This window comes from Levilactobacillus yiduensis, from assembly GCF_024718525.1.
Lineage (GTDB): Bacteria > Bacillota > Bacilli > Lactobacillales > Lactobacillaceae > Levilactobacillus > Levilactobacillus yiduensis.
Genome location: NZ_JAMXAZ010000011.1, coordinates 1 through 57,671, shown reverse-complemented (window position 1 = coordinate 57,671; position 57,671 = coordinate 1). Strand labels below are relative to the sequence as shown.

Here is a 57,671-nt window from a genome sequence, read left to right as displayed (position 1 = left end):
GCCAAATCGTCGACGAATTAGCACAACGGGTACCGGCCGCCGAAATAACGCTGGGGGTACACACCCCGGCTAAGGCGCAGGTGTTTGCCCAGCAGGGAATGACCGTCTTACCGCTGGACTACCGGGATGCCACGAGCATTGTTGCCAGCCTGCAGGATGCGGACGTCGCCATTTATGTGCCCAGCAAGAGTCATGACAGCTTCAGTCGGGTCACGGAATTTGAAAACGTGATTGGGGCCGCCCAACAAGCTAACGTCAAGCACCTGATTGTGATGGGCTTCATCGCCGACCAGGCTGACAATCCGTTTGACCTGTCCGCCTTCTACGGGTATGTGCCCCGGCGGTTAGCGGGGAGTGGACTCTCCTATACGATCTTGCGAAACGCACTGTACGCTGATCCGTTGGTTCCGTACTTGCCGGAGCTAATTGAGCGCCACAATGTGATCTACCCACTGGGCGACGCGTCATTGAGCTTCATCAGTTTGGCCGACAGTGCGGCCGCCTTTGCCCAGATTGCCGTCACGCCGCGGCTGTGGACGCAACCCGTTTACACGCTGACGCAGGAACGTTCTTACACCATGCCGGCGTTGGCCCAGGTACTGAGTCAGGTATCAGGCGAGCAAATTGGCTATGCACCGGTCACCTTGACGCAATTTGCTACGATGTATGACGAAGGCCACGAGGGGCACATGCTAGCGTCGATGTATGCCGGTGGGGCCAAGGGCCTGCTGGCGACGGTCACGGATGATTACCGCAAAATTATGGGACATCCGGCCCAAAGTCTCCCTGACTTCTTGACGGCGGCACTTGCAGACAAAAGTTAAGCGGGTATAATGGTTCGATGAATACTGGTAAAGGGGGCCTGTCCGTGCGCTACTCGCATAAATTAAGTGATGCTGTGCACATCTTAGCGTATATTGATATTTGTCATGACGGTGATTTGTCGAGTACGGCGATTGCGGCCAGTGTTGAGTCGAACCCAGCACTGGTCCGGCGATTGATGGGGGCCCTGCGACGGGGTGGCTTATTGGCGACCCAGCAAGGTTCGGCGACGCCTAAATTGGCCCGGCAACCGGCCGCCATCACCCTCTTTGATATTTACCAAGCGGTCGAAGGCGACGGTAACCTGCTACACGTCGATGACAAAACTAATCCGCACTGTATCGTGGGTGGCAACATTCAAGATACCTTGCGGGTGGCCTACGCGGAGGTCCAATCCGCGGCCGAAACGCAAATGAAAGCCATCACACTCGCCCGGTTAATTGGCGATATCTTGACTCGTGAACGGGCGAAACAAGGGCCGGCTGGCAATTAGGCTGCTTGGCCTGGTGATAATGGTTAAAGCAGCTATTTTTGAGAAATATTTTTACGAACAACCCCCCTGACCGGCGCAATCTACCAGTCAGGGGGGGTGTTCGTCTGCAAATTTGGGAGAGATGAATCAGGTAGCCAGTCACACTGAGGGGAGTGAGATTGGGGAGAGCATTTTTAAGTTTAGGGGATAGTCATGCCGGTCAGTGTTTGGGGGAGGCTGCCCTGTAGCGGACTAAGGGATTGGGCTTACTTGAGTTGACCGTCGTGGTGTTGCTGGTCGAGATTCAGTGCGCTGGCGTCGACCGCTGTTTGGACCTGACTAGAGATCTGGGTGGTCGTGACCCGCTTGTGTAGCTTGATGGTCATTGGCCGAATCTCGGGTTGGGCCTGCTTCTTTAAGGTCACGGTCGTTTGGGCTGCGGCTGGGGCCGGCGTCGTGGTCGTCGTTGCGGCAGAAGCCCCCGCGGACGTAGCCAGTAAGGTCGTCACCGTCATTGCACCCAGCATTACTTTAGTCATCATCGTTTTTAAGTTTGTCATGGTAACCACTCCTCAAGTTGTTTGTCGTTTCGCTTTCGATATATTAGTTATACCACCGGCCGGTACGACAAGCTTGAAGGCAGGTTAAACTTAACCTGTGAATTTCTTAGGTTGGGCTTAGAAAGCGTTGAGAATGCTGAAATGACGGCAATTCCGAGGCAAATATCAGTCGCCTGCGGCTGCCAGGGGTTCCGCCTGCTATGGGGGACGGCTTCAGCCTGAGGAGCGGTCTTCCAGCTCGCTTGGAAGCCTGGCAAAGCCCGCCAGTCTCCCAAGTCGCCCCACGCTGTAGGCTGAGAAAAAAACCTCAGCCAACACCGTCGACACGGCAGGCGATAACCTGCTAGACGTCATCGCGGCTGAGAAGGGTGATGGCTTCGCCGGCCGCTTCACGCCGGTCGATGTTGTCCTCGCCCCAGACACATAGTTCGTGCAAGATACCTGACAGCGACTGGCCGTACTCGGTCAGGGAATACTCGACTTTCGGCGGCACCTGCTTGTACACGTGGCGGGCCACGATGTTTGCGGCCTCCAGTTCACGGAGCTGTTGCGTCAACATTTTTTGTGAAATTTGGGGAATGGCACGGGCCAATTCACCCGTGCGCATGGTGTGGTGGCGTAAGTGGCATAAAATAATGGATTTCCATTTGCCACCAATGATTTCCATCGTGGCTTCGACGCCAATGTGATAAGTTTTAGTGGGCATAAAACGGCCTCCTGTTCAATTATTACCTTTTGGTGGGTAGGGCACTTTAAAGTCGGTTCTTGTACCTGAGTTGCTAACCAGTATAATCATTATTTATCACGTTAGCAAACGAAAAACAGGGAGGTCATTATGACTAAAAAAATTTCACCGGCAATGACGCTACTGGCGTTGGCCATCAGTGCCTTTGCCATCGGCTCTACGGAGTTCATCAGTGTTGGGTTAATGCCATTATTGGTTCAAAGTTTTCACATTAGTTTGGCACAAGCGGGTTTGACGGTGTCGGTCTACGCCATGGGCATCATGGTGGGGGCGCCGTTAATGACGCTACTGACCGGGCAGATCAACCGGCACACCTTGATGGTCATCATTATGTTGCTGTTTATCTCGGGTAATTTGGTCGCCACTTTTGCCCCGGTCTTCAGCGTCTTGTTGGCTGGCCGGGTGATTGCCGCGCTGGCGCATGGTATTTTTATGACAGTGGCTTCCGTCATCGCGGCGGACGTGGTGGCGCCTTCCAAACGGGCGTCGGCCATTGCCGTGATGTTTACCGGCCTGACGGTGGCGACCGTGACCGGGGTACCACTGGGGACTATGATCGGTCAACTGGGCGGCTGGCGTTGGTCGTTTATCTTCATCAGTCTGATCGGGGTGTTGGGCCTGCTGGCGGACTACGTCTTGGTGCCACGCAACCTGCCACTGCCTAGCAAGGCCACGGCGCGCGGCATCTTACGGGTGCTCGGCAATCCCCAGCTTTTGGTGGCGCTACTGGTAACCGCCTTGGGATACGGCGGGACCTTTGTGGCTTACACCTACCTGTCTCCGCTCCTGGAACAAAAGATGGGCTGGTCCGCCAGCGCCGTGGTGGTCATCTTGGCCATTTACGGCTTGATGGTCGCCTTTGGGAACACGATGGGCGGTCGCTGGGCCAACGCCAAGCCGCTGGCCGCGTTGTTAAAAATGTTCACGGGACTCTTTCTCACGCTGGTCGTCTTGACGTTTACCGCCAATAGCCAGTGGTTGGGCCTCCTGACGGTGCTGGTCATGGGCTTCTTCGCCTTCATGAACGTGCCCGGCCTGCAACTGTACATCGTCCAACTCGCTGAAAAATACACGCCGCAAGATATTACCATGGCGTCGGCGCTAAACATTGCGGCCTTCAACGTGGGTATCGCTCTGGGATCTGGTATCGGTGGTCAAGTCACCAGTCAATTTGGTCTGGGCTGGACACCACTGTTCGGTGCCGGCATGGTGGCCTTGAGCATTGGCCTGACCCTCTGGCTGATTCGATTAGCTCGACCCGTCAAACGTTTAATTCACAAATTTAACCAATTCTAAGCGAAATCCTTACCAGTGTCATGACTGGTCAAAAACCACCGGCAATCCTTCGAAAAGTGATTGCCGGTGTTTTTTAATATTAGCCGTATTTTTAGACGAAAAGTGATCGGTGGTTGGCAAAATGTTAAGCGGGGTAATCATACGAAATTGCGGCCTATCACGGTTCAATAATGGTGAAGGACCACAGTAGTTGCTAGGCTATAATTATCCGCAGTATTGTACGCGCGGCGTGATTTATAAACAATATAATATTTAAATAATTATAACGATAAATTTAAATTGTGATGGTTGCTGGGCTTGGGTATACTCCTGCTTATGAAGAAAAAATAAAAATTGGGAGGAACCGCAATGGACAAGAGGTGGTTAATGGGGGTGCTAACCGGCGTAATCCTACTGACCGGCGCCGCGACGGCCCGTGCCGCAACCGACATCACCGGCGATGCCGACCTGCAACACGCTGTGGCGACGGCACCCCAGGGGATTCCCCTCGATAATTTATTTGCAATGAGCGGGTGGGATAACTTTACCAAGCTGATTGATTCGCCCTTGGTCGATAAATCCATCGCCCAGATTACTCGAGATAATCCGACTACCATGGATGTTCAGGCAGGCGCTATCTGGTCCAAAACAGGCTTAACCCGGATGAACAATCAATTTGATATGAGTCAGGATACTGATATTTCGATGTGGTTGTATTTTGGCAATAAAGGGCCCGACGCAGGTTCTGGCATGGCATTTGTCTTGCAAAACTCAGAAGACGGCATTTGGGCGGCGGCCAGTGGTGGCCAGGCCTTAGGTGTTTGGGGGAACGATAAGAACGGATATGGCAAAGAAACCGTGGTTTCGTCTGCAATTCAGAATAGTTGGGCGCTAGAATTTGACACACGAGTGAATAGTGCTGGGGGGTATGGCGCTAGTGATGCGTTTGATAGAGATGCCGTTGTCAGTGCTGGGATGCACATTGCTAGCGGTTATCCCGGGCAGGCAGATTCGTATAATCTCTTGGGGGAGTCAAGAAAGTATTATGCAAGTCTAAACCATATCCAGCCCAAGCGAGTAGCTAACTTTGCGGATGGCCAGTGGCACCACCTATCGCTGTCTTGGAATGCAACCAAACGGCAAATGACCTACCACTATAACGATCGTGACGTGCGAACAGGGGCGTCACGGTCTGGCATGGATGTCGTGCAAGACACCGTCAATATTGACCCAGCAAATTGAATGCTACTAGTGAGAAACCCAACGTCTACTGGGGGATGACGGGGTCAACCAACGCTAAGAACAGTGAAAATGGTCTCGTTCTGATCGACAGTTCCGACACACTGGGACAGGTCAATGCTCACGCAACGCTGGAAAATGCCACCACCCACCGACCCGTTACCGCGGGCAGTCGGGTGGCCGTGGGGGACCAGCTGACTTATCGCTACACGTTTGACTATGATGCGATGACCAGTCATCAAGATATTCAGCCGCTGACCATGAACGTCCCCTTGCCGCAGCCATTGACCTGGACGGCAGGCGGCGTTCGTTACAACGGCGGCGCCATCACGGAACCATTTACGGCGGCAGAGCTGAAAAGTACGATGATTCAGAAGAAGTGGCGCGAAAAGCTGGATGCGAGTCGCCACCAAGTCACGGTACAGGTGACGGGAACGGTACCACCAGTGACGCACACGACCGCGGTGCCCGAGGTCAACGCCAGATTCTTCGGGCCCAACTATCAAACGCAACTGTCGCTGCCAGGCTATCACATTGCCACAGACGTCGCGCTGAAGTTGACCAATTTGGGGGCCGCGACCCAGCAGTTGGGCCACCACGAAACGGCACTGGTCCGCGTGCGGTTGACCAATCAGGACCAACCGTTTGCCCAGGCCGAGCTTGCCAACTATCGGGTGACCGGGCGCCTCAATGGGCAGGAGCTGCCAGCCAATGTGACTTGGATCGACCAACCCGTGGGAACGGCTGAGGTGACGCTACCCGCGGAATACTTGCAGCCGGGTGACAATCACTTGACGCTACAGGCGCAGGATAAGGGTAACGCGACGACCGTGTCTAATTCAGTAGCGGTGACGCTGAATCGTGGGCCTGGCACGTTAGATTTTGCAGAGGTGTCGCCAGCCGCCGACTTTATGCCCACCGCGCTGACAGGCACGGCCCAACGCATTATCCGCCAGCCGGGTTGGCGCTTGAGCGTTTCGGATGAACGGGGTGCCGGGCGTCGCTGGAAGTTGTTGGTCCGCCAAGGCGAGGATTTTCAAACGCAGGCTGGTCACCCTCTAAGTGGCCAGTTGTTATTTTCTTGGGGCGACCAGAGCAAGCCCATCAACGAGATGGACACGTTGATTGCGACACACACCACGGCCAGTGATGCGGACGTGGTCGATGTGAGCGGGCATTGGGAAACGAACGAAGGGCCACTCATGGCCATCAATAGCGACACGTTAGCCGGCCAGTATCGGGGCATATTGGAATGGCGATTACAGGATACACCGGGTTAACCCCCACCTTGACTAGGGCTGTAAAACTTTTTCCAGTTCGGCGACTAAATAACCGGCCTCGACCTCGTCATCCCACTCACGATTTGGGAAGAGCACGTAGCGGTCGAGCACGTAACCCACAACGACGGCGATCATGTACCGAAAGATCTCGTTGAAGGGCCAGTCGATAATGATTTTATTTTTTTGTAACGTGAGAATGGTGTCCTTGAATGCTGCAATCAACTCGTTGCGCGCGGTTTCGATAAATTGCGTCCGCAACGTTTCGTTGTACAAGAGTTCACTGAAGAAGACCTTGATGGCGTCCTGGTTGTTGGCGGCAAAGGCCATCCGGTTACGGACGAAGAAGTCGAGAAAGTCGTGAAGATTGGCGGCGGGGTGGTTGAGCGTTTCGCGTTTGAATTCCGCCTCGACGTCGGGAATGATCTCTTGGATGATCGGCTCCAGGGCGGCCCGTAAGATGTTGGCCTTGGATTTGAAATGCTTGAACATGGTCCCCTCGGACTGATGGGCGGCCGCAGCGATTTGCCGGGTACTGGTGTTGGCATACCCCTGTTCCGCGAACAGCTGAATGCTGGTGATCAGGACATCTTTTTGCTTTTGCGTGAGGTCCGGGTTAGCCTGAACGACCTCGGGAAACTCATCTAAAATTTTTTTATTGGGCATGAAAGTCCCACCTTTCTAGGAATAACGGATTGTGTGCTGGGTGTTGCAAGCTTGAAGTTAGCTATAGTCATTGTGACACTGTGGCTTATGGCGATAAAGGTTGGCCTTTGATACAAGGTGGTCCGTACTGGTGCCTACCGTCCGCCAAATATGGGTCGGAACGCGGTGGGAAGGACCGGTCGAAGCCAAAGGGCGGTCTTCAACCTCGCTTCGAGCCGAAAATCGCGTCTCGAAGACGCCAGTTTCCAAGTAGGTCGCTTGAAAACTCCCACGGCTGAGTCCAAATTTAGCTCACTCACGGCTACGTGGTAGATAACCCACTAAAATTAGTGAAACCATTAGTTCTGCCTGCTAGGGTGAACGCCTCTTGACTGAGAAGGTATCGTTTAGCTTGCTAGTTATGCTAGCAAGTTGGTAATTATCAGTAACTGTGTGTTAATGCCAAGCCGGTGGTAAAAGCGGCTGCACTGAGGTCCAAACCAGTGTCAATTAGCAGTCACCATTGTAGCCGGGAGTCCGCCAAATATGGGTTCAGCCGTGGGAGTTACCTTAGCAGCGCTTTTTGCTGGTTAGGTAACTGGCGTCTTTGAGACGCGAACTTCGGCTCAAAGGCGAGGTGTCGAGACCGCCCCTTGGCTCGACCCGTCCGCCCACAGCGTCCCTACCCATATTTGGCGGACGGTAGACGACCAGCACGGACCACCCTGCGTCCAAGGACTAATTGTCAGCGGTCTCTCAAAAGCGGCCAAGTAGCTGGTTCACACAGTGTCACTGACACCTACTATCTTACCAGTGTGGTGGGGGATTGCTAGGCCAAATACTAGGTCATTCCCCAATCTTATTTACGACCAAAAAGCCGGTCTGTCTGTGTCCAGGACAGTCCGGCTTTTTGAGTGATAGGGGTGAAGCAAACGGTTTAGGCATTGTGGGTAGCCCCGACTTTGCGGTAAGCCAGGTAGAACTGGATAATGGCTAGGACGACATTGACCCAGTTGACTGCGGTGAACCAGCCTGCCAGAACGGCTACGCTAGCAGCGCCGTAGAAGACCCAGAAGCCCAAGATGATTGCAACCACGTTGATCCAACCAAACCATTTCATCAACTCTTGGTTGCCAGTAGCAAAGCAAGTCCAAACCCCGTTGACAACTAACCAAATCGCAAGAATCCAAAAAATAGTGGTAAACATGATTAAAATCCCCTTTCCAAATCTTCGAGCGAGTAATCACTCGCCCTCAAGAACAACTTCAGTTTACCACCAAAATAGAAAAAGGCAACCCCTTTTTTAAAAAAGTTGGGGGAGTGGGTTTGTGGTTTGAGTGCGGTGCAAATTGGCAAGAATACCATAAGCCGACTTAACATGAGGAGACTAGTTGTCGCAGCTACATGGTCCGAGCTGCCGCCTACCGTTCGCCAAATATGGGCCAGAACGCGGTCTCCTCTCCTCGGATGAGCTCATATTTGGTGAACTCTTGGCTACAGGAGATGAAGCCAGCTGTGTCGAACCGGAAGCCCACTTCAAATCTTAGGACTATTGGCTGCTGACTAACACCGACGAACTGGGGGATTTATGATTGCGTATTAACCCCAATTTGACGGTAAAACTGGTTGGTGCTGGGGCTAATCTAGTGATCGATTAGCAGCACCATGTAGCCGGAGTCTGCCCAATATGGGTTCAGCCGTGGGAGTTACCTTGCCAGCGGTCTTAGCTGGTTAGGTAACTGGCGTCTTTGAGACGCGAACTTCGGCTCAAAGGCGAGGCGTCGAGACCGGGCTTTGGCTCGACCCGTCCGCCCACAGCGTTCCGACCCATATTTGGCAGACGGTAGGCGGCCAGTACTTGCTATATAACTGTCGAAAAATTTGAACACGTAAAAACGGCGCAACCAGTTAGGCTGCGCCGTCTTTACGCGTTGAAATTAAGATTTAGAAACTAAGGGGTGCGTTTAAGGCAGGTAGTTGCCGGCAGCGAAGTAAATGTCGTACCACTCCTGCTTCGTCAAGTTCACGTCGGCACCAGCCGCGCTGTCCTTGATGTGTTCAGGGTTCATAGTCCCCAGCAGAACTTGGATATTAGCTGGGTGGCGAAGAATCCAAGCGGTCGCAATCCCGTTCTTGGAGACGCCGTATTTGTCAGCGAGTTCTTGCAGCTTGTCGTTTAACTCAGGGAACTTCGGATCATTGATGAACATCCCCGCGAACAGGCCGTACTGGAATGGTGACCAAGCTTGGATCGTCACGTGCTTGCGGCGAGCAAATTCGAGCATACCCCCGTCAGTGACGGCTGGTGAATCGTCCATGTTGACGCGCAGGCCTTCCGTGATCATTTGGGCGTGGGCCGCACTGAATTGTAATTGGTTGAACATCAGCTTTTGGTCAACGGCTTCTTGGACCATTTCGTATTGTTGCACGTTGAAGTTGGAAACCCCAAAGTGGCGAACCTTACCGGAACGTTGCAGCGTGTTGAATGCGTCAGCAACTTCTTCGGGTTCCATCAGTGGATCTGGCCGGTGTAACAAGAAGGCGTCCAAGTAGTCTAGGCCGGTCCGGCTCAAAATACCATCGACGGCGTCCAGCAAGTGTTGCTTGGAGAAGTCGTAGCGTTTCCCAAAGACCAGGCCATCATGGCTACGGCTTTGGTCCAAGATGATGCCACCCTTGGATTGAATGTAGAAATCGTTACGAGACAACCCGGACTTGGCCAAGGCTTCCTTGAAGACCTTTTCGGATTGGCCATCACCGTAAATATCAGCGGAGTCGATGTAAGTAATCCCGGCTTCGTGAGCGGCTTGTAAGGCTTTAGCAGCGTCGTCAACCGACAACGTGGCCATGCGCATGATACCCAACGCAACGGCAGAGGCTTGCCAGTCGGTGCCACCTAAGTGTAACTGTTTCATCAGAAAATCTCCTTTACATACAAAATGTTAAACGAACTTACGAGTCTAGTGTACACGAAACGCAAGAAAATTTCGCGTCTGGACCTTCGTCATGGTGACGCCATCACCGGGGGGACTTGAGTTGACAATGGCCAATGACGGTAAACGAGGTTCGGCCTAAGAACCAACAACGACGGGCATTCGGGTCGACTGTTTGATGGGCTACTGGCTTAACCAACGACAGCTTATGAAAAAAGTGATTGACAATTTTAGCAGAACCGTTATAGTTAATTACACAAGCAACTAACCAACAGACTAATGAGTGGGGGAATTTTATCATGACAACGAATACGGTGGTCAGCGTCAACGACCTGGAAAAAACGTACGGCAAGCCTAACGAGCGGCAATACACGGCCTTGAAGGGCTTGAACTTTACGGTAGATGCCGGCGAGTTTGTCGGCATCATGGGGGCGTCCGGTTCCGGGAAGACAACGCTGCTGAACATGCTGTCGACGCTGGACACGCCGACGAAGGGCGATGTGGTGGTCAACGGCCATGACGTGACCAAGATGCGGGGTAACCAGTTAGCTGATTTTCGGGCGCAGGAAGTCGGCTTCATTTTCCAAGACTTCAACTTGCTGGAAAGCCTGACCGCTGAAGAAAACATCGGCCTGCCACTGGCCTTGAAGGGGACGCCGGCCAAAGTCATGGACCAAGCGATTCATGAGGTGGCTGACACTCTGTCGATTGCTGACTTGCTGCAGAAATACCCGGCTGAACTGTCCGGGGGGCAAAAGCAACGGGTCGCCGCCGCTCGGGCCATCGTCCACCATCCCGCCATTTTAATGGGGGACGAACCGACGGGGGCGCTGGATTCGACCAGTGCACGTGAATTGCTGGACCTGTTGACGACCATTAATGAGCGCCAACAGATGTCTGTCTTGCTGGTGACCCATGATCCGTTCTCAGCCAGCTTCTGTCAACGGATCCTGTTCATCAAGGACGGTCAGATTGGGTCTGAACTGCGACGCGGCGATCAGGACCGACGGGAATTTTACCAACAAGTGCTGAACGAATTGGGCACGTTTAACGAGTAGGGGGAACGAAAATGTTAGGAAAATTAGCCTTAGCCGGGATCAAGAACCGGCGGCGGGACTACCTGGTCTTGCTGGCAGGTCTGACCATGTCGGCCGCCATCTTCTACATGTTCGCCAACTTGGCGACGAACCGGGCCTTCTTAAATGCCAACGCCGTGGTATCTTCGGCTAGCGTTATCTTTGGCTTTGGGGCGGTCTTGTTGATTCTGATCACAATCGTCTACATTATGTATGCCAACAGCTTCTTGCTCAGCATGCGCCAGCACGATTACGGGCTATTCATGATGCTCGGAGCCACGCGCAAACGGGTCGGTGAGCTGGTATTCTTGGAAACGCTGATTTTGGGAACCGTCGCGACCGCCATTGGGGTGGTACTGGGCCTGTTGATGAGTAAATTTCTCGTCGGCTTACTGCTCAACGCGTTGGGGTTACACCTCAAGCACCTGACGGCTTTCTACCTGCCAGCAATCGTGGCGACGGTGGTGCTGTACGTGGGCCTGTTCATCTTGGCCTCGTTGTTCAACCTGATTCGGCTGACGCGGACCACCGTATTGAAATTACTGCACAGTGACGAACTGGCCAACCAACCCAAGGTCAACCCCATCTGGCAACTGGTCCAAGGTGTCCTCGGCATCGCCTTGTTAGCCCTAGGTTACTGGGCGATGGCGGCGATTAACGACTTAGAAATGGCGGCGATTCCGCTGGCGTTAGTCACGATTACCCTCGGGACGTACTTATTATTCCGGGCGACGATTTTGGCAATCATTCGGGTGTTACGTCAGACCAGTTGGGCCAAAAAACATTTGAATGGCTTCCTGTTGGGCCAATTGAATTTCCGGGTGCACAACTATACGCGCATGTTAACGATCGTGTCGCTGCTCTTTGCCATGGCGTTGGGGGCCATCACGGTCGGCTCCGGTTACCACCGGCAATTGCCCCTCATGGCGCAACGCACCGGGACTTATTCGGTGGCCGTCCATGATGCCAACGCTAAGGAACAACAGCTGCTGGGACAACTCAACAGCGCCTACACGGCGACCTACACGCAAAAGCGTCAAGGCAAAACAGTGTATTACAACGCCGCTGAACTCAAGCGCCAACCAGTCGAGCAGCGGGCCTACACCAAGACGGGGACGGCTAAGAACGTCTCTCGCCAGTCCTTCAAGGAATTTCAAAAATCAGGCATTAAGGACCTGGACTTCCTGAGCCTCGCGCTGACCAAGTCTGGCAGTCCGTACGCGCCGAAGATCTTGTCCGCCGCACAGTTCAAACGCCAAAAGGGTCAAACCATTACGGTCACCACGGTACGGGTCAAGAACCTGGCCGCGGACCTGGGCACGTTGAAACGTCTGAACAAGTTGGAGACGGCCCGTTTCAGTCATCCTGCCGAAATGACGGTCGGTAATTATCAAAGCTACACGTTGATGCTCGGGATGTTCGGTGGCCTGGAGTTCATCGGCTACTTCCTGGGAATCGCCTTTCTGGCCATGCTGGCATCCTGCCTGATGTTTAAGATCTTGTCCGGCGCCCCTGGCGACCAACGACGGTACCGGATGCTGTACAAGGTTGGGGTGCGCAATACTCTGATGCGGCGCGGTATCGCAAAAGAAATCGGGATTTTATTCCTAATTCCTGGTATCATGGGGATAATCGATGTTTTGTTCGGTCTGATGATGTTTAAGCCGTTGATGCCCGCGCCGATGAGTCCTTACCAAGGAATTGGGCTGACCTTCCTCATCTTTGTGGGGTTATACGCCATTTACTATCTCATCACGCTGGGCCTGTACTGGCGAATCGTGTTGCCTAATAAGACCACGGACGCGTAATCGACAAGACAAGTTTACAAAGAATGTGGGAAAAATATGAATTTTAATTTTGATAGTCCGGAACCGATTTACCTGCAGGTGGCCGAGCAAGTGGAAGAAGCCATTTTCACCGGCATTTACCGGGCGGGGGAACAGGTGCCGTCGACGACAGAAATGTCGAAAGAATTTCATATTAACCCAGCCACGGTGCTCAAAGGCATGAACCGGTTAGTCACGGCAGGCATGTTGGAGAAGCGCCGTGGGTTGGGGATGTTCGTCACAGCGGACGCGGAAAAGATGATTCGGGAGAAACGCCGGTCGGAATTTTCGCAGCGCTACGTGGCGGGCTTTACCAGTGAGGCCAAGAAGCTCAATTTGTCGGAGGATGAACTGATTGCCTTGGTCAAACAGAGTTATGAGGCAAAATAGAGCCTGTAAAACGAGAGTGGGACAAAAGGCGGTTAGCTGGCGAGCATTAAGGCTGATAAGCGAATAATCCCGGGTTTGGATTGTTTGCTTATCAGTTTTAAGCGGGACCAGCTGCCTTTTGGCCCAGGTTTCAACACCAGATATTCGGAGACACAAAGGGCCTGGGACTTTCCCAGACCCGTTTTGGGTATCCAGGGCTTTTCTCACGGCCGGCAAGAACCTGGTGAGGGGCACAAGGTTGATTACTTTTGTGAGACGGAAGCCTTATGACACTTCCTTTTTGTAAGCTAATCAGTTTACTTTTCTTCAAAAGTGCGTTATAAATAATTGTGTACAATTGAGTAGCAACAAACGGCGAAGAAAGAGGGACTTGATTATGGAAATCACAATTAAAGATGTAGCGAAGAGCTATTTAGACCAAAACGTCCAAGCGGACACGGTTCTTTTGCTGACGCTGGATGATGGCTCGAATCAGTACTCCACGTTGGGTGGGAGCTGTGCCATCGGCGACAAATTCCAGTTTGTGGCCCTGACGCAACAAGACCCAAAGTACAGCATTCCCGTAGCCAACAATGCGGGGCTGAACCTGTGGACCAACGCGGATACGGAACTGTATTTGAATAACGGCCTGATCTTGGACCGGGTCTTCAACCAGTTATCCTTGCGTGATGACACGGGAATCTTGGACAGCGCGGTCGGCATGATCACGTACACCGCTGAAGAAAAGTCTAAGTTGGATTTGAAGAAAGAAATGCAAACGTTAGGCACACGGATTTGCTAGTGTGCTGAAGAATGAGTGGGGCAACAGGCAGTTAGTTGGCGAGCATTAAGGCTGATAAGTGTCAACTGCCTCGTGACCCAAGTTTCAGCGATATAATTTGAGGGGGTTCAATTCACTGACGAATTGAACCCCTTTTTGGGTCTTAAATGCAAACTGGATACTGTGGTGGCAGGTTGTCCAATTGCGGTAGCCATACGCGGTGCAACGGCAATTGATGGATTGACGTTTAATACTTTAAATACGCATAGTGGCCGCGACACACGCAATATAGCGAATCATCAAGCACATCTATCAAACGGTTCTTTTCATTCATGAGGGGCCTCATCGTTCGGCGCAATCAGTTCGTGGCGACTACGCTTACCCGCTTTGATTTGTTGGATACCTTCTAAAATCCATCTGTAATTTTGAGGATTTTCCGTTAAAAATTGATTCTCCATGAAATTGTTATAAGCCCTTTCTGAAATAACAACTGCGTTCGGTGCATCTTCTCTGGTAATCATCACTGGTTCAAAATCCATCGTGGCTTGATCCAAATAGGCCTTTAGATTTTTACGAAATTCCGAGTATGTCGTGGTTTCCATTGCGCTTGCTTCCTCTCTCTATCGTAAATGTATCGTACGAGTTAACGTAAAATTGTACAACTATTTTGCTTGGATTTAGACAACTCCGTAAAAGATGTTGGAAGTAGAATTAACGCGTTAAGTTCTGGAGCGATGATATTCTGGCCGGCTACCGCGTTTCGCCTAGCCTCCAATCTTTGGGTAAAGAAGTTAACCGACACCGGTTGTCAAGGCGGTGTCCGAACGCGTATACTCAAATTGTATAAATATTTCGGGAGGGGATTTTTTTGAGCAAAAATAGTAAAGTTTGGCGACTACTGATTGGGATGCTTAGTTTAGTGTTTGTTTTGGTTGTTAGCCAGATGGCAACACCAGCTAAAGCGGCTACCAATCACAACGGGGCTGATTTTACCACTTCTGCCAGTGTCACCAACGGGCCGGATTTTAAGCACGTTGACACGATTGATATTCAGTACAATTTGAACTTCGGTAGCACGCCGATTCACGACGGCGACACCATTACGCTAGATTTTCCTGCCAATCTACGAGGAAAAACGCCGGGCGATACCTTTGATGTGACCGACCAAGACGGCACGGTCATTGGCAAGGCGGTCGTTTCCGATACCGGAGTGGTCATCACCATGAATGGTGCATTGGAGAACAAGACCAATGACAAATTAACGTTGAACCTGGCCACGAAGTACCGCGGGGATGACTATGGCGAGCAAGCCGTCGTGTTCCCACTGGAAAATGGTGGCAAGAGTACGTCGACTATCAACTTGGTCAAGGACGAGGCTAATTTATCCAAAAAGGGCGTCATCCAGGACAACGGGACCATCAAATGGACGATTCTGGTCGACCGCCAAGAAGTTGATTTGAAGAATTTGAAAATCAGTGATACCATCGGCGACAATCAAGAGCTGATTGAAGGCCTCACCGTCAGCAATGCGCACTGGACTAGCAAGACGCAGTACCAACGGGAGAAGCCAGCACTGAAAGAAAACACGGATTACAAGGTTACATATAACGGCACGACGGGGTTCGATGTCGCCTTTAACGACACGGTCTCAAACCTGATTGCCATTGATTACTACACCAAGATTACGGACGATACGTTGACCCACTCCGGTTATAAATTTAGAAATAAAGCGGTCATGAGCTGGGGTGGCGGCACCGGTGATGGTCGGTATTCCGAAGAGGCCAACGGAAAGGCATCCTCCTCTACGGGCAATAGTGGTTCCGGGAGCGGCGACGTGAACGAGACCGACGAAGAGGACCCAGACGAAGATACTGGGACCATTGATGTTGATGGCGGTACCGAAACGGACGAGGAAGAAGCTGCCCGTGAAGAGGAAGAAGCCAAGGATGAGGCCGCTAAGGAAGCGGATAAAGAAACGGCTAAGAAGAATGCCGTGAAGAAGGCTGCCGCTAAACAGGCTGCTACGAAGAAAGCCGCTGCGGCAAAGGCTAAGGCCGCAGCTAAGGCGAAGCAGGTGGCACCGGCGACGGCGACCCAAACGGCTGGCACGACAACCACGCGGAACACCAAGTTGCCCCAAACACGCGGGGCTGACGACACGATGGCCAGTCTGATGGGCGTTACGGCGCTCTTGGTGACGCTCGGCGGGGCTTGGATTCGTCAACGGTTTTAAATGAAAATGCGACATTTAGTCAGTGAACTGGGAGTGAATCCTGGTCGCTGGCTTTTTTTGCTGTTATTAGGCGAGTGCGTATGATTAAGCATCAGTAAGCGAATGAAGCTGAATGCTATTGTAGGGACAATTACTTCATTTTTGTGACTAGTGGTGATAAAATAAGCACCATCAGACGCAGAATGGAGATGAAATGTTGTAATGAAAAATCCTGAAAAAACGCGAATTACTATTCGCATGGATCTCAATCGAAAGCAAGAGGCTGAAAAGGTCGCTAATAGTTTAGGAATTGATTTGACCGCTGCTGTGAATTTGTTCATCTCACAAATGATTAAAGAAAATGGCTTGCCATTTAGGCCGACCAATGATCCAGCAAAAAGTGGGCTTCAGCGGGCGTTAGAAGATGTGAAAAATGGTGATACAACTAGGTATACGCTCGATGAGTTTGTCGAACATATTAAAGATTTAGGTGAATAACTTGACGATTAAAAATATTCTGACGACTAGAGAGTTTGACCGTAGTTTAAAGAAGCTCAAGAAAAAGCACTATGATATATCGCGAATCGCTCAAGCGGTTTTTCACATCGCGCACAGAGAGCAAGATGTCTTAATTCGTAAGTACAAGTGGCATCTTCTCAAAGGTGATAAAGCAGGTATTAATGAGATTCACTTAGATAGAGATTGGCTACTGTTGTACGAAATTACTGATAATGAAATTACGATTCTTTTGTTAGATACGGGATCACATGATTCAGTTTTTAAGCATGCATGAGTGAAGATACCGAATTTCAATCGTTGGTGGTCAATAGTTTCGGCTCTTTTTGCATGCCCCACAGTTGCCACTGGTAAATCATCTAATGTGGCAAAAATCACAAGCTCTGCTATACTCGACTTAGAAGAAAAATTCACCGGGGAGGAGATTTTATGCAACAACTGCGCGAGTATAAACGGTTCTGGTTCGTCATCATTTTAGGGGCCATTGCGTTGGTGCTCCAATTTGGCGCGCACCAAGCAGGGATTGCTCAGCTGCTGATTACCGGTCTAGGAATTCTGTTAGCGCTATTGATGTTCATTGATATGGTCAAGACGTTGCGGTCTGGTAAATTTGGGGTTGATTTGTTAGCGATTACCGCGGTGATTGCCACGTTGGCCGTCAGTGAATATTGGGCGGCCTTGATCGTCTTACTCATGCTGACTGGGGGCGATGCGCTGGAAGACTTTGCTGCTCGCCGCGCAAATAGCGAGCTCCAGGAACTGCTTAATAACTCGCCGCAATCTGCCCACAAGGTTGAGGGCGACACGATTACCGACGTGGCCATTCATACGGTTGAAGTGGGCGACCAGCTGCTAGTCAAGCCAGGCGAGGTCATGCCCGTCGACGGAACGCTAGCGACAGGACCAACCACGGTCAATGAATCGTCACTGACCGGTGAAGCGCGGCCCATTGACAAGGAGGCCGGCGACACCGTGATGTCCGGAAGTGTGAACGGTGAGGCGTCCGTTTACCTCAAGGCCGACCAAACGGCCGATAACAGTCAGTACCAAAATATTGTGCGGCTGGTTAAGCAAGCCGAGGACCAGCCAGCTAAATTTGTTCGGATGGCTGACCGCTACGCTGTACCATTTACGCTATTGGCTTACGTGATTGCCGGAATTGCCTGGTACGTGGCGGGGGACCCGGTACGGTTTGCAGAGGTACTCGTGGTCGCCTCGCCGTGTCCCTTGATTTTGGCGGCACCGATTGCGCTGATTTCGGGGATGAGTCGGGCCAGTCGAAATGGCATCATCGTGAAGACGGGGACCACGCTGGAAAAGCTCGCGCAGGTCAAGACGTTTGCCTTTGATAAGACGGGAACCATCACGCAAGGTAAATTGGTGGTCGATCAGGTCGTGCCGATCACGGCCGTCACACCGGAAACGTTGCTGCAGCTGGCGGCCAGCGCGGAACAACACTCGGGCCACGTGTTGGCGCAGTCCTTGGTGGCTGCGACGACGGCACCGTTATTGCCGGCAACGGAGGTAAAGGAAACCACGGCCCAAGGGGTCCAAGCTACCATTAAAGGTCAGGTTATCCGCGCTGGTAAGGCGGAGTTTGTGACCGATCAACCGGTCGAAAAACCTGACCAAACGGCGGTCTACGTTTCCGCGGCGGGCATTTACCAAGGCTACGTCAGCTTTAGTGACCAGGTGCGGCCGGAAGCGGCGGAAACCATGACGAAGCTGCACCAACTAGGTGTTGGTAATTTGTTGATGATTTCCGGTGACCGCCAGCCTATCGCCAAGCAAATTGCTGGTGAAGTCGGAATCGACCAGGTACATGCCGAATGTTTGCCGGCTGACAAGATTCAGGTGTTGGCACAATTGCCGGCAACGCAGCGACCAGTCGCCATGGTCGGCGACGGCATCAACGACGCGCCATCACTGGCTACGGCGGACGTCGGCATTGCCATGGGCGCTCACGGGGCCACGGCAGCCAGTGAGTCGGCGGATGCTGTGGTCTTGAAGGACGACCTGACGCGGGTCAGCGCCGCCAGAAGTATCGCCCACGACACCATGCGCGTCGCTCGCCAAGCTGTGATGATCGGCATTGTCATCTGTACGGTATTGATGCTGATTGCCAGTTTCGGCGTTATTCCAGCCATCATCGGGGCGGTGTTCCAAGAAGTCGTCGACACGGTCACCATCCTCTACGCCCTGCGTGCGCGGACTGACCGGTAGAAAAGAAGGCCTCACTCTTACTAACGAAATTCGCGGGGAATTTGTAACCCCCTAAATGGCGAAATTAGTCTTTGAACGCAAGATAGTCCGTACTGGCCGCCTTACCGTTCGCCAAATTTGGACCGTGACGCTGTGGGAAGGACCGGTCGAAGCCAAAGGGCGGTCTTCAACCTCGCTTCGAGCCGAAAACCGCGTCTCGAAGACGCCCGTTTCCAAGTAGGTCACTTGAAAACGCCCACGGCTGAGTCCAAATTTAGCTCACTCACGGCTACGTGGTAGATTGACCACTAATGTCGATGAACACGGCCATTCCAGCGATGTCCCTGCTAACTTTAGGGTTAATCACAGCCGCAGACGACGGACTGATTTAGTGGGCTTACGCCTTGTCAGCTGAGTCTGGTCATCTTACTTGATAACCTGGCAAGAAATTCTAGGTAATTGGAGCGACACAGCTGGCTGTACGGTGTTATTGAAAAGTCAGGAACCAAACTTTCTAAAAAGAGAAGCCTAATATTCAGCATCAAATAGTCAATAAGCTGGGAACATTTGTCCGCGTTATTGACTATTTTTGCGTCTGAGTGGTGCTTATCAGTGGCTTGGTAGTAGGTCTGATTTGACCGTAGTCCAATTGTTGGCAAGGAAAAATAATTGGAGATTAATCATCTCTGTAGCCGGGAGTCCGTCAAATGTGAGCTCAGCCGTGGGAGTTCCCTTAGCGGCGCGGGTCACGCCGGTTAGGGAACTGGCGACTTTGAGACGCGGTCTTTCGGCTCAAAGCCGAGGAGACGAGACCGCCCTTTGGCTCGTCCCGCCGCCCACCGCGTTCCGGCTCATATTTGGCGGACGGACGGCGGCCAGTCAGGTAAATGTCTGGTAATCAATCCCTTTTTCTCCCCTCGTGAATGCGGTATCATAGAGACGGAGACATTTGCTTTAATCAATCGAAGAGGAGCCTGAAAAATGACAAAATCAATTCACACTGATTATTTCTTTGATGAAGCGGCATATAACACTCACGATGGGGGCTATGTACCACTGGAGGAGCCCAAGACGCCACAACAGCCGTTGCGGATTCCGCCACTGTTGGAGCCGGATAAGGAAACGGCGACGGACACCTACTACACGGTCGAAGCGCAGGCCGGCGAGACCCAATTATTGCCAGGCAAGAAGACCAAGACCTGGGGCTACAACGGCTCACTGTTAGGCCAAACGGTGGTCTTTAAGCGTGGTAAGACCATGCATATTGACCTGAAAAATAGTTTACCTGAACTGACCACGTTCCACTGGCACGGGTTAAACGTTCCCGGCCCTTACACGGACGGCGGTTGTCATGCCCCAGTTTACCCAGGGAAGACGCGCCACATTGATTTCAAGGTCGACCAACCGGCCGCAACGTTGTGGTTACACGCCCATCCGTGTCCATCAACGGCCGAACAAGTTTGGCACGGCCTGGCTGGCTTAGCGCTGGTCACCGATGATGTGGAAGCAAAATTGCCATTCCCACGCAACTACGGGGTCGATGACATTCCGTTGGTCTTGCAAGATCGGCGTTTCCATGAGGATAACCAGTGGGATTACGAAGCCGATTATGATCCGGACGGGGTCCAAGGACCAACGCCAATGATCAACGGGACCATCAATCCTTACTTTGACGTCACTACCCAACGCGTGCGGCTCCGGATTTTGGACGGCGCCAACCGACGTGAATGGCGGCTGCATTTTAGTGACGACCTACCATTTACCCAAGTGGCATCCGATGGCGGTGTGATGCCGGAACCAGTCGAATTCACTCATTTGATGCTGACCTGTGCGGAACGGGCCGAAGTCATCGTAGACTTTGGTAAAGTCACACCTGGGCATACGGTCACGTTGTACAGCGATGATGTGCCGTTGGTTCGTTTCCGGGTTCATGACTTCGTGCCAGACGACGTCACGTTGCCTGACCACTTGGTCGACATCCCGAACCCTGATGTGACACCGAATACACCGGTTCGTAAGGTGGTCATGTCCGGGATGGATGAACAAGTGATGATCGACGGTAAGAAATTTGAAATGCAACGGATCGACGCGCGCCAGAAGGTTGGCAACGTGGAACTCTGGGACATCACCAACACCAACGATATGGACGGCGGCATGGTCCATCCATTCCACATGCACGGGACGCAATTCCTGGTCTTGTCACGTAACGGCCACGAACCGTACGCCAACGAGCACGGTTTGAAGGATACGGTCGGCGTCAATCCAGGCGAAACGGTCCGCATCAAGGTCTGGTTCGAGCATACCGGGGTTTACATGTACCATTGCCACATCATTGAACATGAAGATGGTGGGATGATGGCACAGATTGAGGCGTACGATCCTGACCATCCACAAACGTACAAGTTGATGGATATGGACACGTTGATGAACGCCGTCGCTGAAGAGCGGGGCATTGACGTCAAGGACTTGAAGCTCCCTGGGATGAGCTCCTACGAAAAGATGGGGATGAAGATGTAGCCAGTGTTGTTAGTTGGTCTGTGGCTGGACCATTAGAACAGACGCTGAACATCTAAGTGGTGAAAAAAAGAAGACTTGTCAGTATTGGTTACGAATACTGATGAGTCTTCTTTTCGTGTGATGATATTGCAGTGAGGTAATGCTTGGTGGATAAAATAGGTGTTACATAAACTGATTTCGATTCAATAGGTCAGTATGGTGTTGGGGAGAGAATGAATTGTTTATGGGCCAACTCATCTCTCGTTAGCAGTAAGCTACCATCCGACATGGTCACCGTGGGGTCACTCGCCATGCTTCTTCCCACGTAAAACGTGATCCACGTGGGCCAAAGTCTCGTTGACGATGTCCAAAATATGGGGGTCATCCAGCTGATAAAAATTTTGTTTACCCGCGCGGCGGGAGGTCACCAGCTGTTCCTTCTTAAGTAGGGCCAGTTGGTGGGAGACCACGGACTGTTCGGTGCCGAGTAGAGTGCTGAGCTCACTCACGTTAAGTTCGCGCTGTTCTAACAAATATAAAATTTGGAGTCGCGTGGTATTGCTCAGTAATTTAAAAATATCCTGCGACGCGACTAGCGCAGGCTCTTGGATTAAGGTGACTGCTTCTGGGGTATCCGACATGAAAAAGCTTGCTCCTTTCATATGAACGTGATAACATATGTCACGAATAACATGTATGAGGGGATGACATCATGATGAAAACGATTCTAACCGGGGTCACGGCGTACATTTCCACCGGTTTAGACTACTTAATTATTTTAATGGTAATCTTCGCCCGCGTAAAGCATCAGGATCGCTGGCTGGTCTTGATCGGCGACTTTTTAGGAACGATTGTCCTGGTTGGCAGCTCGTTGCTGATTGCTTTTTTCCTAGGATTCGTGCCGGCACCTTGGTTACTGGGCTTTCTGGGGTTGATTCCGATTTACCTGGGGATCAAACTGTGGGTGCAGGGGGATGACGATGATACCGATGCGATTGCGGCTAAGGTGGCCAACCCCAAGCGATTGATCGGTCAGGTAGCGCTGATCACCATGGCAACCTGTGGCGCCGATAACGTCGGCATTTACGTGCCTATCTTTACCACCGTGGCACCCAACACGATTCCGCTGATTTTACTGACGTTTGCCGTGATGGTGGTTATTTTCTGGGAAATCGGCTATCGTCTGGCCTGCCTGCCCAAGGTGGCCGACATTTTGGAACGCGAGGGTCGCTACATCACGGTGGCGGTGTACATCCTGATTGGCCTGTACATTATGTATGATAGTGGGACTTTCCAGCATTTGTTGCAGCTGTAGAAAGTGGATTGATTGGTAGTATCTGTGCCAATGCGAGATGGTTTACATCTCAGTTGGATTCATGTATATTGTAGATGTAGATTTTGTCTCCGTGGGTGACGGGACGTTAATTTAGAATATTACCCGTGTGAATGGTTGTCTCCGTGGGTGACGGGACGTTAATTTAGAATATTACCCAAAAAAGCAGTCGAATTTAATATTCGGCTGCTTTTAATTTACTCAAATCTCCATCTATGTCAACAATCCAATTGCTACAAATGCTGTTATCTTCATAGTTGTGAAGATAAGTTTGTGCTTGTTTTTGCTTGATACTGATTGGCCATTTTAAAGTGCATTTGGTCTGTCACAAGACTCACCTCCAAACGAACGGTACCATTCGTTGCAACTATTTTGACTGAATTCTGTAAATATCTGTTGTCAGAAAATAGACTCCCGACAAGAATCAATCCGAGTCGAGAGCCTATCTGTATTGCAATTATATTTAGAAGAAAAACTTGCTAGCTAACGTCACGCCCGTCAATAACACGACGGAAGACAGGGTCGCCGCCAGAAAGGCGTTGCCACCACGTTGGAAGATGACGCGGAAATTCACGCTCATCCCCAGGGCAGCCATGGCCATCCCCAAGAAGATGTAGGCCAACTTGACCAGACCGGCTAATGTGGCATCACCCAATGGTAGCCACGTACCGATGATGCTGGTCAGCAAGAAGCCGGCCATGAACCAAGGAATCGGCAGCTTGGCTGGACCAGTCGTGGTGGTCGTGCTAGCGGTTTGTCTTTGGTACCACCAGCCGATGATCAGCGCAGCGGGGGCCAGCAGCAGGACTCGGGACAGCTTGGTGATGATGGCAGTATCCAGACTGACCGGACCGCCGGCACTCCCGGCAGCCACGGCATGGGCGATTTCGTGCAGGGACCCACCTGTCATAACGCCAAATTGCACGGCCGTCAGGTGCAGCAGGGGTTTCAAGCCAATTTCAATCAGGGTGAAGACGGTCCCCAGAATGGCGACGATGGCCACGGCCAGGACTTCATTTTCTCGTTGACGTTCGGCCTTGTCAGGGCTGACCTTGATCTGCGGTGACACGCCCATGACCGCGGCGGCCCCACAGATGCTGGTCCCGGTAGCCGTCAGGATGGCCAGTTCACGGTCGACGCCGAGTTTGCGGCTGAGGTTGTAGGTCAACAGGACCATCCCCGTGACCACCACGGCGGCCAGGGTAATCGTTTTGACCCCGGCTTGGGCCAGTTGAATCAAGTTGAGCTTGAAGCCCAGTAGAATAATACCTAATCGTAAAAATTTATTGCTAATAAAGCCGATACCGGCGCGGTTGGCGTTGACCGCACGAGGTGCCAGTTGTAAGGCCATCCCTAATAATAGGGCAATGACCAGGGCACCTACTAAATTCAAATAGGGCAGTTGCGCCAGTTCGCTACCGGCGACCGCACAGACCAGTGTCAGGCCGGCCGCTCCCCAGAAACTTCGAGTCGCCATTGTGGTTCGAATATCCATGGTTGATTTCCTCCTCAATCTTTCTTAAGCAAGCTCTAGTTTACTGGAAAATAATTATAAGTTAAAATTGGGATATTTAATAATACTATAAAATTAACTTATGAGGAGTGGTCACCATGCTGGATAATCGTTACCAAACGTTACTGGTGCTTACGCAGACCAAGTCGTATACCCAGACAGCGCGACAGCTGTTTATCACCCAACCGGCCGTCACGCAACAGATCAAGAGCCTGGAAGCCGAGTTACAAATCAAATTGGTCCACTACCAACGGCCTCACCTGACCATCACCCCGGCTGGACAGGAGCTGGCGGCCTTTGTGCAGCGGGTGCAGGTCCAGGCTAAGCGGGTGGTCACGAGCTTGCAGCACCCGCAGACGCAGCGGCAGTTGACCTTTAGCACCACCTTATCGTTGAGTGAATTTTTGGCGCCGCAACTGATTCGGACCTTGCAGGAGCAGGGAGACTACCGCACGCTGACGTGTCAGGTGACCAATACCCAGGCGGCGTTGGCAGCAATCGACGACGGGACCAGTGACTTTGCCCTGATTGAAGGGAACTTCGACAAGGCACAGTACGACTATCAAATCGTGCGCGAGGAACCCTTCGTGGGAGTGGTCGCAGCCGACAATCCGTTGGCGCAAAAATCACAGGTGAGTTGGGCGGACCTAACCACCACGCCCTTGTTAGTTCGCGAGGCCGGGTCGGGGAGCCGCGAGATTCTCGTTAGCCTGGCCCAAGCCGCCAACGTCACGTTAGATGAATTTCGCCAAATCGTGACCGTCAACAATCCTGCGGCTATTCGCCAACTGCTGGTACAGGGATCCGGCATCAGCTTTCTGTATCGGTCCGTGGTCGCCCCAGAATTGGCCAGCGGCCAGTTGAAAATTCTACCACTACCAGCCGGCCATTTGCTACACGACCTCGACTTGGTTTATGCCCACGACAGCTTCTTCGCCACCGATTATCAGCGTTGGGCGCGGGTGTTGCAGGAAAACGAAGCGGGTAGTCGGTAAAATTTTTTCCCATGGTCAAAGCCATTACCCCGGCAAGTGGCATCGCTTTCCCAATGTCGCCCCAACAGAAAGATAAAAATAATGGTTGCGGGGCACAACTTCTGAGCGTAAGATTAGACAACTAATATAAAATATTGGTACTATTGTAATATTGTTGAAAAAATCTTAGAGAAGGGGTGAGCCATCGTGACGACAAAAACGAAACGGGCCATTTTTATTTTAATCTTTAGTGAATTTTTAGTGTGTTTAGGAATTAGTTTGATCATCCCGGTCATGCCATTCTTAAAGACGGAACTGCATTTATCCGCAACCGACATGGGTGTGATGAACGCGCTGTTTGCCTTTGCCCAGTTCGTGGCCTCGCCCCTGATTGGGCGGCTGTCCGATAAGATTGGGCGTAAGCCAGTGTTGACGGCTGGTCTGTTCTTATTCATGGTGTCGGAAGCTTTATTTGCGTTGACCAACTACCTGTGGGTCTTCGACATCTCCCGGTTGATTGGTGGGTTGTCAGCGGCCATGGTCGTGCCAACTGCCATGGCGCTGGCGTCAGATATCACGACCAAGCGCCAACGGGCTAAGGTCATTGGCTGGCTGTCTGCGGCCTTTAGTGGGGGCCTCATCTTAGGACCCGGTATCGGGGGTATCCTGGCTGGTATCAGCTATAAGACGCCTTTCTGGGTCGCTGCAACGCTGGGGTTGGTCAGTGCCATCGTCTTGATCAGCCTGTTGCCTAACGACGTGGAAACCAACCGCGTGGTGGAAGAGCCAGCGGCCGATGCCAAACCATCCGCGCACCCGATGACGCGGGCCTTTTGGACGGTGCCCATCATCATTTTATTTACCATGATTCTGGTCTCCTCCTTTGGCCTGCAAGGGTTTGAGAGTATCTACAGTATCTACGTCAACGAAGTCTTTAACTTTAGCCTGAGCAACATTGCCGTGGTCTTGACGTTAAACGGGTTGATCTCACTATTCCTGCAGGTCGCGATGTTTGATACCTTAGTCAGCAAGTTCGGCGAGCGCCGCGTCATTCGGATTTGTTTCTTCCTGGCTGCGGCCTGCACGATTTGGATCACGCAAGCCCACACCAAGATTGAAGTCATGGTGGCCACGCTGGTCATCTTCTCCGCGTTCGACTTACTGCGGCCAGCCATCACCACACTGTTGACCAAGGCCAGCGAATCCGACCAAGGGCTGATCAACGGGCTGAACATGTCGCTGACCAGCATTGGGAACATCGTTGGGCCTATTATGTCGGGGATGTTGCTCGACTGGAATACGCACTCGCCATACCTGGTGGTGTCCGCGTTCCTGATTGTGTCCTACCTGATGGCGTTCATGCTTAAACGTCCAGAAAGCTTGCGGCCAAATCAGTCGACGAACTAGTATCCCCCAAAATTGCGGTCACGTGGTCTGAGCTGGCCGCCTGCCGTCCGCCAAATATGAGCTGGAACGCGGTGGGCGGCGGGACGAGCCAAGGGGCGGTCTCGTCTCCTCGATTTTGAGCCGAAGTTCGCGTCTCAAAATCGCCAGTTCCCTAACCGACGTGAATCGTGTCGCTAAGGGAACTCCCACGGTTGAGCTCATATTTGGCGGACTCCGGCTACTGAGGTGATTGCCAGTCAGCAACTAGCTTAGCCCGTAGTATCGCCTGACTTTACCGTTGAATTAGAGTTAACGTACTGTTACTGATAAGTCGCAACTTGTCGAAGTTAGCCGGAACTCAGTGTTGCCAGCCAGTTGACTGGCGTTTCTTGTCAGGATTTCAAGCAATCCAGAAAGCCGTCCTCAAGCTGGCTGTGCTTCCCTGGAGCAGATAGGGACAACTGGTAACTGGTTTCACTAACTTTAGCGGCTGACAGGCTATCCAATCAGACGCTAATGGCTTAATCAAATTTCATTCTAAAAATAACCAAGAAAAAACCACGTCCCCCAAGACGTGGTTTTTTAGTTTTCCCCCAAAGACTCCGATGGCCAATACCTTTCCTGTAGCTGGGCCTGTGTCGCGCTCCCCCCGAAGGACTTGCAGACTCAGCACACACGTTGGAAGTGTCAATGGTTCGGCCGTTGCCCCCACAACGACGGAACTTTGCGGTCTGGTTTTTTATCATGAATGATTTGGTTACGGCCCAAATCATTCGTGGCCAAGCAACCAGGTGGCTCTGCTCCCCTAAGCAAGCCGCCCGCGAGAAAAGACCAGCAGTTAGCCGGTTCGTTCAGGCTGATTACCTAACCGATGTTACAGTTTCATTATATCGGCGATTACCTCAATCGATAATCCCATAATCTAATGATTGGATTACTAAATTTAACCTTATTTTCACCAGACGTGGTATGCTATTAAATAAAGAGTGAGTTTAAATTGGTCTATCCGAGTCAAAATGGCAGAATGGGGGATCTTAATATGCCACGCCCGTATCATGAACGTCTTGATTTTACCATGACACTACCGTTGAAAGTGATTTCACACGGCACTGTTGGTCCAAAAATAGTGCTCCCCCATTGGCATCAGGCAATTGAATTGGCCTATGCCTATAAGGGGCACCCGGGAACCGTCCACATTGGGGGCTCCACCTTTAAAATGGCGGAAGAGCACCTCTACGTGGTCAATTCGGAAGTTGTCCACAGCTATGAAACATTTCTAGACGAAGCTGATCAGATTGTGACCTTGTTATTGCCACAAGCTTGGTTATTTCAAGTGGTTGCCGCTAAAAAACTACCCTTTTGGGGGCCGTTGGATTTAGACCTCCGTGCAGAACCCTATCAGGAGCTGGCACGGTCGGTACATACTTTGGCGAAAAATGCGTTGACGGAGCCGGAAGCGCGAGCCGATTATTTGGCCAGTCTCGGCGCCGAATATCAACTGGTGGGCGAGCTACTGAAGCATTTGACCGTCACTGGCCAAGTCAACACTGACCAATTACCACTGCCACGGCCGTTACGCCAGGCGGTGGCGGAGATTCAGGAAAATTACAGCCAACCCGTCTCCATTGCGAAAATGGCGGAACAACTCAATTATTCCAGCGTTTATTTTTCCCGGTATTTCAAGGAATACATGGGTATTTCACCCAAGGCCTACTTGGGACAGATTCGCTTGGAACGGGCGACCCAGCTGTTGATGACGTCTAAGGAGTCGATTCAAGGCATTGCCATGAAGACGGGCTTTCGGACTGAGAAGAACTTTTTTGTGACCTTCAAACGGCATTATCAGATGACGCCCAAGACTTACCGGGAGAAATACGCCGCCGAACAATCCTGGACGTAGCGTAAACGTTGCTTGTCTAGGTGTTTTATGGTAAACTACCCTAACATGTCATAACGAATATAAGTTGAAACCAACGTCGCCGTTAACCTGACACGTTGGTTTTTTACGCGAAAATCACAGGAGGTATCGTTCATGTTAACCGTCAATAATGTCAGTATGCAGTTCTCCGACCGGAAACTCTACGACGAAGTTAATCTCAAGTTCACCCCAGGAAACTGCTACGGGGTCATTGGCGCTAACGGCGCTGGGAAGTCGACGTTCTTAAAGATCATTGAGGGCAAACTCAAGCCGACCAGTGGGACAGTTTCTTTGGGACCCAACGAGCGGATGTCAAGCTTGAACCAAGATCACTTTGCCTTTGAAGACAACTTGGTCATGGACACGGTCATCCGGGGCCACAAGAAGCTTTACGATATCATGACTGAAAAGAACGCCATTTACATGAAGCCAGACTTCAGCGACGCAGACGGGATTCGGGCCGCTGAACTGGAAGGTGAATTTGGCGAAATGGGCGGCTGGGAAGCCGAGGCTGAAGCGTCACAAATGTTACAGGCGCTGGGCATCGACGAATCACTGCACCAAGTCCCCATGAGCGAATTGACGGAGTCGCAAAAGGTGAAGGTCCTCTTGGGCCAAGCCCTGTTCGGCCATCCCGATGTCTTGTTGTTGGACGAACCGACCAACGGGTTGGATGTGCAATCCATCAGTTGGCTGGAAAACTTCCTGGCGGATTATGAAAACACCGTCATCGTGGTTTCCCATGACCGGCATTTCTTGAACCAGGTCTGCACGCACATGTGCGACGTGGACTTCGGCAAGATCACGCTGTTCGTTGGGAACTACGACTTTTGGATGGAATCCAGTGAACTGGCTGCCCAATTAAAGGCCAACGCCAACGCTAAGAAGGCTGACCAAATCAAGCAGCTGCAGGAATTCGTGGCGCGGTTTAGTGCCAACGCCTCGAAGTCTAAGCAAGCAACGTCGCGGAAGAAGCAGCTGGAAAAAATCACGCTGGACGACATCAAACCGTCATCACGGAAGTATCCATTCATCAAGTTCAACCCAGAACGGGAATTGGGCAATGACCTGGTACGGCTGGAACACGTGACGAAGGCTATCGACGGCGTAACGATCTTAGACGATGTCAGCCTGACGTTACGGCCCGGCGAAAAGGTGGCCTTCATCAGCCGCAATGACTTGACGACGACCACGTTGATGCAAATCGTGTCTGGCGAACTGGCACCCGACAGCGGTAACGTGGTCTGGGGGCAAACGACCAGCACGACCTATCTGCCAAAGAACGTCAACGATTACTTTGCGGAGAACCAAATGACCGTGATCGACTGGTTACGGCAATTTGCCTCCAAGGAGGAAAGTGACAACACCTTCCTGCGAGGCTTTTTAGGGAAGATGCTCTTCTCTGGGGATGACGTGAACCGGGAAGTCGACGTGATGTCCGGGGGCGAAAAGGTCCGTGCGATGCTGTCCAAGATGATGTTGAGTAAGGCTAACGTGCTGTTGCTCGACGATCCTACGAACCATTTGGACTTGGAATCGATCACGGCATTGAACGACAGTCTGGTTGGGTTCAGTGGCAGTATTCTGTTCACGTCCCATGACCACGAGTTCATTCAAACGATTGCCAACCGTATCATTGAGGTCAGTCCAAAGGGAATCGTGGACCGTGCCGACACGACTTATGACGAGTTCTTGGAGCACAAACAGGTCCAAGAACAAGTGGCAAAGCTGTACGATGCTGAATAATTAATTGTGTTAGGCGGTGTTTCGCCGCAATGACCAGCTGGGTCGTTGCGGTGGGGCACCGCTTTTTGTATTGTGGTAACTGACCGTCTGATAGGGGATGCCGGTTCACCCGTTGATGGTCGAGACCGTCCCTTGGCCCGACCCGGCGTCCGCAGCGTCACAACGCATATCTAACGAACGGTAAGGCGGCCCCCAAAAGACAACTGTCCAAGTCAATTTTAGGACCAAATGTTGAGCAGATTAATGGCCTGATCCCCTGAAACGATAAGGGTTGTCTGACCCTATAAGTGCATGTTAAGTTGGGGTTGTAGGCGGATGGTTAGGATGAATGATGAGGAGGAACTAATCATTAGCAAAAAAAGTAGAGTAACGTAGAAATACGTAGATGAATATGATGATTAATGGTATGCTATCCATAGAAAGGTAATATGGAGGTGGATAGCGTGGCAATGATTAAACCAAATGAAATGGCAAAGCGTCTGGGCGTTACCGTTCGAACCTTGCAAGAGTGGGATCGCAACGGTAAATTTACGGCACATCGCTCACCAACAAATCGGCGTTATTATACAGAAGAACAGTATCGGGATTACCTTGATGAAAAGCCTACAACCAAGAAAGCTGTGGCTTATGCGCGGGTATCAACGAGTGGACAAAAGGATGATTTGAAAAATCAAATTGCGTTCATTCAAACCTTTGCTAATGCTAAAGGCATTATTCTTGATGAGTTAATCACTGATATTGGTAGTGGCTTAAATTATAATCGAAAAAATTGGAATAAGCTGTTAGAAGAAGTCTTCAACAACGAAGTTGGCACAATCTTTATAACGTACAAAGATCGTTTTATCCGTTTTGGGTATGAGTGGTTTGAACGTTTATGCGCAACACATGGTGCTAAAATTGTGGTGTTAAACAATAAAGAAACGTCCTCAAACCAAGAAATAGTTGAAGATATGATAAGCATTATTCATGTTTTTTCTTGTCGATTATATGGGCTACGGAAGTATAAGCGTAAATTGGAAAATGATTCTGATTTGATGGGTGGTGATGAGCTTGATAAGAACACAAAAGGTAAGACTTTATCCAAATCACCACATGGAAAAGGTGATGGATCATCTTTGTAATTATCGCAGATACTGTTGGAATGAGGGCCTAGCTACCTGGAACGATATGTACGATTTACACACCATTGATGAAGCTAGTCCAAAACCAAGCATGTATGCTGTCCGTAATGAACTGGTCGCGAATAAAGCTGATTGGCAGTACATGCTCTCGGCCCGAACCTTACAATTGGCAATCGCTGATTTAGGAAAGGCCTGGCAGAACTTTTTCGACAAAGCCCAACCAGATTGGGGGCGACCAGCTTTCAAATCAAAGAATGCAGCTCGTCAAGGTTTTAAAACCGATCGGGCTAAAGTTGTTGCTGGTAAACTTCGCCTGGACAAACCACGTGGTGTTAAAGATTGGTATGACATTAGGGTCAGTCGTCATGCTGATTTGTCCGGTACGCTAAAGGTGGTCAGTATTTACCGCGAGAATGGTCAGTATTGGGCCTCACTGCCTTTTGAAGTTGAACTCGAAAACAAGCCACAAACGGGTAAAAATTCCGCCGTTGATGTCAACGTTGGTCATTTAAACTATACTGCCGGTGTTATCAATACTTTGCCGAAACGATTAGGCAAATTGTATCAGCGAGTCAAGTATTACCAACAGCAGTTAGCTCATAAACGCGTCGTGAATGGAAATAAGGCAACTAAAAGTAATAATTATGCTGTAATGAGAGCCAAATTGCAGCGTGACTATCGTAAGGTGGCTAATATCCAACATGACATCATGCAAAAGTTTACGACGGAGCTGGTCAATAATTACGACAAAATTATCATCGAAGACTTATCCGTCAAGGACATGCAAATGAGTCACGTTGCTTCCAAAGGCTTACAACGGTCTATGTTTGGCTATTTTCGCCAAGTACTCAGCTACAAATGTGCCTGGTATGGCAAGAAATTGTTACTGGCAGATAAGACTTACCCTTCAACCCAGCGCTGTTCCAAATGTGGCTACATTAAGCATGGTACCGACAAAATCACGCTCCAAGGCAATGCACAGCATCAGACTAAACATAATGAATATATTTGTTACAACTGTAGTGCTATCCTTGATCGTGACGAAAACGCCGTTGCCAATCTATTGGATTTAATTTAAAACAATTTTAAGGGGCTGGCTATAGTCCTCAAACTGTCACAGTTAGTCAATGTGATTACTCCCTAGTGGAATATCAGAATACCGGTGTTATAACGGCAGTAAGCAAAAATAATGAAAGGAAATATGCAACCTTTCTAAATGTAGAAAAACATCGTGCTTTTCTATATTTCTCCATATTTTGCATAGCAGGATGAATGATGACTAAAGTAGACAATACCCCACAATCAGCACACCTGGAACTTGATTTAGACCCGCAATTAATGCAGGATGTCACCCACGTTTACCAAAAATACGGCATGAGTGTGACGACGGCAATTCACTTATTTTTACAACAATCGGTGAGTGATCAGGACTTGCCATTTGATGTTGAGTTGAGTCCCAAACAATTTCAGGCAGAAATCGCCCGGGAAAAGGCGACCGGAGATTTACAATCATTGGCGGCCGTTGAAGCGTTGTGGCCAGATTGCCCTGACCAGTGAATTTTAGCCCAGACTTCAGCACCAGATATGCGGCGACAGAAAGGGTCTGAGACTTTGGTCCCAGACCCTTTCTGTAAGGTTAAACTTGTGCAGTGGTTAGTTAAAACAGGCGAATCAAGACGACCCCGCCAATCAGGACGAGTAGCCCCAGTAATTGCACGGCGACCACTGGCTTGCGTTTGGCGCCCAGCAAGCCGAATTGATCGACTAGCAGGCCACCGGTGATTTGCCCCAGCAAGGCGAATACGACCGTCTGACCAGTACCGATGATGGGGGCCAGATAGGCGTTTCCCAGTACGAAGAGGCCACCCATAGCGCCACCCAGCCAGATCCACCAGGGCTTGCCGCGGCCGACCGCCCGTTTGATAGCGGTGAAGCTGCGGTGGACGACTAAGACGATGAAAAATAGGCAAATCGTCCCGATCAGAAAGGAGATGAAGGCTGCGTGTAATGGCGAATCGAGGACGCGGCCCAGGCGGCCGTTGATAGTGGTTTGCGTGGCACCCAGGGCACCGGTGACGATTCCCAGTAGACGCCAAGGCCAGGGCTTGCTGGCGCGCGTCGTGGTGGTTGACTGGTGATTTAACAGGTCAGGGAGGGCCACAGTAATGATGATACCGGTTAGCGCCAATAATAGCCCTAGGATACGCACCAGATTCAGCGGCTGGGGTGTTGCATGGAACCAGCCGAAATTATCGATGATGGCGCCCATTGTCACCTGGCCCAAAATGGGCATGATGGCCGTCTGCACCCCGCCAATGTGGGGGAACAGCAGAATGTTGGTCGTGAGGAAAATCACGCCCAGTAGACCGCCGAGCCAGATCCACCAGGGCTGCTGGGTCAGCGTGCTGCCGGCAATGCCAAAGGACTCTTGTTCAATGACCATGACGAGGGCTAAAAAGAGCGTGCCAATGGTAAATGACACGAAGGACGCCTGGTAGGGTGAGCCAATAAAGCCGCGTAGGCGTGAGTTGACGGCGGTTTGTAGCGAGAGAATAATACCGATAACGATTCCGATGGTGATGGGCAGCATGGGGGTTCCTCCTCAAAATGGGTTAATCATCGTGACACAAAAAAAGAGGGCGCCACGAAGGTTCCCTCTAAGTATAGCTTATTTGTCGGCTAAAATCGCCAGTTCGTCAATGCGGCGGAAGAACCCATCATGATCGACGCTCGTGACCAGCGTGATGGGGCGGCCAGTCGGCGTTTCAAAGGTACGGCCGCGTCCAGGGCCACTCGTCAGGACGTCACTGGTGACCTGCTTGGTCGTAACGATGGCAGGGGTTTCGCTGGCAACCGTGGTGAGAACGTCCCAGAGGAAGTAAGTCGAGTTGGTTTCAAAATGTTGAAGGGCGGGTACTAACGCGTAGCCTTGGCCAATGAAGTCGATGGCGGGATGTTGGCGTTGGACTGCCCAGTGTTGGCGAATAGCGGGCGTTAACGGTACCTGTCGGGTACTTTCCAGGCCGACCATTTGGATGTCGAGGTCGCTGTCCCAAACGGTCTTGACCGCTTCGGGGTCCCAAAAGGCATTCCATTCGGTCGTGCCGTCTTGTTCCGGTTCGGCCACGTTGCCACGACCGTCAAAGGTGCCGCCCATCCAGTAAAGCTTGTCGATTTTGGCGGTGATGCTAGGGTCGGCTTCTAAGGCACGGGCCAAATCGGTTAACGGACCAGTCATCACCAGCGTCGTGGGTTCGGCCGCCTGCTTGACCTTATCGACGAGGTCCAAATGTGCTGGCTTGGCCGCAACGGGCGTGGTGACCGTGCCCGCTTCGTTAAGAATAGGCAGGGCATCTAAGCTAAAGGCGTCGAGCCGCCATTCTTTGGGGAAGGGATGTACGCCACGGGAATCGGAAGCGGCAACATCGAGTTGGGCGCCGTGGCCGAACCGGTCAATGATCTTGCGACTAGCGGCTAGTGCAGGTTCCAAATAGGAATCCGCGCCCACTACACCCACCCCGGTCAGATGGACATCGGGCATTTGTAGCAGTAACAGTAAAGAAACTAAGTCATCAACGCTACCATCGTGGTTAAAATACACATTACGCATGAATGATCTCTCCTCTTTCACCGAACATTATTTGAAATGAAACATTTGATAGTTCATAGTTTACCGAACTTGATTGGAGAATGCAAGTGACGTGAGAGACTATTTTTGTGTTAGTGGTATGACCTGACGTCAATTTTCAAATCAATAAGTTGATGCTATTAACGCTTGCAGTACAGCGACTTTTGGTGAAACTGGTTGTGTGAACATGTTATTAAAAAATAAATTCCTTACATAATTTCTGTAATATCGGGGTAGCGGAATACAAAAGCAAAATTCGGGCTAAACACGAACTTTAAACCGTTTTACCCACTGACCAACCCACACCTCTCAGTGACCGGCTATTGACGCTCCAGCCAATGACGTCGTAAGCTTAGACTAAGTTAGCGAGAGGGGCTTCGAACATGAATTTTAAAACAAATGATGGCGTAAACTTAGTCTATGATGATCAGGGCAGTGGAACACCGATCGTTATCCTGACGGGGATTGGCGGGAGCCGCAAGATTTGGGCAGCGCAAGTGCCGGTTCTTTTGGCGAACGGGTATCGTGTGATTAATATTGACGCGCGGAACCAAGGGGCATCGGACCAAACCGTTCAGGGCCGCCGCATCTCACGGCACGCAATGGATGTCGCTGAAATAATGACGGCGCTTGACCTTGACCAAGCCATTTTACTGGGCAATTCATTGGGTGCGGCGACGTTTTTTGCCTATCTATCGTTATTTGGCGAAAAGCATGTCAAAGCCGTGATTGACGTGGATCAAAGCCCTAAAATGGTGGCGGACGCTGATTGGCCATTTGGGTTTAAGCAGCTGACCTGGGATAACTTCCCACAGGTATTAGCGGATCCGATGGGCAAGTCCACGGCGGGCCGGATTGATGATGCGGTTTACGCTCAAATCCACGAGGAAAAGCAGAAATACCCGTATGACGCGGCGCTAAACTATCCACTGATGGTCGACCACGCTGCGCAGGATTGGCGGGATGTACTGTCCCAGTTACAAGCGCCGTTCCTGATTGTAGCGGGCGAGCAATCGCCATTCTTTGATCCGAAATTCGCGGCGATTGCTGCCAAACTGGCACACCACGGTACGTCACAAATTGTCCCAGCTGCCGGCCACATCGTCATGGCAGAACAGCCTGAGCACTTCAATCAAGTGCTGCTGGACTTCTTGCGGACACTCGACTAGTGACCACGAGACCGGATTGGGTTTCCCAGCCACTTTAGCCAAGATTAAGGAAACATCCCTATACTAAGAAACAAGTTAACGACCAAGTGGTTAACGGAAAGGATGAGTATTGGGATGAAACCAGTTCGTCAGGGCCCTAAACATTGGCTAGCGCTACTAACCGCCGGCATCCTCTTGTTCGCAGGTGGCGGGGGGACGGGCTATATGCTGGGCCAGCAACAGGCCAAGTCCGCCCAAACCACGCAAATGAAAAATGCCCCGAAAGGCATGAAGAATCGGCCGTCGGGGGCACCTAGTGGTATGCCAAATCAGAGCAGCAGTAGCGGTAACTAAAGATTTCAAGACGAAAACCGGCTAGAATCGTTGTCACCATGCGGTTTATGGCGTTAAAAGTAGTCGTTTACAGCTTTATAGTGGAAACTGGTCGCCTACCGTCCGCCAAATATGGGTTGGAACGCGGTGGGCGGACCGGACCGAGCCTGAGAAGCGGTCTCGGCCTCGCTTTGAGCCGAAGGTCGCGTCTCAAAGACGCCAGTTGCCTAAGCGGCATGAATCGCGCCGCTAAAGCAACTTCCACGGCTGAACCCATATTTGGCGGACTCTCAGCTACAAGAGTACTTGCCAGTAACAATTGGTGTAGCCCCAGGTAGTAGCCACTTTACCAACTAACGCTACTGGGTCCAACACAGTGTTACTGACAAGCACTAACTTGCCGGAGGCAGCCAGGGTGGAGCCGGCTGTGTCGACGTTGTAGGCTGAGGTCTTTTCTCAGCCTACAGCGTGGGACGACTTGGAAGCCTGACTGCTTCTGTCAGGCTTTCAAGCGAACCGGAAGACCGTTTCTCAGGCTGGAGGTGTTTTCCCCAGAGCAGGCGGAACCCTGGCTGACGCAGGCTCCTGGTTTTACTAATTTTAGTAATCAGAACACTGTCGTTTTGGAAACCAACGCGTTAAGTCTACTTTCAATCTTTTGGTAATTAATCCGTGCAGCATCGTCCAGTGAGCCGGTGCTGTGAACGATTGTCGGCACTACCTATAAAGATGACTAAAAATGACCTACCCCGTCAAATGAGGTAGGTCATTTTTCATGACACAAATTATTTCATAGCTGGTTTAATAGCCTTTAACCCGACCGTGGCACTTCCAGGATACAGGGCCATGCGTTGGGCACGGTAGGTCCAGTCGCCATGCTTGAAATGGGTGCGGTCAACGTCAAAGACGATTTGGTTCGTCTTCCGGTTGACCTCGACGAACTCACTGCGTTTCCCATTGCTGGCGTAACCGAAGCCAATCAACGTATTGTGGCGACCGACGGCGTAACTACTACCGACGATGTTGGTGAAGTTGCGTTGGCCCAGCGACTTGCCGAAGCTCCAGGTCTTGGTGACCGTGTACTTCAGTTGGTCGATCGAGACGATTTCTCCGGCCGACCACTTTTTGGATTGCTTGGTCTTACCACGGGTCACGGGCACGTTGTTGTCATAGAATTCCAAGGCAATCGATTCACCCTTGTTCTTGCGCGTGTGAATGATATTGACCGCGTGTTGGCCGCCGCTGTAGCGGAAATGCTTGGTCGTTGGCTGCAACAGGTAGGCTTGGTAACGTTGCGGCAGCTTTTCTGGCGCCGCTAAGATCCACTGCAACTTGGTCGTCTTGTAGTTGATGGCAAAAATCATATCCTGATTACGACCAGAGACGATCAGCTCATCACGTTGCGGATCATAGACCATCGAGTTTTGATGGAACCAGTCGATCTTGCCATCAGCCCGGTGTGTCCCATCGTATTGGGTGTATGCCGATTTCGGCAAAATGCGCTTGAGGTCAATCACCTTGACGATCTTAGCCGTCTTGTAATTGATCTCAATCATGGTGTCCTCGACGTACTTGCTACTCCCGTCATCGACCGTCAGCAACAGGTTGTGGTTCGGCAGTTCAATGGCATCGTGGTGGATCACCGTGTTGGTTGCCAACTTGCTGTGGTCCTTACGAGTCGGAAATTGGCCTTCAAAGTTGTACTGGCGGTAAACGCGACCGTAGAAGTCGGTCTCCCGCAGCGCGTTGTATTTGTGCGCACTTGCTGAAATCTTAGTCAAAATCAGCAGGCGGTTGTTGGCTAGGCGCTTGAAGACGTGGGAAATGGGATTGGTGCTGTACCAACGGACCTGACCACGAGCGTCCAGACCGTAAGTGGTCCCTTGGCTGGACACGGCAAACGTCAGCCAGTTGTTGCCCTTACCCAGCGCCATCTTTTGGGGATGGCTCGTCTTGAGCGTATTCTTGCCGATGCCGTGGGGCGCCTTACCCGTCTTCAACGTGTAGGTGGCGTAACTCTTGCGACCGTTCTTTTGGGTAAACGTCAACGTCACCCGATTGGTCCGGTTGGCGTACAGGCCAAGAACGCCGACGGAATGGGCCGTCCGGTAGCCAGCAACGTGTTTGGTCAGCGTGGTCTTAGGCGTATCGCCGTGAACCGTCAGCTTGACCTTGGTAGCTGCGGTCGTCTTGACCAGAATCAGGCCGGACAGCGGCGAGGTCTTGTAAGGGTTAACGATGACCTTGGCATGGGTGATGCCAGTCTTCACGTGGCGCAAGTCATTGCGGTAAGTCGTATTGAGTCGGTTAGTCGCCGTCGTGTTTTTGGTTGACACGGCCGGTCGTAAGTTGAGTTTGATTTGGTTGGTCGACAGAATATTCTTTTTTGAATAATGTTGATGGACCAACAAAAGGCGCCGGACGTTGTGCCGCTGCTGGTAGGCGGTTGCGCCGCCACCAATTACCAGCACCACGAGCACGCCCAGGCTTATCTTCCAAAACTTTTTCATGATATGTATTAACTCCTCAAATATTTTCCGTGTTAATCACGAATGAATGCTCTTGCCATTTTAGCAATTATTTTATTAAAATTCAACCGGACCCCCGTGTGACGGCACTTTCTGATGCTATTAGTCCGAAACTAAAGGTTGCAAGTACAAAAACACCTGATAATACTCAGCTGACAAAGATGGTGAACATTAAATGAGTCCATGCCACCACCTGCGGCTGTCAGAGATTCCGGTAGCTATGGGGAACGCCGGCGGCCTAAGGAGCGGTCCGCCGACTCGGTTTGAAGATTGACGCAGTACAAACCAGTACGATAAAATTAGGTATCGTCACATGGTAGGCGGGCGGAGCGAGTCAAAGCCCACGCCGCAGTCGCTATCGTTACGACGCTAAATCTTGTATACTGTTACTATCAAGGTGAGACGGGTACTTGCGGCCTGTCGGGAGGAGAATCACATTTGGATAAACAAGATCGACTAAATTTTAAATTAGGGGCTAAGCAGCAGGTTTCTAGCAATTTTAAATTTTATTTACTGCTCTCCATTCTGTGGATGGCCATGCAATGGATCGGCAGTAGCATGTACGCCCGTGACGTGAGTTGGGCCGAACGCGTCTTGAGCGATGGCAGTACCGCGATTGGCTGGAACGGCTTCTTCTCGTTTGCGGGGATGTTCTTCTTAGTGGCCAGCATGTTGCGGGTGGGGGTTCGCTTGACCATGATCGATTTGGATCGGGGCAAGATCGAAGCCAACAATCCCATCCAACGGAGTTTTGCGCTGTTCGACAAGGGGCAGTACTTCCTGGGCTGGATCTTCATCAGCATTCTCACGGGAATCTTCGTGGCTCTGTGGTCCCTATTGCTGGTGTTCCCAGGCATCATCAAGGCCTACGCCTATTCCCAGGCGTTCTACATTTACCGGGATGCGTATGACCGCGGTGAAAAAATGTCGGCGCTCCAGGCAATTACGGCGTCACGGAAATTAATGGATGGCAACAAAGCGTTCCTGTTTATCATGGACCTGAGTTTTATGCTCTGGTTCATCCTGGTTGCCATCACGTTCAACATTGCCGGACTGTTCGTGGATCCGTACTACGACCTCACGCGGGCCAAGTTCTACAACCAGCTGGTCGTGCGGCAACAAGACGTTCCCGGGGGCACGCACTTTACCACAACTGACCAGAATTCTGAAAATTAAGAATTGCTAAAGAAGGCATGTCGGAGCCAGGGACGCTTGGTTCTGGTTACGACAAGATAGATTCAGAGATACCAAGGCGTTTGGGCATTTTTCCCAAGCGCCTTTTTTCATGGCAAAGGTTCAGCCGCTCATCTAGTTAAAGCTGTTTGCACTTAATATTGGGGAAAAGCGCTTGTCAAATCGAGTGTACTAGGTATAATAGTACACACAGGACACGTAGCCAACCACCAAGGGGTGAACCAAACATGCAAATGAATGATTCCAGTCTGCCGTACTACGAGCAACTGGTTTGGCGGGTCAAGCAACAGATCGTCCAAGGCATTTTAAAGCCGGGCGACCGGTTGCCGTCGGTCCGCGATATGGCGCGACAAGAACAGCTGAACCCCAACACGGTCAGCAAGGCTTACAAGCAATTGGAAACGCAACAGGTCATCACCACCGTTCACGGTAAGGGCACGTACGTCCGCGAGTCCGCAACGGCGCCGGGCAATTCGGCCCAGGTGGTTGCCAGCAAGAAGCAACTGCTCACGTTACTCACGGAGATTCGCTATCTAGGCGTGCCGTTAGATGAGGTCGTGAGTTGGATCAAACAGGCATATGAGGGGGTAGAGCAGTGACCTTACAAGTAAACAAGTTAAGCAAGAAAATCGACAAGCGCCAAATCATTTCGGATATCACCTTTAACTGGGCGCCGGGTGAAATCATTGGGCTAGTCGGTCGTAACGGTGTCGGTAAGACCACGCTGTTTCGGACCATGGTCAACCATTACGTGGCGGATACTGGCCTGGTGACGGTCGATGATGACCCGATCCAACGGGTGCCCGCGCGGCAACACGATATTTTCTTTTTGGATACGCAATACAATTTTTTAAGCAATTATAGTTTGAAGGAACTGCCTGATTTTTACGGGGTGGTCTATCCGAATTTTGACCGACAACGCTACATGGACCTCCTGAAACACTTTGCGTTAAATGCCGGTGACCAGTACCGGCGGCTGTCTAAGGGGATGCGGGCGATAGTCAATGTTATTTTGGCAATGACCTCCAACGCGACGTACCTGATTTTGGACGAACCGTTTGATGGGCTTGACGTTATCGTGCGTGAAAATATTGCAACGATGGTTATTGATGAGGTGGCCGACCAACGCAAGGGCTTTTTGATCTCTTCGCATGACCTAAACGAGCTGGACGGCTTGAGCGACCGGGTCTTATTGCTCAAGGACAGTCAGCTTGCTCATGACTACAACCTGGAAGACATTCGGGCCACGGCTAAGAAAATTCAGTTGGTCTTGCCGGACAAGACGATTCCGGCGGTGCTCAAGGAACACAGTCACCTGATCCGCGTTTCCGGTCGGGTCCTGGTGGTGGTCATCACGAATTACACGGCAGACATCGACCAGCAGTTACGGGCTTTGCATCCGGTCTTACTGGAAGAATTACCGTTGACACTCGAAGACCTGTTCCGGGCGAATTTGGCGCACGACACAGGCTATCAATTACTCAAGTAGGGGGCAGAGACTTTGCAAAAACAAGTGACGAAATTAATCTGGCGGCGTCATCGCCGGATGTTTGTGCTGGCCGGGCTGCTCTCCATCCTGGTGGGCGTGGCGGATGACTTGATCACCTTGCATACACTGAGTCAAACGGAGGGACACTATGATCTGGTGAAGACCAGCATCAATCAGTGGCGTGTGTATGATGGGGGTAACTTTCCGGCATATTCCTTTTGGCTATTCATCGTAGCCTGGGTCTTAGGACTCCTGTTAATGAATCAGGACCTGACGGATAACTTTAATCAATTCTTATTTAGTAGCGGCTTTTCCCGCCAACGGGTCTATTGGACTAAGTTGTGGCAAGGCCTTCTCGCAATGTTCGTGATCGTCGTCTTGACGCTAGCCGTTCAGTATGGTATTTTTTGGGTCAGTCTCCCGGCCCGAATCGGGTTTCACCTGGCGTGGCCGGGACTGATCACCTCGTGGGTTTGTGGTTTGGCCAACTCCTTGGGGATGTTTGCGATTTGCTGGTTTGCGGCTCTGATTGTGGGACAGACTGGCGCTTTGGTCGTGACGCTCATTGGATTTACCCTATCACTGTCTGGCGTGGCCGCTATTTTTGAACGATTATACGACAAAAATGGCATCGGGTTAGGCCTACACGGCGGCCAATTGTCCTGGCTGACTGCTGGGGCTTGGGTCGTGGCGGCCCTGATCCTATTCATCTGGGGCGCGTACTTGTATCAGCGCTTGTCGCTGGAACACAACGGAGAGTATCTACTCTTCCCAGGTTTGCGCGTGCCGGTTTACATCGTATTCGTCCTGTATGTGACCCTCATCAACGGGTTCAACAATGCGGACGGTTACAGCACCATCATCAGCTTCTTGGTCTCAGCTGCCTTCGGGTATTTCTGGCTCTGGCGGCCTAGCATCATGGCCAAGTGGCACCGATGGCGATCACAACGTGAAGGCTAGAGAGTAAGTCGGCGTAGGGTTTGAACGAAACAATTGGTAGTCCACGGATTATCAAGGGGAGTGACCAGCAGCGTTGGGGAACGCGGCTGGTCAACGGTCCGGTGAAAGTAGCCGGACAACGAAAAAAATGGTGTTTCTGACTGGTTAGACAGTGGGAACACCATTTTTGTTTGGGTTGAAATTGATCAGGCTGGCCGCCTCCCGTCCGCCAAATATGAGCCGGAACGCGGTGGGCGGCGGGACGAGCCAAGGGGCGGTCTCGTCTCCTCGACTTTGAGCCGAAGACCGCGTCTCAAAATCGCCAGTTCCCTAACCGGCATAAACCGCGCCGCTAAGGGAACTCCCACGGCTGAGCTCATATTTGGCGGACTCCCGGCTACGGAGATGTTTCACTGCCAATCGGGTTAGTTCTTAGCAACAGGTGAGCTGTAGTCAAATCTGTTTCAATTCGGTGTCACTGACAAACGCTAACCTGTCGGAGTCAACCAGTATTCAGAGTTCCCAGCTGTGTCGGCTCCAGCTAGTTGACGTTTCTTATCAGAATTTCAAATCGGCCATGCTGTAAGCTGAGAATACTTTTAGCTAACGCCAACTTTCATTTCTAATTGCTTCTGGTCAGCACGGACCATCTCGTCAGCCATTTACCAATCAAGGTTAAGTCCGATGCAAATACCAGTCGTAGATGGCGTGCGCCGCGTCAGCGTGGAGGTAGCGCAACTCGATGGCCTGGTTGCGATTGCCGTGGCGGATATTGACCACCAGATGTGCCAGGTGCGTGCGTTTCATCCAAATGGACCGGGTCAGCTTCATTGATTGAATCTTGTTGGTCGGAATGTAGTACAGCTCCCGTTCCCAGAAATGGCCGGTCTGCAATGCCAATAATTTCGGCGACAGCAGGCGGCCCGCCGTGTTGCGAGCAGCAAAGCGGCCCTGAAGTGCGGCGATTGGCAAGAGAATCAAACTCATCCAGCCCCAGCTAGGCCACAGCCACCACAATAGGGCGATGGGCACCGCGACGACCAGCATCGTATTTCGCATTTGATACCAGCTGTGGGCAACGTGGAGGTCCGCCAGATCTGGCTGGTGGTCCGGCAACCATTGAATAAAGGGCTGCATGGTGCGGTAGACGATGTCGCTGGCAATCACGGGCATGACGACCAGGTCGTTGTCATCGTCATCACTAGCGGCCTTGGACGCAACCAGAATTTGAACCGTCTGGAGGTGTAGCCATTGGCGCAGGATGTTTTGCTTGATGCGGACGGCCTGGAGTCGGTCTAGTGGCGCAGTGACGGTGTTGCGCTGGAACAAGCCCTTGGCGGCGACCAATTGGTGACCGGACCGGGAGAGTTCAAAATGATAGTAGCGCGTCAAAGTCCATAAGAAGGCGCCCAGCCAGGCAATCAAGATGATGACGACAGCCCCAGCAATCAGCAGGGTCAGGGCCAAATGGCTGGCGTCAGAGACCAGGGCGTCGGTCATGTTGCGGGGAATCTTATTGTACAGGCCCAGTAGGACCAGCAAAAACGGAATGAAGATCAGGGACGTCAGACCAAATTTGACCAGGTCGCGGTAATTGATCTGATAATACGCGGCTGGGGCGACAGTATCGGCAATCGGCGATGGTTCAGCCGGTGGCGTGTCTGCGGTCGGTGCTGCCGTGACTGGCGTTGGGTCGGTCGTCGCTGTTTGACGATAGTGATTGATCTGTTGAGCAACGGTGATGGGTACCGCGGCCAGTCGAGCTTCCGGGGCACTGTCGGCGTGGCTGGCCGTTTCAATCAGGACCTCTTCTAACTTAAATGGCCGCAGGTAAAACCACTGCTTGCTTTGGACCGTTTGAATCCGCGTGTAGGGGATGTGCTCGTGGTGCCGGACGAAGACGCCAGAGTGGACCACCACCGCGTCAGGCGTGATAGCGTAGGTCAGCGTCAGCCATTTGGCACATGGCCAGATGAAGAAGGCCAAGATTAAAATGATTAGGATTCCCCAGAACCAGATTGACGTGTGGTCGTGATTGGTGAAGACCAGAATCAACAAGAACCAGTAGTCCTTGATCGACTTGGCAATGTGCTGGAGCAGTCCTAAGGGATGGGTGCGTCTAGGTTTGGTCATGGCGCGCCTCCTGTGCCAAGCGCATGATCTGTTCACGGAGACGCTCGGCTTCAAGGAGCTCGAGGCCTTCGATATCATGGCTAGTGGCCGCGGTGGCAATCGAGACCTTGGTCAGTTTTTGCCATTGCAGCAACGGCCCGGCGTTTAAGGTGACGTTTTGGACCCGGGCAATCGGGATAGCCACGCGCTTTTGGAAAATGAACCCGGACTGCATTTCCACGGCCAGGTCGGTGATGTGATAGCGAGTAAAGCGGTAGCGGTAGGGAATCAGGCCGGCCTCAATCAGGGGCTCGATGACGGTTAGAATCAAGGCAAAGACGGTGATCCAGATGGACCAGTCCCAGTAACGGTAGGTTAACCACAGTAGCCCGCTGATGACCAGCAGGGCAACGAGGCTACCGAGGGCGCTCAGGCCCCAGATACGTTTGATACGTGGGGGTAATTGGTGATTAGTTGATGACATAGAACTCCTCCCTTGTAGTAGTCTAAGTGTAGCAAGTCCACTCTACCTTGACAATAGGCGGTAGCAAACAGTTAGGAGTTGAACTAAAGCCGGCATAAACGGTTAGACCATTAAGACGAAAAAATGAAAATGGCTGGTGTCCCGGGAATGGGGGGCGTCAAACGTTTAACGTGGTGGGCGACGATCAAAATGAGGATTGACGCGCACTGATGGACCCCGTATAATAGCTAGAAACAACCAAATAGTCCTTTTAACTTAGTCCCGTGAGGCTAATAAAGGTCCGGTAGTCACTTAAATTTAATGTGTGCTAGCGGCCTGACTCCTTACGGGATCCGGCCGCTTTTTTCATGGGCCGGCGGTTGCAAAGAAAGCATTGGAGGAGTTTTTTCATGGCACAAATTTACGTAGCAAGTCCATTTTTCAGTCCCGAACAGGTCGACCGGGTCAAACGCCTGGAAGCCGCTTTAGAAGCCAATCCCACGGTCAAGGATTTCTATTCACCCCGGCTGCATCAAGACGCCGCCAATGAACAGTTTACCAAGCCTTGGGCCACGGAGATCTTCCATCGTGACATGGACCAAATCGCGGCCGCAGACGTCATCGTCACGGTCATTGATTTCGAGGCGAAGAACTTGGATTCGGGGACGGCGTACGAATTGGGCGTTGCCACGATGAGCAACAAGCCAATCTTGGCACTGCAGGAAAAGGACGAGGCGGTCAACCTGATGATCACCGAAAGCATGCACTGGTACACCAAGCACGTCGATGACTTCAAGACGTACGACTTCAACACCCTGGACAAGGGCGAGTTTGTCGGCGAAATCTTGTAGAAATTTGGGTTACCAGGTCTGCCTCCAGCTACCGGGGGTTCCGCCTGCTATGGGGAACGATTCCAGCCAAAGAGCGGGCTTTCATCTCGCTTCAAAGCCTCGCAAAATGCGCGAGTCTCTGAAGTCGTCCCACGCAGTAACCTGGCTAAGAACGCCAGCTAACTGCGTCGACACAGCTGGCTGCGCCCCTGGTAGCTTCCGGCGGGTTAGACAATTTTCAAGATTAGTGTGTGTCTACTGGAGCCAAGATATTGCTGTTTACTTATTGTGACACGCCAATGTAGCCGTGAGTTCGCTAACTATGAGACTGGAACGCTGTGGGCAGACGGGTCGAGCCGTAGAGCGGTCTCGACACCTCGCTTTGAGCCGAAGGACGCGTCTCAAAGACGCCAGCTCCCTAACCGGTAAAGAGCACCGCTAAGGGAACTCCCACGGCTGAGCTCATAGTTGACGGACTTTCGGCTACGGTAGTGCTGGTCAACAATCGTTGCTTCACTGCAATTAGCGGTGTAGCAGGGTGATGACCGTTTGAATAAGTACTATCAGACTGCCGGAGGAGGCCAGGGATGGAGCTGGCTGTGTCGACGGTGTTGGCTGAGGTTCTTTCTCAGCCTACAGCGTGGGGCGACTTGGGAGACTGGCGGGCTTTGACAGGCTTCCAAGCGAACCGGAAGCCCGCCTTTCAGGCTGCAGGTGGTCCCCATAGCAGGCGGAATCCCTGGCAGCCGGAGGCAACTGGTAAAGAAAACAAAGTGAATAAAAGAAAGGTGAGGAACCGTGGCACAAGAGGTTAAAACAGCCGCAACAACGCAGACGCCGAAGACATTTGGGCGTGTTGAATCTATCCCCATGGCACATCGGCGGATGTCCAACTGGGATTTATTTGCGACTTGGATTGGCGCTAACGCCAATAACGGAACGTGGTACATCGGTGGGGTCATCGCGGCCTGTGGCTTTGTCACAGCGTCGACGACCTTGGTGATTGTCGGCCTGATTTCCTATGCATTGCTGGCGGTGGCTAGTTACATGGGGTATCGCACCGGCGTACCAGCCATGGCGCTCACTCGCGCTTCATTTGGCTTACGAGGGAGCTTCATTCCTTCCGCGATTAATGTGATTCAATTTATTGGTTGGGCGGCCGTCAATACGTTTATTGCCGCCACGTCGATCAGCTACATCTTTGGCGAACTGTTTGGTTGGCCGTTATATGGCAAGCCGGGCGGGACGTTTGGTCTGATCGTCGGCATTTTGATTATGAGTGTCCTGCATTTATTGAGTATCTCGCTAGGAGAAAAATCCGTTCGTTTAATTGAACGGATTGGCATTATCTTAGTGGTCATTTTCGTGCTTTGGGAATCGGTCGTGGTCTTCCAAACGGTCTCCTTCCACGACATCATCGCCTGGCATGCGCCCGCTAACTTGCGGATGTCTTCCGGTGTAGCAGCTGACACGCTGGCCGCGTTCAACTTAGCCTGGGTCACCGCGGCGTCGGACTTCAGTCGGTTCACGGCCAAAAAGTCGGCCGCAACCACCGCGTCATTTCTCGGCGCTAACTTCGGGCTGTTCTGGTTCGCCTTTATCGGCCTGTTTGCTACGATTGGTACGGCGGTTTCGCTGAACCATTTCGACCCGAATAACTCGGACCCCAGCACGGTCGCCGCTAAATTGGGGCTGGGCGTGATTGCCTTACTGGTGATCGTTCTGACCAGCACCACGGCCAACGCAGTCAACTTGATGTCGGCGGGCTCGGCGCTGACGAATTTGACCCACCGCTTGTCACTCAACGTCAGCCTGTGGATCGTCACGATTGCGGCGACGTTGGTGACGTTCATTCCCGTCTACCTGGCCAGTTTCCTGGATGTCTTTGAAACGTTCCTGGACGGTATTGGGATGTTCTTGGGGCCGGAAATTGCGGTTTTCCTGGTCGATTACTTCTTCCTCAAGGGCAAGCAATATCGGTTGGCGGAATTGACCAAGGTACGTGGCGCTTACTGGTACAGTCATGGCGTCAACTGGGTGGCCGTAGCCAGCTGGGTGCTCGGCGTAGTCACGTATTGGGGCCTGAAGCAGGTCACGGTGGTCGCCACTACGATTGGCGCCACCTTCATTGCCATGGCGATTACCGCTGTTATTTACTGGGTGGGCATGCGGATCACGCGCAATGCCGCAGTGCCCGCTACCAAATAAGTTGACCAGATGGGCAGTTGGTTGGTGGTGAAAGGCCAATTGCACTCATAAAAGCCAAAATTAAAAGCTCTCCCGTCAGTCCTTTGCTGGCGAGGGAGCTTTTGGTCTACAATGGCTGGCGTGGGCAACTGGCTTTCGCAATTGAACAGTTTTTTTCAGAAAAAACGTTACTTTTCGCAAAGTCGTTCGTTACATAGGTGTTAGGGGAGGAGGTCAGCATGCGACTACAGCAATACGAAAGCTTGATCGCGCAACTCGCGGGGGAGCTCCAGCGTTATTTGGTGAGCCGAGGAGCACAGCCGGAAGTGGCTGAAGATATTGTCCAAGATGTTTTCGTGAAACTATTGGAAATGGAATTGATTTTACCGCCGGATAAATTGCGTCCCTACATGTACCGAGTGGCGTGGTCGACTTATCTGGACCATTACCGGCGGGTCCAACGTTATCAAGATTTAGTGCGCAAATACTTAACCCCTCAGCTGAAGGAACCGCCCGTAGCGACGCCACCAGATATTACCCAGGCGCTAACCCGGTTATCGGCTAAGAATCGGCAGTTGTTGATCTTACGCTATGATCAGGCATTGTCGATCGAGCAGATTTCAGAAAAGTTGCGCATTAAGCCGGCAGCCGTCAAGATGCGGCTGTACCGATTACGTAAGAAGTTAAAGCACATTTTGAGGAGTGAAGCACATGAATGAAGCGCAGAAATTTCGTCGACTGGCCCTACGTGTCAAAGTTGTCCGGTGGCTGGTAACGGTGGTCATTGTCATCGTGGTTGTTTTGGTAGGGGCCATTGGCGGTTACGGGTGGACCCAACATCAGGCGGCTAAGGAATCTGATGAATTGACACAATATATGAGCGGCCTCTCGACCGTGATGTCACCCAATATTGAGACCAGTGATCAGTACTTGGCCGACACCAATTTCATGGGCGGTAAGGTCACCAGTCACCGCTATAAGGACATTGAAGGCTATCGCGAATCGTGGTCGCCACTAGTGGAACCTTACTCGTGGAGCTGGTTGGGGACGCAATCGGCGACCATGACTCTGAACGCTACTGACACCACGGACACGGGGGCTTATGATCGACTCACTCAACACAAGGTACCGTTGTTTTACAATCCACGGGTCAAACACCCGGACGTCAGGCGAGTAACGGATGTGACGAAGGTAGCGGCGACTAAGGGCGCGGTGGCCGAAGTGGCGTTGACGTTTAAACATCCACTGACCTATGCTCAGATTCAACGGCGGCTGCCCCGTAAGCTCCACGCTGTCTGGTACTGGATCGGTACGGGGGCTAAGGCGGATCCAACCATGATGGACAACACCTTTATGGGCGTTCAGGCCAACTCCAAAGGACACCTGCAACAAGGCAAATACACCCATCCGTATCGCGACTTTCGCCAAGCGGCAAAGCAATTGCAAAAAATGACATGGGACGCGCAATACGATGGCTTCAGCCCTGCCAAGTACTTGAAAAGTTACGTGACCCGCTACCCGACACAGAAAACCGCGAAGTTTGCGGGCGTTATCGTCACTGGTAACAGTGAGAACTTTCAGCCGCTGACGCAGGCCGATTGGCTCTATGCCAGTTCTGCCGGCTTCTTCCAGGCACGTACCGCGATTAAATGAGATTAGCAGCTGCTGCCAAATGTGGTCTGGAATGCTGTAGACGGATGAGACAAGCGGAACAGATGGTAACGCCTTGCTTTGAGCCGAAGACCGCGTCTCGAAGACGCCAGCTTCCAAGCAGGTCACTTGAAAACTCCCACGGCTGAGTCTAAATTCAGCTCACTCTCGGCTACGTGGTAGGTTACCCACTAGTGTGGATGAGCGTTGCCAGTCCAGCGACTTTCCTGCTAACTTTGTGGGTAATCTCTGACAGCCGCAGGTGGCGGGGTGGACTAATTTAGTGTTCACAATCCTTGTCAGTTGAGTATTATCAGGTATTTTTGTACTTGCAACCTTTACCTGTTAAGCAAACTTCCACGACTGAGCCCATATTTGGTAAACTCTCAATCACGACATTATTCATTGTTAAGCTTGGTGTTGGGTCTTTCGCACTTTACAATGAAGCGAGGGATTACGACTCATTATGTGAAAAAATACTAGCAGACTGCCGGAGGAGGCCAGGGGTGTAGCCAGCTGTGTCGACGGTGTTGGCTGAGGTTCTTTCTCAGCCTATAGCGTGGGGCGACTTGGGAGACTGGCGGCCTTTGCCAGGCTTCCAAGCGAGGTGGAAGCCCATGCTTGGGCTGGAGCCGTCCCCCATAGCAGGCGGAACCCCTGGCAGCCGTAGGCAACTGGTTTATACAATCTAAAAAGCTTCCCAACATCTCACTGAGAGATGGCGGGAAGCTTTTGGTGTTACTTGAGCCAGTTGCGGATGGACGGCCAGCTTTCGTGGTTGACAATAAGCCGGGGCGTCTCGTTGAGATTTGTCTCAGCGGTTACGATTCCCGAATCCAACGTTGCGACCCAGTCCAAGTCTTGTTGGGCCAGGAAGTTGTTGATCTGGGCATTGCCACCGCCGTAGGGATAGGCGAAGGACGTGGCGGTAACGCCGGTGTGATCCTTTAATTCCTGCGCGGATTTGGCAAAGTCACGTTGGAATTTGCCGTAATAGTGTGGTTGCAGGAAAACCGGTTGCATTTTTGCTGTTAAATGGTGCAAGTTGTGGGTGTGTAGTCCCAGGGTCATCAGGTGACCAGCCTCATCTTGGGCGGCCTTGATTTCCCGCCACGTAGCCATTTGGCTTCCTTCACGGTACATCCCAGTGTTACCGGTAATGATGAAGGTCGTGAAGGGGAAGTTGTAGTGGCGCATCACGGGGATGGCGTTGTCGATGACGCTACGGTCGATATCGTCAAAGGTGAGAACCACGTATTTCCCCTTGATTGGCCGGTGGGACTGTACCATCCGAGCCATGGTCGTGGCCGAGATGACGTTGACGTGATGTTTCTTTAGATAGGCCATTTGGGCCGCAAACTCGTCAGCCGGCACGTTGAATTCGTGGAGCTGGGAGTTGTTCGAAAGGGTCTGCGCGATTTGCGTGGACGCAGAATGCTTGAGCACCCGGTGGTAACAGAAGACCATGATGCCGTTCTTCATTTTCCGATAACGGGCGGGCAGGGCGTAGCTTTCTTCGGTCTGATGTTGCTTGGTGGCCTGATGTTGGTAGGTCCAGCCGAGACTGAAGACCAACGTTAAGACCAGTACCAGCAACAAGCCTTGGCGCGTGTGACGCTTCATGCGTGATCCTCCTTTGTCAGTCGGGTCCAGCGCCAGCCGCAGTAGACCGGCACAATCAACAACAGCACACCAATCAACAACAAGATGGCGTTATTGGCGTGAGGCTGCAAATTCAGTAGCAAGTACAGACTGACCAGGCCATCACTGTACCACCCCAGACTGAAACTGATGTTGGCAAAGACGACCAGGGCGATGAACAGCCACAGGGCAATCAAAACGACGGCCCGTAAGATACGGCTAGTTCGGCTAGTTTGATGACGCACGATTGGATCAAAATTTGGATTCTTCACGGTTATAACCCCCGATCTGGACTCCGCCAAGTCCCTTTACGTTGCGGACTAACGAAGTAAGAAGCGATAGCGGACAAGCAGCTGACCAAGTTGACCATCCAGTAGTACAGGACGTAAACCGGGACCAACAGTAATTCTGGTCCCGCCAGTCTGGCTGTCATTTGCGAGGACACGAAGCCCACCGTAAACTGAATGGCGCTGAGGCACAACAGGATGACCAAGAGGTTGCCGTCTAAGGACAAGCCGTGCAGGTACCACAACTTGATCGTGTACGCCAGAATGCTGAGCGCCGTGGAAATGGCCCAGAGGTTACTGATGACCGTTTCCAGCAGTAAGAAACGTTGGCCCCACGGATTGCGATAAAAGCCGCGCCAGTTGGTGACTAAGACTTCCAGACCGCCGCGTGACCAACGTTGACGTTGCTTGATCAGGCCACGCAGGCGTTCGGGAACCAGAATCCAGCAAATGGCCCGGGGTTCGTAGGCGACGCGCCAATGATGCCGGTACATGCGCCAGGTGATGTCGATATCTTCGGTCATCACGGCGGGATTCCACCCACCGACCTGTTCCAAGGCTTCACGGCGAAAGGCCACGATGACGCCGGAAACAGTCGTGATGGAACCCGTCAAATAGGCTTGGGCCTTCTTGATCAGGTCGATTACGCCAATGTATTCCAGCAGTTGGAGTCGACCCAACAGGTTGGAACGGTTGCGGACGACGGGTTTCCCCGTGACGGCGCCGAAGTCCGGTTGAGACGTCAAGGTCGTGACCAATTGGGTGACCGCATCGGGTGCCAACAAACTATCGGCGTCGATGCCGACAATGTAGTCGCCCTTGGCGGCTTTGAGCCCCTGATTCAACGCGTTGGCCTTCCCCTGGTTTGTCGGTAACGCCACGATGGTCATCGAAATAGTGGACCAGGTGGCTTGCAAGTGTTTCATGATGGCCAGCGTATCATCCGTACTGCAGTCATCGATTAGGACCAGCTCATATCGTTCATACTTTAAACTGGCTAAAGACCGGACTGCCGCCTCAAGCGTGTCCGCCTCATTGTGGGCAGGGACCAAGATCGACACAAATGGTTGTGTCTGCGCATCAAGGAGGGTCCGCGGTTGTCGGCGCCGATAGAGACTCGAAAACAGACAGCCCGTGATCCAAATGATGGACACAAAAATTGGATACCCGACCACAAAGGCGGTATTGAGATTGTTAAACCACATAACTTTGTATTCTCCCCCAGAATTTCCTTAACATTATTAATTAGCGGCTATCAGCATACCACAGCCGGGCAAAGAATGGAAAGCCTAAAATGAAAAATGACGAAATCGTAATCTTTAATAATATTATTAATGAAAGCATCATTTACTTGAGCGGCCTGTAGCGCTGGTTGCCAGTGGCCGTGGTAAAATATAGTAGAAAGTAAAACTGAAAGGGTGATCGAAATGATGCAACAGATGCCAATCCTACCCTTGGTCCAACGGCTAACGGAAGGCGAAAGTGTGACGTTGTCGACGGATAAGGGTGAAGACGTTCGGGTATCGCCAGAGGTCGTTGACGGCCAATTAACGGGCAACTTTGTCAGCACCACTCTACCGGGCGTTCGCTACGACGATCCCCGGATTATCTTGAAGGAAACACTAGCAAAATTTGATGAGCAGGGTGTCACCATTACCAGTATTGATTAGTTGATTCCCCCTGATTGCCCCTGAACCGGCGACAACCGCCATGGCTCGGGGGCTTTCGGTATACTCAGGGGATGGCAGGGGGAGAGAGCAGTGAAAATTGATTTTGCGATGCTAACGGACAAGGACCTCTTGAAGATCCAGCTGTTAACGTACATTCGTGATCAGGCCGGGGAATTTAGCCTCACGGATTTCGCAACCATGGCGGACGTGAGCTATTCACGGGCCTATCACGTCTTATTGAATTTACGCAGTGATCTGTTGGCACTCGACCAGCAGACCGTTTTAACGAAAGACTTATTGACGACGCGCGTGTCGATGGACGACTACCGCCACTGGCTGTATCGGCAGAGCGTGCCGTACTTGGCCATGTGGGCGACGTTGACGGGGGACTATCGGCAAACCAGCGAGTTCTGTGCGGACCATGACATTAGCTTGTCGACCTTTAACCGGCGGATGCGGCCGATGAAACGCGAACTGGCACAGTACAATTTACAGCTGTCGGCAAGTCCGTTGGCGCTGGTGGGCAACGAAACCTTGATTCAGTTGCTCTACTTCATGTTGTTCACCACTACGCTAACGCCGGTGACGGAATTACCCGCGGTACCTGACCAGTTGCAGGCCTTACACCGGCAATTGCTGCAGACTTACACGCAGTCTGGCTTGTATCAAGATGCGGTGAGCCTCCAGCAACGCCGTGACGTGATGATCACGTTGGCGCTGTTGCGGTTGGCACAGGGACACCGCTACCCAGTGTTGCGACTGCCATTGGCCCATTTGACGGACTTACGAGAGCTCGCAGGGCAATTTCAAACGTGCCTGGGCGACTCCCCGCAGCAGGCCCTGACGGAATTGGCGACACTGGATTATTTACTGACCAGTTCGCCGTACTTTGTGCGGGCCTTGCAGCCCAAGGCGATGGCGCGGCTGTACCGCGGCTTACGACACCGCAATGGGCGCTACCAGTTGGCCCCTGGTGTGGCTGAATTGGCCGACTTTGCGCAGGGGGATGACTGGTTTGCCAACTGGTTATTTTCCCTATGTCAATTCATGTTGTTATTCAGGGTCGATCCGCTTTTACGTCCAGAAATTACGGCGTTGTACCAGCCGACGCCGTCCTCGTCAGCGGCAGCGTTAGTGATGGCCGAAAATATGGGCCTGCTCTATCCGCAACAGGTCGGCAAGATGGACCTGCGGATGGTGCAGAAATACCTGAGCAAATACACGAACGGTCTGACACTGACCGCGGCCAAAGTCGAGATTCTGGTGACCTACGACATGATTGGAGTCACCACGGATATCTTCAACCGGCTGCTGAGTGGCGTCGTGCATTTGAGTCTATTGACGGACCAAACGACGATCGACCCGCAGCATCGCGATAACTACATCGTGGTGTATGGCGTCGATCCACGGGCGGAAGCCTATGCCCGGCGCGAAAAGCTCGAGGCCTTTCATTGGGTCAAGGAGTTGCCATACGGCGAGAACCTGGACCGACTGATTCGGAAGCTGCGGCACCACGAGTTGTCGTTGTTCGCCCTAGACTTCAACAATCACAGCCATCCAGAGGAGACAGACTAGGCGACGTGGTGCTGGTCCGCTAAAATTAGCGAAACCAGGAGCCTACGTCAGCCAGGGTTCCGCCTGCTCTGGGGAACACCTCCAGCCTGAGGAGCGGTCTTCCGGTTCGCTTGAAAGCCTGGCAAAACCGGCCAGTCTTTCAAGGCGTCCCACGCTGTAGGCTGAGAAAAGACCTCAGCCAACACCGTCGACACAGCTGGCTACACCCTGGCTGCCTCCGGCAAGTTGGTATCTATCAGCAACGCCGTATTAGTTAGGAACCAGTTGATAGGTTAATTGTTTCCGAGGGGTTAAGCCAATTATTGTTGGCAAGCACTTTTGACAGACGGTAGGCGGCCAGCCGCCACTACGAAACTGTAAACGACTAATCTTAACGCCATGAGGTGCTAGTCAATTTGCACTTTTCAACCTTTGGTGTGTGGCCTATTAGATAATTAAGTTAAGCGGTATTAGCGAGTCGGGGGCGTTTCCCTGGACTCGTTTTCGTGTCGCTGGGGAAGATAGCTGGGCCAGCTGATATTTTGGCCAAAACGGGTGGCAAGTGCGGTAGAATAAGAATTAATGAACAACGGGAGGTGGCGTTATGACGCCAGCAGCATTTAGTACCGGGCGTGTACAGGTGAATAAAACGATCGCAGAATTGCGACGGATGGGCAAGGCGGCCCGGACTCAGGTGCCTTTCGAGGCGCTGGGGAGTTACACCCCAACGAATCGGGACAGCAATCAGATGATGGACCGGATTCGGCAGTTGTTGATTCCAGAGCTGTTGCCAGAACGGACGCAACGGATGGGGGCGTCGGCCTTTGCCTTTTTCCGGGGAACAGCAGAACTGATGGAAGCCGATTTGAGTGCCCAGCCGGATTCGACGATTGCCACGTTTATTTGTGGCGACGCACACATTGGGAATTTTGGCTTTTATGCATCGCCAGAACGGCGGCTGTTATTTGACCTCAACGATTTTGACGAAGCGGGCATCAATCCCTGGGAATGGGACTTGAAACGGCTGATGGTCAGCGTGTTACTGGCGGCTCAGGCCAACGACTTCAAGGAAAAGAAGATCAAACAACTCCTGCCACTGGTGGCGGCGACGTATCGCAAGAGTATCAAGCGCATGTTTGAGCAGACCACGCTCAACCGCTTTTACCCGATGAACGAAGTCGAGAAGTTAGTCAAGGCCAGCGCGTTGGATGAGGATAGCTCTAAGCTGTTGACGTCCATTGTGGGGCGGGCCAATAAGCGGGATTCGGAGCAGGTCGTGCGGAAGTTCACGACGCTCGATGTGCGCGGCAACCTGTGTTTCCGGGAAAATGCGCCGCGGACGACGCACGTGGATGACGATGTCACCAGCCACATCGCGGCCTACTTTGCGGCTTATCGGCAAACCCTGCGGCCCGACGTGAACCTGTTGCTGTCGCAGTATCACATCACGGATGTCGTCCGGCACAGCGTGGGCGTCGGTAGCTTTGGCTCGCGCTGCTACCTGGTGTTGTTGACCAGTATCGACGGCTCACATCTGGTCTTGCAGGTCAAGGAAGCCTTGCCGACTCGGCGTCAGGGTAGTCAACAGGCCACACACATCACGGTCGCCCTGGAAAAGACGGAAGGCCAACGTATTGTTGACTGTCAGAAAATTTTGCAGTCGGCCTCGGACCCGTTTCTGGGTTATTTTGCCGGCGCTGAACAGAGCTTTTACGTCCGCCAGTTCCGTGATATGAAGGAATCCATCGACTTGACGCAGTTGGACTGGGACCAATTTCAAACGTACGCCAACACCTGCGCCTGGACGCTGGCCATCGCCCATTGTCAAAGTCCAACGGCGGCCATGATTCGGGGCTACCTCGGCAATGGCAAACAGTTCGATGACGCCATGGCGGCTTTCGCTTGGGCGTATGCGGACCAGGTCCAACACGATTATCAGTCATTTGTTGATTACCGTCTATCTTAGCGGTGTGCCACAGAAATGTGGTTCGTGGTACAATGTAAGCGGATACATTTTGATGGGAGTGAGGACCGGATGCCAGAGCAGGAACAGTTACAGAAGTTGACCCAGATCTATACGTTGGTGACGCAGTGCTACAATCAGCCTTTGCCGGAGCTGGCCATTAATTTGCCGCAATGCCAGTTGATGAGCTACGTCGCGGCGGAGCAAATGACGGTCGCGCAGGTGGCCCACAAGCTGAACTTTTCCGCAACGCGCACGTCCAATCTCGTCGTCGACCTCTGTAAGCGCGGGTACCTCAAGCAGCAGGTGGCTGACCACGACAGACGCCGCCGCTATTTGGGGTTAACGCAGGTGGGGACTGAAAAAATGGCGTTGATCCAGCAGCAGCTACCAACGATTTTGCAAGAAACGCTGCGCACGTTGCGGGATGAGAGCTAAGTGTACATAGACGATGCCAAACGCGAGCGAAAAGCAGTATGCTGCTAACCAGTTTGGACATAGCATAAAAGCGAGTCTGGGAGATGTTCTCCAAGGCTCGCTTTTTTTCTACCATTAGTCAAGTACTAATCCCGGTTTAATCCCGTTTCTTTTATGTGTCATTGGGGCTATCGGGTAAGA

The 57,671-nt window shown here is 52.0% G+C and carries 52 protein-coding genes and 2 pseudogenes (1 of these 54 running past the window's edge); 38 read left to right on the top strand and 16 right to left on the bottom strand.

The window, feature by feature from the left end:
- Nucleotides 1–824, top strand: the 3' portion of a protein-coding gene (locus NGM66_RS08020; protein ID WP_208907628.1) for an SDR family oxidoreductase. It extends 40 nt beyond the left edge of the window; 824 of the gene's 864 nt are visible here — the last part of the coding sequence; the start codon falls outside the window, past its left edge; its stop codon occupies nucleotides 822–824.
- A gap of 44 nt (nucleotides 825–868) precedes the next feature.
- Entirely contained in the window at nucleotides 869–1,315 is a 447-nt protein-coding gene (locus NGM66_RS08015; RefSeq protein ID WP_208910966.1) for an Rrf2 family transcriptional regulator, read from the top strand.
- 245 nt (nucleotides 1,316–1,560) lie between these two features.
- On the opposite strand, the gene NGM66_RS08010 is transcribed toward NGM66_RS08015, so the two are convergent.
- Nucleotides 1,561–1,854: a hypothetical protein gene (locus NGM66_RS08010; RefSeq protein WP_208907629.1), complete on the bottom strand. Its 294-nt coding sequence runs from the start codon at nucleotides 1,852–1,854 to the stop codon at nucleotides 1,561–1,563.
- A 343-nt stretch (nucleotides 1,855–2,197) separates the two neighbouring features.
- Nucleotides 2,198–2,560 (bottom strand): winged helix-turn-helix transcriptional regulator, encoded by a 363-nt coding sequence (locus NGM66_RS08005; protein ID WP_208907630.1) that lies wholly within the window; start codon nucleotides 2,558–2,560, stop codon nucleotides 2,198–2,200.
- A gap of 129 nt (nucleotides 2,561–2,689) precedes the next feature.
- Here NGM66_RS08005 and NGM66_RS08000 point away from each other — a divergent pair, with 129 nt between their 5' ends.
- The 3 genes from NGM66_RS08000 (at nucleotide 2,690) to NGM66_RS07990 (ending at nucleotide 6,393) form a co-directional block, all read left to right on the top strand.
- Nucleotides 2,690–3,895, top strand: coding sequence for an MFS transporter (locus tag NGM66_RS08000; RefSeq protein ID WP_258115534.1), 1,206 nt, complete (start codon nucleotides 2,690–2,692; stop codon nucleotides 3,893–3,895).
- A 348-nt stretch (nucleotides 3,896–4,243) separates the two neighbouring features.
- Nucleotides 4,244–5,116: a lectin-like domain-containing protein gene (locus tag NGM66_RS07995; RefSeq protein ID WP_258115533.1), complete on the top strand. Its 873-nt coding sequence runs from the start codon at nucleotides 4,244–4,246 to the stop codon at nucleotides 5,114–5,116.
- Entirely contained in the window at nucleotides 5,113–6,393 is a 1,281-nt protein-coding gene (locus tag NGM66_RS07990) for a hypothetical protein (RefSeq protein WP_258115532.1), read from the top strand. The genes NGM66_RS07995 and NGM66_RS07990 overlap by 4 nt, the downstream gene beginning before the upstream one ends.
- Nucleotides 6,394–6,405: 12 nt before the next feature.
- Here NGM66_RS07990 and NGM66_RS07985 read toward each other — a convergent pair whose 3' ends face one another.
- The 3 genes from NGM66_RS07985 to NGM66_RS07975 form a co-directional block, all read right to left on the bottom strand.
- Nucleotides 6,406–7,056: a TetR/AcrR family transcriptional regulator gene (locus NGM66_RS07985; protein ID WP_208907633.1), complete on the bottom strand. Its 651-nt coding sequence runs from the start codon at nucleotides 7,054–7,056 to the stop codon at nucleotides 6,406–6,408.
- A gap of 916 nt (nucleotides 7,057–7,972) precedes the next feature.
- On the bottom strand, nucleotides 7,973–8,242 hold the full coding sequence (locus NGM66_RS07980) for a hypothetical protein (protein WP_208907634.1): 270 nt from the start codon (nucleotides 8,240–8,242) through the stop codon (nucleotides 7,973–7,975).
- A gap of 757 nt (nucleotides 8,243–8,999) precedes the next feature.
- The gene (locus NGM66_RS07975; RefSeq protein WP_208907635.1) at nucleotides 9,000–9,950 is read right to left on the bottom strand and encodes an aldo/keto reductase; all 951 of its coding nucleotides are present in this window, start codon (nucleotides 9,948–9,950) and stop codon (nucleotides 9,000–9,002) included.
- A gap of 317 nt (nucleotides 9,951–10,267) precedes the next feature.
- Here NGM66_RS07975 and NGM66_RS07970 point away from each other — a divergent pair, with 317 nt between their 5' ends.
- From NGM66_RS07970 to NGM66_RS07955, 4 genes are all read left to right on the top strand, one after another.
- The gene (locus NGM66_RS07970) at nucleotides 10,268–11,026 is read left to right on the top strand and encodes an ABC transporter ATP-binding protein (protein ID WP_208907636.1); all 759 of its coding nucleotides are present in this window, start codon (nucleotides 10,268–10,270) and stop codon (nucleotides 11,024–11,026) included.
- Between the two features lie 11 nt (nucleotides 11,027–11,037).
- Entirely contained in the window at nucleotides 11,038–12,852 is a 1,815-nt protein-coding gene (locus NGM66_RS07965; RefSeq protein WP_208907637.1) for an FtsX-like permease family protein, read from the top strand.
- A gap of 36 nt (nucleotides 12,853–12,888) precedes the next feature.
- The gene (locus NGM66_RS07960) at nucleotides 12,889–13,260 is read left to right on the top strand and encodes a GntR family transcriptional regulator (RefSeq protein ID WP_208907638.1); all 372 of its coding nucleotides are present in this window, start codon (nucleotides 12,889–12,891) and stop codon (nucleotides 13,258–13,260) included.
- 376 nt (nucleotides 13,261–13,636) lie between these two features.
- Nucleotides 13,637–14,041 (top strand): iron-sulfur cluster biosynthesis family protein, encoded by a 405-nt coding sequence (locus tag NGM66_RS07955; protein WP_208907639.1) that lies wholly within the window; start codon nucleotides 13,637–13,639, stop codon nucleotides 14,039–14,041.
- A gap of 305 nt (nucleotides 14,042–14,346) precedes the next feature.
- On the opposite strand, the gene NGM66_RS07950 is transcribed toward NGM66_RS07955, so the two are convergent.
- Complete coding sequence (locus NGM66_RS07950) at nucleotides 14,347–14,622, bottom strand: type II toxin-antitoxin system Phd/YefM family antitoxin (protein ID WP_208907640.1); 276 nt, start codon at nucleotides 14,620–14,622, stop codon at nucleotides 14,347–14,349.
- 266 nt (nucleotides 14,623–14,888) lie between these two features.
- On the opposite strand from NGM66_RS07950, the gene NGM66_RS07945 reads away from it, so the two are divergent.
- From NGM66_RS07945 to NGM66_RS07920, 6 genes are all read left to right on the top strand, one after another.
- A complete protein-coding gene (locus tag NGM66_RS07945; protein WP_208907641.1) occupies nucleotides 14,889–16,253 on the top strand; it encodes a collagen binding domain-containing protein in 1,365 nt (454 codons plus the stop codon).
- 201 nt (nucleotides 16,254–16,454) lie between these two features.
- Nucleotides 16,455–16,730, top strand: a complete 276-nt coding sequence (locus tag NGM66_RS07940; RefSeq protein ID WP_208907642.1) for a type II toxin-antitoxin system RelB/DinJ family antitoxin — start codon at nucleotides 16,455–16,457, stop codon at nucleotides 16,728–16,730.
- 1 nt (nucleotide 16,731) lies between these two features.
- On the top strand, nucleotides 16,732–17,025 hold the full coding sequence (locus tag NGM66_RS07935; RefSeq protein ID WP_208907643.1) for a type II toxin-antitoxin system RelE/ParE family toxin: 294 nt from the start codon (nucleotides 16,732–16,734) through the stop codon (nucleotides 17,023–17,025).
- Nucleotides 17,026–17,177: 152 nt separating this feature from the next.
- Nucleotides 17,178–18,971 (top strand): heavy metal translocating P-type ATPase, encoded by a 1,794-nt coding sequence (locus NGM66_RS07930; protein ID WP_208907644.1) that lies wholly within the window; start codon nucleotides 17,178–17,180, stop codon nucleotides 18,969–18,971.
- A gap of 55 nt (nucleotides 18,972–19,026) precedes the next feature.
- The gene (locus NGM66_RS07925; protein ID WP_258115531.1) at nucleotides 19,027–19,191 is read left to right on the top strand and encodes a hypothetical protein; all 165 of its coding nucleotides are present in this window, start codon (nucleotides 19,027–19,029) and stop codon (nucleotides 19,189–19,191) included.
- A gap of 740 nt (nucleotides 19,192–19,931) precedes the next feature.
- The gene (locus tag NGM66_RS07920) at nucleotides 19,932–21,467 is read left to right on the top strand and encodes a multicopper oxidase family protein (RefSeq protein ID WP_208907645.1); all 1,536 of its coding nucleotides are present in this window, start codon (nucleotides 19,932–19,934) and stop codon (nucleotides 21,465–21,467) included.
- 281 nt (nucleotides 21,468–21,748) lie between these two features.
- On the opposite strand, the gene NGM66_RS07915 is transcribed toward NGM66_RS07920, so the two are convergent.
- Nucleotides 21,749–22,087: an ArsR/SmtB family transcription factor gene (locus NGM66_RS07915; protein ID WP_208907646.1), complete on the bottom strand. Its 339-nt coding sequence runs from the start codon at nucleotides 22,085–22,087 to the stop codon at nucleotides 21,749–21,751.
- A 71-nt stretch (nucleotides 22,088–22,158) separates the two neighbouring features.
- On the opposite strand from NGM66_RS07915, the gene NGM66_RS07910 reads away from it, so the two are divergent.
- Nucleotides 22,159–22,761 carry a cadmium resistance transporter gene (locus tag NGM66_RS07910; RefSeq protein WP_208907647.1) on the top strand — a complete coding sequence of 201 codons (603 nt, stop codon included), beginning with the start codon at nucleotides 22,159–22,161 and terminating at the stop codon, nucleotides 22,759–22,761.
- A gap of 481 nt (nucleotides 22,762–23,242) precedes the next feature.
- Here NGM66_RS07910 and NGM66_RS07905 read toward each other — a convergent pair whose 3' ends face one another.
- Entirely contained in the window at nucleotides 23,243–24,274 is a 1,032-nt protein-coding gene (locus tag NGM66_RS07905) for a YeiH family protein (protein WP_208907648.1), read from the bottom strand.
- A 116-nt stretch (nucleotides 24,275–24,390) separates the two neighbouring features.
- Here NGM66_RS07905 and NGM66_RS07900 point away from each other — a divergent pair, with 116 nt between their 5' ends.
- The 8 genes and pseudogenes from NGM66_RS07900 to NGM66_RS07870 all read left to right on the top strand — a co-directional run bounded on the left by NGM66_RS07900 (nucleotide 24,391) and on the right by NGM66_RS07870 (nucleotide 32,994).
- Entirely contained in the window at nucleotides 24,391–25,287 is an 897-nt protein-coding gene (locus tag NGM66_RS07900) for a LysR family transcriptional regulator (protein ID WP_208907649.1), read from the top strand.
- A 186-nt stretch (nucleotides 25,288–25,473) separates the two neighbouring features.
- Entirely contained in the window at nucleotides 25,474–26,673 is a 1,200-nt protein-coding gene (locus NGM66_RS07895) for an MFS transporter (protein ID WP_208907650.1), read from the top strand.
- 1,003 nt (nucleotides 26,674–27,676) lie between these two features.
- Complete coding sequence (locus NGM66_RS07890) at nucleotides 27,677–28,552, top strand: AraC family transcriptional regulator (protein WP_258115529.1); 876 nt, start codon at nucleotides 27,677–27,679, stop codon at nucleotides 28,550–28,552.
- 132 nt (nucleotides 28,553–28,684) lie between these two features.
- Complete coding sequence (locus tag NGM66_RS07885) at nucleotides 28,685–30,316, top strand: ABC-F family ATP-binding cassette domain-containing protein (RefSeq protein ID WP_208907652.1); 1,632 nt, start codon at nucleotides 28,685–28,687, stop codon at nucleotides 30,314–30,316.
- A gap of 443 nt (nucleotides 30,317–30,759) precedes the next feature.
- Nucleotides 30,760–31,395: pseudogene (locus NGM66_RS07880) on the top strand (IS607 family transposase); the annotation flags it as partial.
- Nucleotides 31,361–31,432 (top strand): annotated as a pseudogene (locus NGM66_RS14405) (hypothetical protein); the annotation flags it as partial. The pseudogenes NGM66_RS07880 and NGM66_RS14405, both read left to right, overlap by 35 nt.
- Nucleotides 31,409–32,515, top strand: a complete 1,107-nt coding sequence (locus NGM66_RS07875) for an RNA-guided endonuclease InsQ/TnpB family protein (RefSeq protein ID WP_258115528.1) — start codon at nucleotides 31,409–31,411, stop codon at nucleotides 32,513–32,515. The pseudogene NGM66_RS14405 and the gene NGM66_RS07875, both read left to right, overlap by 24 nt.
- A gap of 194 nt (nucleotides 32,516–32,709) precedes the next feature.
- Complete coding sequence (locus tag NGM66_RS07870) at nucleotides 32,710–32,994, top strand: type II toxin-antitoxin system RelB/DinJ family antitoxin (protein WP_208907655.1); 285 nt, start codon at nucleotides 32,710–32,712, stop codon at nucleotides 32,992–32,994.
- A gap of 100 nt (nucleotides 32,995–33,094) precedes the next feature.
- Here NGM66_RS07870 and NGM66_RS07865 read toward each other — a convergent pair whose 3' ends face one another.
- Nucleotides 33,095–34,027 (bottom strand): DMT family transporter, encoded by a 933-nt coding sequence (locus NGM66_RS07865; protein ID WP_208907656.1) that lies wholly within the window; start codon nucleotides 34,025–34,027, stop codon nucleotides 33,095–33,097.
- Nucleotides 34,028–34,105: 78 nt separating this feature from the next.
- Complete coding sequence (locus tag NGM66_RS07860; protein ID WP_208907657.1) at nucleotides 34,106–35,047, bottom strand: nucleoside hydrolase; 942 nt, start codon at nucleotides 35,045–35,047, stop codon at nucleotides 34,106–34,108.
- 401 nt (nucleotides 35,048–35,448) lie between these two features.
- Here NGM66_RS07860 and NGM66_RS07855 point away from each other — a divergent pair, with 401 nt between their 5' ends.
- Together NGM66_RS07855 and NGM66_RS07850 are read left to right on the top strand one after the other, a co-directional pair.
- Nucleotides 35,449–36,234, top strand: coding sequence for an alpha/beta fold hydrolase (locus NGM66_RS07855; RefSeq protein WP_208907658.1), 786 nt, complete (start codon nucleotides 35,449–35,451; stop codon nucleotides 36,232–36,234).
- A gap of 114 nt (nucleotides 36,235–36,348) precedes the next feature.
- Nucleotides 36,349–36,567, top strand: a complete 219-nt coding sequence (locus tag NGM66_RS07850) for a hypothetical protein (protein WP_208907659.1) — start codon at nucleotides 36,349–36,351, stop codon at nucleotides 36,565–36,567.
- Between the two features lie 764 nt (nucleotides 36,568–37,331).
- Here the strand turns inward: NGM66_RS07850 and NGM66_RS07845 are convergent.
- A complete protein-coding gene (locus tag NGM66_RS07845; RefSeq protein ID WP_208907660.1) occupies nucleotides 37,332–39,056 on the bottom strand; it encodes an aryl-sulfate sulfotransferase in 1,725 nt (574 codons plus the stop codon).
- 456 nt (nucleotides 39,057–39,512) lie between these two features.
- Between NGM66_RS07845 and NGM66_RS07840 the strand changes: the two genes are divergently transcribed.
- From NGM66_RS07840 to NGM66_RS07825, 4 genes are all read left to right on the top strand, one after another.
- Nucleotides 39,513–40,250 carry a DUF975 family protein gene (locus tag NGM66_RS07840; protein ID WP_208907661.1) on the top strand — a complete coding sequence of 246 codons (738 nt, stop codon included), beginning with the start codon at nucleotides 39,513–39,515 and terminating at the stop codon, nucleotides 40,248–40,250.
- A 245-nt stretch (nucleotides 40,251–40,495) separates the two neighbouring features.
- A complete protein-coding gene (locus tag NGM66_RS07835) occupies nucleotides 40,496–40,867 on the top strand; it encodes a GntR family transcriptional regulator (protein WP_208907662.1) in 372 nt (123 codons plus the stop codon).
- On the top strand, nucleotides 40,864–41,757 hold the full coding sequence (locus NGM66_RS07830) for an ATP-binding cassette domain-containing protein (RefSeq protein ID WP_208907663.1): 894 nt from the start codon (nucleotides 40,864–40,866) through the stop codon (nucleotides 41,755–41,757). The genes NGM66_RS07835 and NGM66_RS07830 overlap by 4 nt, the downstream gene beginning before the upstream one ends.
- Before the next feature lie 12 nt (nucleotides 41,758–41,769).
- Nucleotides 41,770–42,717: an ABC transporter permease gene (locus tag NGM66_RS07825; RefSeq protein ID WP_208907664.1), complete on the top strand. Its 948-nt coding sequence runs from the start codon at nucleotides 41,770–41,772 to the stop codon at nucleotides 42,715–42,717.
- Between the two features lie 654 nt (nucleotides 42,718–43,371).
- Here NGM66_RS07825 and NGM66_RS07820 read toward each other — a convergent pair.
- Nucleotides 43,372–44,829: a PH domain-containing protein gene (locus NGM66_RS07820; RefSeq protein ID WP_208907665.1), complete on the bottom strand. Its 1,458-nt coding sequence runs from the start codon at nucleotides 44,827–44,829 to the stop codon at nucleotides 43,372–43,374.
- Nucleotides 44,816–45,292, bottom strand: coding sequence for a PH domain-containing protein (locus NGM66_RS07815; RefSeq protein ID WP_208907666.1), 477 nt, complete (start codon nucleotides 45,290–45,292; stop codon nucleotides 44,816–44,818). The genes NGM66_RS07820 and NGM66_RS07815 overlap by 14 nt, the downstream gene beginning before the upstream one ends.
- 389 nt (nucleotides 45,293–45,681) lie before the next feature.
- Here NGM66_RS07815 and NGM66_RS07810 point away from each other — a divergent pair, with 389 nt between their 5' ends.
- From NGM66_RS07810 to NGM66_RS07795, 4 genes are all read left to right on the top strand, one after another.
- Nucleotides 45,682–46,122 (top strand): nucleoside 2-deoxyribosyltransferase, encoded by a 441-nt coding sequence (locus NGM66_RS07810; RefSeq protein ID WP_258115527.1) that lies wholly within the window; start codon nucleotides 45,682–45,684, stop codon nucleotides 46,120–46,122.
- Between the two features lie 777 nt (nucleotides 46,123–46,899).
- Nucleotides 46,900–48,309, top strand: a complete 1,410-nt coding sequence (locus tag NGM66_RS07805) for a cytosine permease (RefSeq protein ID WP_258115526.1) — start codon at nucleotides 46,900–46,902, stop codon at nucleotides 48,307–48,309.
- A 218-nt stretch (nucleotides 48,310–48,527) separates the two neighbouring features.
- On the top strand, nucleotides 48,528–49,007 hold the full coding sequence (locus NGM66_RS07800; RefSeq protein WP_208907668.1) for an RNA polymerase sigma factor: 480 nt from the start codon (nucleotides 48,528–48,530) through the stop codon (nucleotides 49,005–49,007).
- Nucleotides 49,000–49,941, top strand: coding sequence for an anti sigma factor C-terminal domain-containing protein (locus tag NGM66_RS07795; RefSeq protein WP_208907669.1), 942 nt, complete (start codon nucleotides 49,000–49,002; stop codon nucleotides 49,939–49,941). The genes NGM66_RS07800 and NGM66_RS07795 overlap by 8 nt, the downstream gene beginning before the upstream one ends.
- 735 nt (nucleotides 49,942–50,676) lie before the next feature.
- Here the strand turns inward: NGM66_RS07795 and NGM66_RS07790 are convergent.
- From NGM66_RS07790 to NGM66_RS07780, 3 genes are read right to left on the bottom strand one after another with little or no spacing between them, the layout of a single operon-like run.
- Nucleotides 50,677–51,561, bottom strand: coding sequence for a polysaccharide deacetylase family protein (locus NGM66_RS07790; RefSeq protein ID WP_208907670.1), 885 nt, complete (start codon nucleotides 51,559–51,561; stop codon nucleotides 50,677–50,679).
- A complete protein-coding gene (locus tag NGM66_RS07785; protein ID WP_208907671.1) occupies nucleotides 51,558–51,851 on the bottom strand; it encodes a hypothetical protein in 294 nt (97 codons plus the stop codon). The genes NGM66_RS07790 and NGM66_RS07785 overlap by 4 nt, the downstream gene beginning before the upstream one ends.
- A gap of 2 nt (nucleotides 51,852–51,853) precedes the next feature.
- Entirely contained in the window at nucleotides 51,854–53,071 is a 1,218-nt protein-coding gene (locus tag NGM66_RS07780) for a glycosyltransferase family 2 protein (protein WP_208907672.1), read from the bottom strand.
- A 222-nt stretch (nucleotides 53,072–53,293) separates the two neighbouring features.
- On the opposite strand from NGM66_RS07780, the gene NGM66_RS07775 reads away from it, so the two are divergent.
- The 4 genes from NGM66_RS07775 (at nucleotide 53,294) to NGM66_RS07760 (ending at nucleotide 57,491) form a co-directional block, all read left to right on the top strand.
- Complete coding sequence (locus tag NGM66_RS07775) at nucleotides 53,294–53,536, top strand: hypothetical protein (protein WP_208907673.1); 243 nt, start codon at nucleotides 53,294–53,296, stop codon at nucleotides 53,534–53,536.
- Between the two features lie 90 nt (nucleotides 53,537–53,626).
- Nucleotides 53,627–55,111: a helix-turn-helix domain-containing protein gene (locus tag NGM66_RS07770; RefSeq protein ID WP_208907674.1), complete on the top strand. Its 1,485-nt coding sequence runs from the start codon at nucleotides 53,627–53,629 to the stop codon at nucleotides 55,109–55,111.
- A gap of 583 nt (nucleotides 55,112–55,694) precedes the next feature.
- Nucleotides 55,695–57,056: a DUF2252 domain-containing protein gene (locus NGM66_RS07765; RefSeq protein ID WP_208907675.1), complete on the top strand. Its 1,362-nt coding sequence runs from the start codon at nucleotides 55,695–55,697 to the stop codon at nucleotides 57,054–57,056.
- 69 nt (nucleotides 57,057–57,125) lie between these two features.
- Nucleotides 57,126–57,491, top strand: coding sequence for a MarR family winged helix-turn-helix transcriptional regulator (locus NGM66_RS07760; RefSeq protein WP_208907676.1), 366 nt, complete (start codon nucleotides 57,126–57,128; stop codon nucleotides 57,489–57,491).
- Nucleotides 57,492–57,671 lie beyond the last annotated feature (180 nt).

Excerpts from the sequence above, each read along its gene's own strand:
- NGM66_RS07800 (WP_208907668.1), top strand. The coding sequence starts at position 48,528 with ATGCGACTACAGCAATACGAAAGCTTGATCGCGCAACTCGCGGGGGAG.
- NGM66_RS07950 (WP_208907640.1), bottom strand. The coding sequence starts at position 14,622 with ATGGAAACCACGACATACTCGGAATTTCGTAAAAATCTAAAGGCCTAT.
- NGM66_RS07930 (WP_208907644.1), top strand. The coding sequence starts at position 17,178 with ATGCAACAACTGCGCGAGTATAAACGGTTCTGGTTCGTCATCATTTTA.
- NGM66_RS07885 (WP_208907652.1), top strand. The coding sequence starts at position 28,685 with ATGTTAACCGTCAATAATGTCAGTATGCAGTTCTCCGACCGGAAACTC.
- NGM66_RS07970 (WP_208907636.1), top strand. The coding sequence starts at position 10,268 with ATGACAACGAATACGGTGGTCAGCGTCAACGACCTGGAAAAAACGTAC.
- NGM66_RS07915 (WP_208907646.1), bottom strand. The coding sequence starts at position 22,087 with ATGTCGGATACCCCAGAAGCAGTCACCTTAATCCAAGAGCCTGCGCTA.
- NGM66_RS07875 (WP_258115528.1), top strand. The coding sequence starts at position 31,409 with ATGGAAAAGGTGATGGATCATCTTTGTAATTATCGCAGATACTGTTGG.
- NGM66_RS07765 (WP_208907675.1), top strand. The coding sequence starts at position 55,695 with ATGACGCCAGCAGCATTTAGTACCGGGCGTGTACAGGTGAATAAAACG.
- NGM66_RS07965 (WP_208907637.1), top strand. The coding sequence starts at position 11,038 with ATGTTAGGAAAATTAGCCTTAGCCGGGATCAAGAACCGGCGGCGGGAC.
- NGM66_RS07910 (WP_208907647.1), top strand. The coding sequence starts at position 22,159 with ATGATGAAAACGATTCTAACCGGGGTCACGGCGTACATTTCCACCGGT.
- NGM66_RS07985 (WP_208907633.1), bottom strand. The coding sequence starts at position 7,056 with ATGCCCAATAAAAAAATTTTAGATGAGTTTCCCGAGGTCGTTCAGGCT.
- NGM66_RS07835 (WP_208907662.1), top strand. The coding sequence starts at position 40,496 with ATGCAAATGAATGATTCCAGTCTGCCGTACTACGAGCAACTGGTTTGG.
- NGM66_RS07815 (WP_208907666.1), bottom strand. The coding sequence starts at position 45,292 with ATGTCATCAACTAATCACCAATTACCCCCACGTATCAAACGTATCTGG.
- NGM66_RS07975 (WP_208907635.1), bottom strand. The coding sequence starts at position 9,950 with ATGAAACAGTTACACTTAGGTGGCACCGACTGGCAAGCCTCTGCCGTT.
- NGM66_RS07810 (WP_258115527.1), top strand. The coding sequence starts at position 45,682 with ATGGCACAAATTTACGTAGCAAGTCCATTTTTCAGTCCCGAACAGGTC.
- NGM66_RS07865 (WP_208907656.1), bottom strand. The coding sequence starts at position 34,027 with ATGCTGCCCATCACCATCGGAATCGTTATCGGTATTATTCTCTCGCTA.
- NGM66_RS07780 (WP_208907672.1), bottom strand. The coding sequence starts at position 53,071 with ATGTGGTTTAACAATCTCAATACCGCCTTTGTGGTCGGGTATCCAATT.
- NGM66_RS07925 (WP_258115531.1), top strand. The coding sequence starts at position 19,027 with ATGGCGAAATTAGTCTTTGAACGCAAGATAGTCCGTACTGGCCGCCTT.
- NGM66_RS07900 (WP_208907649.1), top strand. The coding sequence starts at position 24,391 with ATGCTGGATAATCGTTACCAAACGTTACTGGTGCTTACGCAGACCAAG.
- NGM66_RS07905 (WP_208907648.1), bottom strand. The coding sequence starts at position 24,274 with ATGGATATTCGAACCACAATGGCGACTCGAAGTTTCTGGGGAGCGGCC.
- NGM66_RS07855 (WP_208907658.1), top strand. The coding sequence starts at position 35,449 with ATGAATTTTAAAACAAATGATGGCGTAAACTTAGTCTATGATGATCAG.
- NGM66_RS07845 (WP_208907660.1), bottom strand. The coding sequence starts at position 39,056 with ATGAAAAAGTTTTGGAAGATAAGCCTGGGCGTGCTCGTGGTGCTGGTA.
- NGM66_RS07820 (WP_208907665.1), bottom strand. The coding sequence starts at position 44,829 with ATGACCAAACCTAGACGCACCCATCCCTTAGGACTGCTCCAGCACATT.
- NGM66_RS07795 (WP_208907669.1), top strand. The coding sequence starts at position 49,000 with ATGAATGAAGCGCAGAAATTTCGTCGACTGGCCCTACGTGTCAAAGTT.
- NGM66_RS08000 (WP_258115534.1), top strand. The coding sequence starts at position 2,690 with ATGACTAAAAAAATTTCACCGGCAATGACGCTACTGGCGTTGGCCATC.
- NGM66_RS07920 (WP_208907645.1), top strand. The coding sequence starts at position 19,932 with ATGACAAAATCAATTCACACTGATTATTTCTTTGATGAAGCGGCATAT.
- NGM66_RS07775 (WP_208907673.1), top strand. The coding sequence starts at position 53,294 with ATGATGCAACAGATGCCAATCCTACCCTTGGTCCAACGGCTAACGGAA.
- NGM66_RS07960 (WP_208907638.1), top strand. The coding sequence starts at position 12,889 with ATGAATTTTAATTTTGATAGTCCGGAACCGATTTACCTGCAGGTGGCC.
- NGM66_RS07790 (WP_208907670.1), bottom strand. The coding sequence starts at position 51,561 with ATGAAGCGTCACACGCGCCAAGGCTTGTTGCTGGTACTGGTCTTAACG.
- NGM66_RS08010 (WP_208907629.1), bottom strand. The coding sequence starts at position 1,854 with ATGACAAACTTAAAAACGATGATGACTAAAGTAATGCTGGGTGCAATG.
- NGM66_RS07940 (WP_208907642.1), top strand. The coding sequence starts at position 16,455 with ATGAAAAATCCTGAAAAAACGCGAATTACTATTCGCATGGATCTCAAT.
- NGM66_RS07995 (WP_258115533.1), top strand. The coding sequence starts at position 4,244 with ATGGACAAGAGGTGGTTAATGGGGGTGCTAACCGGCGTAATCCTACTG.
- NGM66_RS07980 (WP_208907634.1), bottom strand. The coding sequence starts at position 8,242 with ATGTTTACCACTATTTTTTGGATTCTTGCGATTTGGTTAGTTGTCAAC.
- NGM66_RS07760 (WP_208907676.1), top strand. The coding sequence starts at position 57,126 with ATGCCAGAGCAGGAACAGTTACAGAAGTTGACCCAGATCTATACGTTG.
- NGM66_RS07955 (WP_208907639.1), top strand. The coding sequence starts at position 13,637 with ATGGAAATCACAATTAAAGATGTAGCGAAGAGCTATTTAGACCAAAAC.
- NGM66_RS08005 (WP_208907630.1), bottom strand. The coding sequence starts at position 2,560 with ATGCCCACTAAAACTTATCACATTGGCGTCGAAGCCACGATGGAAATC.
- NGM66_RS07850 (WP_208907659.1), top strand. The coding sequence starts at position 36,349 with ATGAAACCAGTTCGTCAGGGCCCTAAACATTGGCTAGCGCTACTAACC.
- NGM66_RS07890 (WP_258115529.1), top strand. The coding sequence starts at position 27,677 with ATGGGGGATCTTAATATGCCACGCCCGTATCATGAACGTCTTGATTTT.
- NGM66_RS07870 (WP_208907655.1), top strand. The coding sequence starts at position 32,710 with ATGATGACTAAAGTAGACAATACCCCACAATCAGCACACCTGGAACTT.
- NGM66_RS07860 (WP_208907657.1), bottom strand. The coding sequence starts at position 35,047 with ATGCGTAATGTGTATTTTAACCACGATGGTAGCGTTGATGACTTAGTT.